This is a genomic window from Bifidobacterium tissieri, assembly GCF_002259645.1.
Taxonomy (GTDB): domain Bacteria; phylum Actinomycetota; class Actinomycetes; order Actinomycetales; family Bifidobacteriaceae; genus Galliscardovia; species Galliscardovia tissieri.
The window spans coordinates 57,672-115,342 of record NZ_MWWV01000019.1 but is presented as its reverse complement, the minus strand read 5'-3'; the positions used below and the strand labels follow the sequence as shown (position 1 = coordinate 115,342).

At 60.5% G+C, this 57,671-nt stretch carries 49 protein-coding genes, 2 tRNA genes, 2 pseudogenes and 1 riboswitch (2 of these 54 cut by a window edge); of the genes and pseudogenes, 11 read left to right on the top strand and 42 right to left on the bottom strand.

Annotated features, from left to right (window positions below; genetic code table 11):
• Positions 1-478 carry the 5' portion of a glutamate synthase large subunit gene (gene gltB / locus BTIS_RS10850; protein WP_094665359.1) on the bottom strand. The gene continues 4,049 nt to the left of window position 1, outside the view, so only the first 478 of its 4,527 coding nucleotides appear in the window; the start codon lies at positions 476-478; the stop codon falls past the left edge of the window.
• Positions 479-721: 243 nt separating this feature from the next.
• On the opposite strand from gltB, the gene BTIS_RS10845 reads away from it, so the two are divergent.
• Complete coding sequence (locus BTIS_RS10845) at positions 722-1,708, top strand: SIS domain-containing protein (RefSeq protein WP_094665357.1); 987 nt, start codon at positions 722-724, stop codon at positions 1,706-1,708.
• Here the strand turns inward: BTIS_RS10845 and BTIS_RS10840 are convergent.
• From BTIS_RS10840 to BTIS_RS10830, 3 genes are all read right to left on the bottom strand, one after another.
• On the bottom strand, positions 1,680-2,267 hold the full coding sequence (locus tag BTIS_RS10840) for a sugar O-acetyltransferase (RefSeq protein ID WP_211279455.1): 588 nt from the start codon (positions 2,265-2,267) through the stop codon (positions 1,680-1,682). The two genes, BTIS_RS10845 and BTIS_RS10840, sit on opposite strands and share 29 nt — an antisense overlap.
• A gap of 32 nt (positions 2,268-2,299) precedes the next feature.
• A complete protein-coding gene (locus BTIS_RS12245) occupies positions 2,300-2,935 on the bottom strand; it encodes a sugar O-acetyltransferase (RefSeq protein WP_211279454.1) in 636 nt (211 codons plus the stop codon).
• Between the two features lie 177 nt (positions 2,936-3,112).
• Positions 3,113-3,991, bottom strand: coding sequence for a LysR family transcriptional regulator (locus BTIS_RS10830; protein WP_094665353.1), 879 nt, complete (start codon positions 3,989-3,991; stop codon positions 3,113-3,115).
• 186 nt (positions 3,992-4,177) lie between these two features.
• Here BTIS_RS10830 and BTIS_RS10825 point away from each other — a divergent pair, with 186 nt between their 5' ends.
• On the top strand, positions 4,178-5,026 hold the full coding sequence (locus BTIS_RS10825; RefSeq protein WP_094665351.1) for an SDR family oxidoreductase: 849 nt from the start codon (positions 4,178-4,180) through the stop codon (positions 5,024-5,026).
• A gap of 16 nt (positions 5,027-5,042) precedes the next feature.
• Positions 5,043-5,828: an SDR family oxidoreductase gene (locus BTIS_RS10820; RefSeq protein ID WP_094665349.1), complete on the top strand. Its 786-nt coding sequence runs from the start codon at positions 5,043-5,045 to the stop codon at positions 5,826-5,828.
• Between the two features lie 345 nt (positions 5,829-6,173).
• Here the strand turns inward: BTIS_RS10820 and BTIS_RS10815 are convergent, their stop codons facing one another.
• The 4 genes from BTIS_RS10815 to BTIS_RS10800 all read right to left on the bottom strand — a co-directional run bounded on the left by BTIS_RS10815 (position 6,174) and on the right by BTIS_RS10800 (position 12,354).
• Positions 6,174-6,653: a flavodoxin gene (locus BTIS_RS10815; RefSeq protein ID WP_094665347.1), complete on the bottom strand. Its 480-nt coding sequence runs from the start codon at positions 6,651-6,653 to the stop codon at positions 6,174-6,176.
• Between the two features lie 96 nt (positions 6,654-6,749).
• Positions 6,750-8,273 (bottom strand): amidohydrolase family protein, encoded by a 1,524-nt coding sequence (locus tag BTIS_RS10810; protein WP_158216902.1) that lies wholly within the window; start codon positions 8,271-8,273, stop codon positions 6,750-6,752.
• Between the two features lie 29 nt (positions 8,274-8,302).
• The gene (locus BTIS_RS10805; protein ID WP_245819427.1) at positions 8,303-11,659 is read right to left on the bottom strand and encodes an ABC transporter permease; all 3,357 of its coding nucleotides are present in this window, start codon (positions 11,657-11,659) and stop codon (positions 8,303-8,305) included.
• Positions 11,653-12,354 carry an ABC transporter ATP-binding protein gene (locus BTIS_RS10800; protein WP_044088313.1) on the bottom strand — a complete coding sequence of 234 codons (702 nt, stop codon included), beginning with the start codon at positions 12,352-12,354 and terminating at the stop codon, positions 11,653-11,655. Before BTIS_RS10800 ends, BTIS_RS10805 begins: the two co-directional genes overlap by 7 nt.
• A gap of 232 nt (positions 12,355-12,586) precedes the next feature.
• On the opposite strand from BTIS_RS10800, the gene BTIS_RS10795 reads away from it, so the two are divergent.
• A complete protein-coding gene (locus tag BTIS_RS10795; protein ID WP_094665343.1) occupies positions 12,587-13,207 on the top strand; it encodes a TetR/AcrR family transcriptional regulator in 621 nt (206 codons plus the stop codon).
• Between the two features lie 61 nt (positions 13,208-13,268).
• On the opposite strand, the pseudogene BTIS_RS10790 reads toward BTIS_RS10795, so the two are convergent.
• Both BTIS_RS10790 and BTIS_RS10785 read right to left on the bottom strand, forming a co-directional pair.
• Positions 13,269-14,033 (bottom strand): annotated as a pseudogene (locus BTIS_RS10790) (substrate-binding domain-containing protein); the annotation flags it as partial.
• 77 nt (positions 14,034-14,110) lie between these two features.
• Positions 14,111-15,249 (bottom strand): annotated as a pseudogene (locus tag BTIS_RS10785) (IS30 family transposase).
• A gap of 227 nt (positions 15,250-15,476) precedes the next feature.
• On the opposite strand from BTIS_RS10785, the gene BTIS_RS10780 reads away from it, so the two are divergent.
• A complete protein-coding gene (locus BTIS_RS10780; protein WP_094665339.1) occupies positions 15,477-15,662 on the top strand; it encodes a type 2 periplasmic-binding domain-containing protein in 186 nt (61 codons plus the stop codon).
• 133 nt (positions 15,663-15,795) lie between these two features.
• Here BTIS_RS10780 and BTIS_RS10775 read toward each other — a convergent pair whose 3' ends face one another.
• From BTIS_RS10775 to BTIS_RS10760, 4 genes are all read right to left on the bottom strand, one after another.
• A complete protein-coding gene (locus BTIS_RS10775) occupies positions 15,796-16,788 on the bottom strand; it encodes an aldo/keto reductase (RefSeq protein ID WP_094665338.1) in 993 nt (330 codons plus the stop codon).
• A gap of 95 nt (positions 16,789-16,883) precedes the next feature.
• A complete protein-coding gene (gene hemW, locus BTIS_RS10770) occupies positions 16,884-18,035 on the bottom strand; it encodes a radical SAM family heme chaperone HemW (protein ID WP_245819426.1) in 1,152 nt (383 codons plus the stop codon).
• 140 nt (positions 18,036-18,175) lie between these two features.
• Positions 18,176-20,050, bottom strand: a complete 1,875-nt coding sequence (lepA, locus tag BTIS_RS10765) for a translation elongation factor 4 (RefSeq protein ID WP_094665393.1) — start codon at positions 20,048-20,050, stop codon at positions 18,176-18,178.
• A 179-nt stretch (positions 20,051-20,229) separates the two neighbouring features.
• Positions 20,230-21,114 (bottom strand): aldo/keto reductase, encoded by an 885-nt coding sequence (locus BTIS_RS10760; protein ID WP_094665334.1) that lies wholly within the window; start codon positions 21,112-21,114, stop codon positions 20,230-20,232.
• Between the two features lie 192 nt (positions 21,115-21,306).
• Here BTIS_RS10760 and rpsT point away from each other — a divergent pair, with 192 nt between their 5' ends.
• Positions 21,307-21,567 carry a 30S ribosomal protein S20 gene (gene rpsT / locus BTIS_RS10755; protein ID WP_093959271.1) on the top strand — a complete coding sequence of 87 codons (261 nt, stop codon included), beginning with the start codon at positions 21,307-21,309 and terminating at the stop codon, positions 21,565-21,567.
• Positions 21,568-21,790: 223 nt separating this feature from the next.
• Here rpsT and ribH read toward each other — a convergent pair whose 3' ends face one another.
• The 12 genes from ribH to BTIS_RS10695 all read right to left on the bottom strand — a co-directional run bounded on the left by ribH (position 21,791) and on the right by BTIS_RS10695 (position 34,750).
• Positions 21,791-22,285, bottom strand: coding sequence for a 6,7-dimethyl-8-ribityllumazine synthase (gene ribH / locus BTIS_RS10750; protein WP_094665332.1), 495 nt, complete (start codon positions 22,283-22,285; stop codon positions 21,791-21,793).
• Positions 22,286-22,347: 62 nt separating this feature from the next.
• On the bottom strand, positions 22,348-23,604 hold the full coding sequence (locus BTIS_RS10745; protein ID WP_169713094.1) for a bifunctional 3,4-dihydroxy-2-butanone-4-phosphate synthase/GTP cyclohydrolase II: 1,257 nt from the start codon (positions 23,602-23,604) through the stop codon (positions 22,348-22,350).
• Between the two features lie 89 nt (positions 23,605-23,693).
• Positions 23,694-24,368, bottom strand: coding sequence for a riboflavin synthase (locus BTIS_RS10740; protein WP_094665330.1), 675 nt, complete (start codon positions 24,366-24,368; stop codon positions 23,694-23,696).
• On the bottom strand, positions 24,349-25,464 hold the full coding sequence (ribD, locus tag BTIS_RS10735) for a bifunctional diaminohydroxyphosphoribosylaminopyrimidine deaminase/5-amino-6-(5-phosphoribosylamino)uracil reductase RibD (RefSeq protein ID WP_094665328.1): 1,116 nt from the start codon (positions 25,462-25,464) through the stop codon (positions 24,349-24,351). Before ribD ends, BTIS_RS10740 begins: the two co-directional genes overlap by 20 nt.
• A 158-nt stretch (positions 25,465-25,622) precedes the next feature.
• Positions 25,623-25,782: riboswitch (FMN riboswitch) on the bottom strand.
• A gap of 152 nt (positions 25,783-25,934) precedes the next feature.
• Positions 25,935-26,699: a trimeric intracellular cation channel family protein gene (locus tag BTIS_RS10730; RefSeq protein WP_245819425.1), complete on the bottom strand. Its 765-nt coding sequence runs from the start codon at positions 26,697-26,699 to the stop codon at positions 25,935-25,937.
• A gap of 316 nt (positions 26,700-27,015) precedes the next feature.
• On the bottom strand, positions 27,016-28,257 hold the full coding sequence (locus BTIS_RS10725; RefSeq protein WP_094665326.1) for a Fic family protein: 1,242 nt from the start codon (positions 28,255-28,257) through the stop codon (positions 27,016-27,018).
• Between the two features lie 255 nt (positions 28,258-28,512).
• Positions 28,513-29,640, bottom strand: coding sequence for a branched-chain amino acid aminotransferase (locus tag BTIS_RS10720; protein WP_094665324.1), 1,128 nt, complete (start codon positions 29,638-29,640; stop codon positions 28,513-28,515).
• 252 nt (positions 29,641-29,892) lie between these two features.
• The gene (locus BTIS_RS10715; protein ID WP_094665322.1) at positions 29,893-30,516 is read right to left on the bottom strand and encodes a 50S ribosomal protein L25/general stress protein Ctc; all 624 of its coding nucleotides are present in this window, start codon (positions 30,514-30,516) and stop codon (positions 29,893-29,895) included.
• A gap of 154 nt (positions 30,517-30,670) precedes the next feature.
• Positions 30,671-31,645 carry an EamA family transporter gene (locus tag BTIS_RS10710; protein WP_094665320.1) on the bottom strand — a complete coding sequence of 325 codons (975 nt, stop codon included), beginning with the start codon at positions 31,643-31,645 and terminating at the stop codon, positions 30,671-30,673.
• Positions 31,646-31,866: 221 nt separating this feature from the next.
• On the bottom strand, positions 31,867-33,279 hold the full coding sequence (locus tag BTIS_RS10705) for an NAD(P)(+) transhydrogenase (Re/Si-specific) subunit beta (RefSeq protein WP_094665318.1): 1,413 nt from the start codon (positions 33,277-33,279) through the stop codon (positions 31,867-31,869).
• The gene (locus tag BTIS_RS10700) at positions 33,279-33,593 is read right to left on the bottom strand and encodes an NAD(P) transhydrogenase subunit alpha part 2 (protein WP_094665387.1); all 315 of its coding nucleotides are present in this window, start codon (positions 33,591-33,593) and stop codon (positions 33,279-33,281) included. The genes BTIS_RS10705 and BTIS_RS10700 overlap by 1 nt, the downstream gene beginning before the upstream one ends.
• 2 nt (positions 33,594-33,595) lie before the next feature.
• Positions 33,596-34,750, bottom strand: a complete 1,155-nt coding sequence (locus BTIS_RS10695) for an NAD(P) transhydrogenase subunit alpha (RefSeq protein WP_094665316.1) — start codon at positions 34,748-34,750, stop codon at positions 33,596-33,598.
• 334 nt (positions 34,751-35,084) lie between these two features.
• Between BTIS_RS10695 and BTIS_RS10690 the strand changes: the two genes are divergently transcribed.
• A complete protein-coding gene (locus BTIS_RS10690) occupies positions 35,085-37,007 on the top strand; it encodes an AMP-dependent synthetase/ligase (RefSeq protein ID WP_420807019.1) in 1,923 nt (640 codons plus the stop codon).
• 167 nt (positions 37,008-37,174) lie between these two features.
• Here BTIS_RS10690 and BTIS_RS10685 read toward each other — a convergent pair whose 3' ends face one another.
• The 7 genes from BTIS_RS10685 to BTIS_RS10655 all read right to left on the bottom strand — a co-directional run bounded on the left by BTIS_RS10685 (position 37,175) and on the right by BTIS_RS10655 (position 43,638).
• The gene (locus tag BTIS_RS10685; protein WP_094665312.1) at positions 37,175-38,230 is read right to left on the bottom strand and encodes a Gfo/Idh/MocA family protein; all 1,056 of its coding nucleotides are present in this window, start codon (positions 38,228-38,230) and stop codon (positions 37,175-37,177) included.
• A complete protein-coding gene (era, locus tag BTIS_RS10680; protein WP_245819424.1) occupies positions 38,230-39,201 on the bottom strand; it encodes a GTPase Era in 972 nt (323 codons plus the stop codon). Before era ends, BTIS_RS10685 begins: the two co-directional genes overlap by 1 nt.
• Before the next feature lie 34 nt (positions 39,202-39,235).
• Positions 39,236-40,633 (bottom strand): hemolysin family protein, encoded by a 1,398-nt coding sequence (locus BTIS_RS10675; RefSeq protein ID WP_094665308.1) that lies wholly within the window; start codon positions 40,631-40,633, stop codon positions 39,236-39,238.
• 13 nt (positions 40,634-40,646) lie between these two features.
• A complete protein-coding gene (gene ybeY / locus BTIS_RS10670) occupies positions 40,647-41,198 on the bottom strand; it encodes an rRNA maturation RNase YbeY (RefSeq protein WP_094665306.1) in 552 nt (183 codons plus the stop codon).
• Positions 41,195-42,316: a PhoH family protein gene (locus BTIS_RS10665; RefSeq protein WP_094665304.1), complete on the bottom strand. Its 1,122-nt coding sequence runs from the start codon at positions 42,314-42,316 to the stop codon at positions 41,195-41,197. The genes ybeY and BTIS_RS10665 overlap by 4 nt, the downstream gene beginning before the upstream one ends.
• A gap of 92 nt (positions 42,317-42,408) precedes the next feature.
• Entirely contained in the window at positions 42,409-42,747 is a 339-nt protein-coding gene (locus BTIS_RS10660; protein ID WP_094665302.1) for a histidine triad nucleotide-binding protein, read from the bottom strand.
• An 84-nt stretch (positions 42,748-42,831) separates the two neighbouring features.
• Positions 42,832-43,638 (bottom strand): 16S rRNA (uracil(1498)-N(3))-methyltransferase, encoded by an 807-nt coding sequence (locus BTIS_RS10655; RefSeq protein WP_094665300.1) that lies wholly within the window; start codon positions 43,636-43,638, stop codon positions 42,832-42,834.
• A gap of 96 nt (positions 43,639-43,734) precedes the next feature.
• On the opposite strand from BTIS_RS10655, the gene BTIS_RS10650 reads away from it, so the two are divergent.
• The 4 genes from BTIS_RS10650 (at position 43,735) to glgC (ending at position 47,477) form a co-directional block, all read left to right on the top strand.
• Positions 43,735-43,822: transfer RNA gene (locus tag BTIS_RS10650), tRNA-Leu, on the top strand.
• A gap of 1,150 nt (positions 43,823-44,972) precedes the next feature.
• Positions 44,973-45,060 (top strand) — tRNA-Leu (locus tag BTIS_RS10640).
• A 119-nt stretch (positions 45,061-45,179) separates the two neighbouring features.
• A complete protein-coding gene (locus BTIS_RS10635; RefSeq protein ID WP_094665296.1) occupies positions 45,180-46,046 on the top strand; it encodes a TrmH family RNA methyltransferase in 867 nt (288 codons plus the stop codon).
• Between the two features lie 186 nt (positions 46,047-46,232).
• Complete coding sequence (glgC, locus tag BTIS_RS10630) at positions 46,233-47,477, top strand: glucose-1-phosphate adenylyltransferase (protein WP_094665294.1); 1,245 nt, start codon at positions 46,233-46,235, stop codon at positions 47,475-47,477.
• A gap of 230 nt (positions 47,478-47,707) precedes the next feature.
• Here glgC and BTIS_RS10625 read toward each other — a convergent pair whose 3' ends face one another.
• The 9 genes from BTIS_RS10625 to BTIS_RS10585 all read right to left on the bottom strand — a co-directional run.
• Positions 47,708-48,304: a metal-sulfur cluster assembly factor gene (locus BTIS_RS10625; RefSeq protein WP_094665292.1), complete on the bottom strand. Its 597-nt coding sequence runs from the start codon at positions 48,302-48,304 to the stop codon at positions 47,708-47,710.
• A 2-nt stretch (positions 48,305-48,306) separates the two neighbouring features.
• Positions 48,307-48,894, bottom strand: a complete 588-nt coding sequence (gene sufU, locus BTIS_RS10620) for a Fe-S cluster assembly sulfur transfer protein SufU (RefSeq protein ID WP_094665290.1) — start codon at positions 48,892-48,894, stop codon at positions 48,307-48,309.
• Positions 48,895-49,071: 177 nt separating this feature from the next.
• Positions 49,072-50,343, bottom strand: a complete 1,272-nt coding sequence (locus BTIS_RS10615) for a SufS family cysteine desulfurase (RefSeq protein WP_094665288.1) — start codon at positions 50,341-50,343, stop codon at positions 49,072-49,074.
• 154 nt (positions 50,344-50,497) lie between these two features.
• Positions 50,498-51,277 (bottom strand): Fe-S cluster assembly ATPase SufC, encoded by a 780-nt coding sequence (gene sufC, locus BTIS_RS10610; protein WP_094665286.1) that lies wholly within the window; start codon positions 51,275-51,277, stop codon positions 50,498-50,500.
• Positions 51,278-51,338: 61 nt separating this feature from the next.
• Positions 51,339-52,610, bottom strand: coding sequence for a Fe-S cluster assembly protein SufD (gene sufD, locus BTIS_RS10605; RefSeq protein WP_094665284.1), 1,272 nt, complete (start codon positions 52,608-52,610; stop codon positions 51,339-51,341).
• A 1-nt stretch (position 52,611) separates the two neighbouring features.
• The gene (gene sufB, locus BTIS_RS10600) at positions 52,612-54,117 is read right to left on the bottom strand and encodes a Fe-S cluster assembly protein SufB (RefSeq protein ID WP_094665282.1); all 1,506 of its coding nucleotides are present in this window, start codon (positions 54,115-54,117) and stop codon (positions 52,612-52,614) included.
• Positions 54,118-54,389: 272 nt separating this feature from the next.
• A complete protein-coding gene (locus BTIS_RS10595) occupies positions 54,390-56,051 on the bottom strand; it encodes a CTP synthase (protein ID WP_094665280.1) in 1,662 nt (553 codons plus the stop codon).
• Positions 56,052-56,191: 140 nt separating this feature from the next.
• Positions 56,192-57,133, bottom strand: a complete 942-nt coding sequence (locus tag BTIS_RS10590; protein WP_094665278.1) for an ABC transporter substrate-binding protein — start codon at positions 57,131-57,133, stop codon at positions 56,192-56,194.
• A 121-nt stretch (positions 57,134-57,254) separates the two neighbouring features.
• A protein-coding gene (locus BTIS_RS10585; RefSeq protein WP_094665276.1) for a M20/M25/M40 family metallo-hydrolase crosses the window boundary here: on the bottom strand, positions 57,255-57,671 show its 3' portion. It continues 1,239 nt past the right edge of the window; 417 of the gene's 1,656 nt are visible here — the last part of the coding sequence; its start codon lies beyond the right edge, outside the window; it ends in the stop codon at positions 57,255-57,257.

The window sequence follows — 57,671 nt, the reverse complement described above, 5'->3', positions numbered from 1 at the left end:
CACGGAACGCCTTGCGCTCAAGTTCGATGCCGCCCAGCTTCGCACCGTCGGCATCGGCCAGCACCAACGTCTTGAACGCGGGCATGGAGGACAGCGCCTGAAGACCCAGCCCGTTCGGATCGGTGGGCACGACTCGCCAGGCAAGCACCTCGAGGCCCTCCTCCTCGGCGATGGAGGCAATGGCCTTCTCCTGCTGGGATGCGGCCTCGATATCGCGATCAAGGAAGGCTATACCGGCGATGTAGTGGCCCGGATCGGGAAGCGCCACATCGATGGTGTTGCGCATGAACTCGTCTGGCATGCTCATCAGGATGCCCGCACCGTCGCCGGTGTTCTCTTCGGCGCCGACGGCACCACGATGGTCGAGGTTGATCAGCACTTCGATGGCATCATCGACGATCTTGCGCTCGGGAATCTTATTGAGGGTGGTGACCATGCCAACACCACAGGCGTCATGCTCCGAGATTGGATCATACATGCCTTCTGGAGTATGGATCGTCAGGTCAAGCGGAGCTTTTGTCACCGAAATCACCTCTGGACTAGGGCAGGACTCACCTGCATTTTGAATTGCCTTGACAGAATACAGCCACAATGTATCTTAGACGCAATCAAGGGCACATATCACACTTGCCGAAAGTTTTAAAGACTTTTCTTTTCTAGGGCTCACAGACGTTCCATATAATGAGACGACTTCCGTCACACCCTCAGTTTTCGTCGTCATATGAGAGCTTCTCAGCCGTCATTTTTCAAGCTCGTAACATTTCTCCGGGAATGCGATGCCATCACGTCGTCATTCGACACGAAAAATGGAAGACACGCGACGACACGCCCGGATTTTTCAAGGAACACAAATATTCTTCGACATTCATGGCGATCAGCCCCTCGCCACTCGACACCGCATCGTCCGTATCGCATACCGATTCCGCTTTCGTGGGAGGCGGCTTCGCCGTATACAGTGAAGCGCATGTTCACCTTCGAGCAGTTGACGCGTTGCAATCGGACCGAACTGGCGATTTGCCGGTTCGTCTCCACTCATATGGAGTCGGCGTCGTATATGTCGGTGCGTGAACTTGCCGCCGCCACCTACGTGTCGCCATCCACCGTAATGCGCTGGTGCGCCAAGATGGGATTCACCGGATTTGATTCGTTCAGGGCCACGGTACGCAGAGCGGTCTCCCAGCGGAATGACGATCCGGCGCCTCAGGCCGATCTAGGCGAACTCTCATTGTTCTTCTCACGTGCCGACTCCCCTGCATTCGAAGCGATGCTCGGCCATGCGACGGCGCTGCTGGAGCATGCCGAGCCGATCATGTTCGTCGGCGAGGGGTCATCCGGCACCATCGCCGATTATGGTGCACGATTGTTTGCCAATCTAGGATTATTCGCCATCGGTCTGACGGACGCCTTCTACCCAACCTCCTCATTCGCCCGGAAGACCATGGCGGTCATCGCCGTATCGGAAAGCGGCGAAACATCGAAGCTGCTGGAACTGACGACAGGACTCGCAGAGTGCGGCGCTACAGTACTCGCATTGACCAACACTCCCGACAGCACGCTGGCGGCCATGTCCGACTGGTCGTTCGCAGCCGGACTGTCATCCGAACGAGTCAACGGCGGATACAACGCAACCAGCCAGCTGCCCGCCGTGTTCATCATCGAATCATTGGCACGACGTCTCGTCAGGCTCCGGCAGGATCGGAACCGTTGATCTGACGCAGCACCCGGCACGGGTTGCCGACGGCGACCACGTTCGACGGAATGTCGCGGGTGACGACAGAACCAGCACCGATCACCGTACCATCGCCAATGGTCACGCCGGGAAGCACAATGACACCGCCGCCCAGCCAGCAACCGCGTCCGATGCGGATCGGTCGGGCATACGTGTTCCAGCGGTAATGCGTATCGCCCGGCTTCCAATCCTCGACAAGACGATCCGCAAGTTCCACCGGATGCGTGGCCGTATACAACTGCACATTCGACGCGATCAACGTGTCCGACCCGATGGTGATCGTATTGCAGTCCACAAACGTACAGTTCATATTGACCGACACATTGCTGCCGATGTGGATATTCCGGCCGTAGTCGCAAATAAACGGCAGACCAACCGACACATTGTCACCAATCGTGCCGAACAGGGATTCGAGGATCTCACGTTTACGCGTTTTCGCATCATAAGGAAGTCGATTGTATTCGGCGAGCAGCCGTCTGGCCGTGTTCTTGTAGTCAAGGAAGATCGGATCATGGCAGTCGTAGACTTCTCCTGCCATGCATTTATCGAGTTCGTTCATTTCTCTTCCCCTCACTCGGTCACGTCAAGACGACGATCGTGCCAATAATATTCGCGGTCATGTTCGCCGATGGGCCGTTTCACTGTGCAGGGCACGCCCATGGCGACCACGTTCGACGGAATGTCACGGGTAACGACCGAACCGGCACCGATCACGCTGTTGTCCCCGATGGTCACGCCCGGCAGGATGCTTACATTGGATCCGACCCACACGTTGCGTCCGATATGCACCGGCAGCGCATACGTGTAGTGGTGCTCACGCATGACGGGCAGAATCGGATGTCCCGCGGTGGCGATGGTGACGGACGGACCGAACATCGCATAGTCGCCGATCCAGATTTCCGCATCATCAACCATGCTCATGAACGCGTTGATATAGATACCCTTGCCAAGATGCACACGCCTGCAGCCGTTGTTCGCGTGCAACGGCGTCTCGATATGCACTCCCTCACCGACTTTGGCACACATGTCCGCAAGTAATTCGGCGCGGCAGTATTGTTCGGTCGGCTTCGTCTGGTTGTACTCCCATAGTTTGCCCTGCCAGGCAAGCTGCCCGTCCATGATGGCGGGATCGTCATAATGGTACGGCAGTCCCGCATCTCTGCGCGCCACGTTGTTCATGTCATCTGTCTCACGTCCATCATGCATCGTCGCCTTGCTCCTTACCGTCCACATCCACAGTGGCACACTGGTATGGTAGCGACAATCGGGCGACGTTCCGGGACGGACCGGCTGCGTTTGGCACGATCCGTACCAGATGCGGAACAATGCCGGTGCGATCGCCCGCGCCGATCCAGCGTAATCGCCGACGACGGCGATTGATGCCTACAGCACATCCCGCAGCGCTTGCAGGAACGCATCGGCAGCGGGAGGCAGCGGCTGGGCCGCCTTCCAGGCGATTGCCAGATGCGTGGATACCTCCGGCGCGAAGGGACGAAAGCACAGACCAGTCGCATCCGAAGCGTCGACCATACCCTCCGGTCCGACGGCGCATGCGTACCCCTCCTGCACGAAGCAACTGGCGTTGTACATGAGGTTCGTCGTACCGACCACCCGCAGACGCTTCGCATACCGACCAAGCCAACCCGACAGGTCGCCGCGCTCCAGCACGCCACGCGGCATGATCAGCGGCACGCCATCAAGGTCCCTCGGTTCGATCCGAGTCCGCTCGGCAAGCGGATGATCGCGACGCATGAGCACACCCATCGGATCGCCGCCCGGCAACGGCAATGACCCGTATCGACCCATATCCACCGGTTGCACGAGCACGCCGAAATCGGCCAGCCCGTTGTCAAGACGCTCCATGATGTTGGCACCGAAGTCATCATGCAGTTGCACCGTGATGTTCGGATGACGCCCTCGCAGCAGCATGGCCGCGCGAGCGACGGTATGCATGACCACGCTCTGCGCCGCAGCGATATGAACCTCACCGACGATGTCGCGCCCTTCCCCCATCTCCGAACGGGCACGATCGGCGAGTTCCACGATCTCCCTGGCCCGCCGATACATCAGACGCCCCTCCCCCGTCAACGCGATCTCGCGAGCACGATTGCCGCGGACGAACAGCTTGACCCCAAGCTCATCCTCAAATCCGCTCATCTGCCGGGACAGCGCCGGCTGACTGATACGCAGCACATCCGCGGCGGCGGTCACGCCCCCCTCCTCGACCACCGCAATGAAATGACGCAATACCTTCAATTCCATGTTCCCTCTCCCGCGTCTACGGCAGCAATGCTAAATACATGCATACAGCACATATATATAAATACTATAGCGACATTTGTAATATAAAAACACCCCTCATACCATTGCAGACAACAGCCCTGACGGAGCTGCAACACCCTTGGAAGCCCCAATCGCACCATACGGAAAAGAACGAAAGGATATCCCATGGCAACGCTTCACCCATCCCGCAACATCATGCTTCTGGTCGGTGCCGGGCAGATCGGCATGGCCATCGCCCGCCGCATGGGATACGGCATGACCATCCTCGTGGCGGACAAGAACCCCGACCACGCCGCCGATATCGCGCGGACCATGACGAACGCCGGTTTCGACGCCCGCCCGGAAACCGTGGACCTCGCCTCACGCGATTCCATCACCGCGCTCATCGGCAAGGCGACCTCCCTCGGCGATCTCACCATGCTGGTCAACGCGGCCGGCGTCTCTCCAAGCCAGGCATCCATCGAAACGATCCTGAACGTGGACCTGTATGGCACTGCCGTGCTGCTCGAGGAGGTCGGCAAGGTCATCGCACCCGGCGGCGTGGGCGTGACGATCTCCAGCCAGTCCGGCCACCGCATGAAGCAGCTCACCGCCGAAGAGGACCGTCTGCTGGCCACCACACCCACCGAGGAACTGCTCGGTCTCGACATGCTGCAACCCGGCAACATCACGGACACACTGCACGCCTACCAGATGGCCAAGCGCTGCAACGAGAAGCGCGTGATGGCCCAGGCCGTGGTATGGGGCGAGCGCGGGGCGCGACTCAACTCCATTTCCCCCGGCATCGTCGTCACGCCGCTGGCCATCGATGAGTTCAACGGCCCGCGTGGCGACTTCTACAAGAACATGTTCGCCAAGTGCCCGGCCGGACGCCCCGGCACGGCCGACGAGATCGCCAACGTGGCCGAACTGCTCATGAGCGAGCGCGGCGCGTTCATCACCGGCACCGATGTGCTCGTGGACGGCGGCGCCACCGCCAGCTACTTCTACGGCCCGCTCCAGCCCACCGAGTGAACAGAGGCAATCAATCATGACCAGACCATCATCCGTATTGTTCGTCGGCGCTACCGGCAGCGTCGGCAGACTCGCCGTCGCCGAGGCGCTGCGGCAGGGATACCATGTGCGCGCCTTGGTGCGCGGCGCCTCGCACGCCGGGCTGCTCCAAGGCGCCGAACTCTTCGAGGGCGACCTGACCTCGGTCGAATCGCTCTCCCGGGCATTGGAAGGCATCGACGGCATCGTGTTCACCATGGGCTCGCACGTCAGCGCGGCGACGATCGAACAGGTCGACTACGGCGCGGTGCGCAACGCGCTCATCGCGCTGGACGGACGCAAGGTGCGCATCGCATTGATGACCGCGATCGGCATCACCAACATGGACAGCTCTTACAACAGACGATATCAGGCCCATGATTGGAAGCGCCGGTCGGAATGGCTGGTGCGGGCGAGCGGCAACGAGTACACCATCGTACGACCCGGCTGGTTCGACTACGGATCGCCCGACGAGCGCCGTTTGGTGTTCTTGCAGGGGGACGGCCGACGCACCGGCAGCCCGTCAGATGGGGCCGTCTCGCGCGACCAGATAGCACGAACGCTGGTGGACGCCCTCGGTTGCGGGGATGCCGTGGGGAAGACGCTCGAACTCGTCGCCGAGCGCGGCGAGGAACAAGCCGACCTCACGCCGTTGTTCGCTGCACTGGAACGAGATACCCCCGGCAACCTCGACGGCGTGCGTGACGAGGACAACTTCCCGCCGTCCGACCAACCACAGCGGGTGCTCACGGATCTGCGTCGTATTCGCGCGATGAACGCGTGAGCGAAACCGCAGCCCCCCTCCCTCAGTCTCGCATGAGCCCTCCGAGAGGCCAGTACAAGGCCAATCAGCCTCCGGCCTACTCACGGGGCACACCGTGGCAGTCAGCGAAGCGATCAGCAAGCGACTGGGCGGCGCGACGATTCCGATTGTGCCACCTCACGCCTCCGGACATCGTGTCAGGGCGGAGACGTTGGACGCGCTCATAGTCCTGTCGCCGGTGCGAATCTGCATATCATCCACCAGAGTGCAGTCGAAATCGGTATTGACGAGACCAATGGGGCCGCCGGACATCAATGGTTCGGCAACCCCATATGGCGTTCGCGGCGCGACGGCCGACTTTACAATTTACAAAGCCAGCCCCTCGGCCCACTTGGCGAGTTTGGTATCGCTCTCGTTTGCGCCCACGCGGCGACCCGGCACCCAATGGGCGGCGGGGGCCGAATCGTGCAACTGCACGCCGTCGGCACCGCGCGTGCTGGATCCGGAGGTCGCGAACGTGACGCTGGTCCTGCCCTCCCAGTCCTCGCTTTCGAGGAACGTGCGCACCACGCGCGGCGCGGTCTCCCACCACAGCGGGTATCCGACGAACACCACGTCGTAGCCGTTCACGTCGATCGGAGTCTTCAACGCCGGACGAATGTCGCGGTTGCGGTGCACGACGCTGGTGCGGCTGCCGGAGTCACGCCAGTCGAGATCGGCGGCGGTGTACGGCTCGGCGGGTTCGATTTCCTTGAGGTCGGCGCCGATCGCGTGCGCGAGGCGTTCGGCGACCTCACGCGTGGTGCCGGTGGCGGAGAAATACGTGACAAGCATGCGCTTGGACATGATGCTTCCTTTCCTTCATCCCGATACGGGCAGTCTGTCGTTCGATTTCAGTAATACCCACCTCAAGCGCTCGAAGACAAACGCATGCGAGATCGATCAGCGCCGCCGGCCGGTGAAGGGCATGGGCCTGCGATGGGGCGCGACGGCCGTGCCCGCGACCGAGCCGTCGGGTTCGGACACGTCAGCATTGAGGTGGACGGTGAGCGGGCCGAATGGCAGACGCACGCGAATGTCGAACGAATGCCGCGTCCCGTCGCGCACGCCATCCCGGTAGGATGCCACGATTCCCATGACCTTCGCCTTGCCGTGGAACGATGTTCGGGTCGCGTCGTCGTAGGAGACGATCACGGGAATCGCAATTACGCCCACCGGCGAGTTGAGCCGCACGTCGTAGCGGGCGGTGAGTGCCGGGTCGTCGCCGGGGTCGGGCGTAAGACGCGCGGCGGCGGCATCGCGGACGGTTCCGGCTATCTTCGGGGCCGCCTCGTGCGGCGGAACGGGTACGCGCACGGCCACATGTCTGCGCGGGAAGAGATCGTGCAGGAGTCGCACATGCCACCGTCCGTCCCGCTTCACCGCGACATCCCCCGCGGGTTCGGAGGCCGCCCGGACCAAGGCCGGGATCCTCGCAAGCTTCGGGTTGATGGCGAGCGCGTTGCCGGTGAACGCCATGCACTTCTGCTCCTCGGTGAGCTTGTCGGTCCCCTCCAGCGCCCGAGCCTGACCGAGCACCGCCTCGATGGGCGTGTAGGGGGTGTCCGACCCGTACAGCAGGTGGGTGTCCGGCACATTGCGTAGAAGGTCGGCTAGCTGCTTGGGCTCACTGAATCCGGCGAGGTCGTAATACACGTGGGACATGGCGTCCATATAGTCGACACGGCGGTCCGGATCAGCGAAGCGCAGCATGAACGCAAAGCTTTCGAACCGGTCGGCGAGAATGGAAACGAACGCGCCGGCGTGCGGTATCACCCAACGGATGCTCGGGAACTTGACGAACGTGTCCTCCAGCACCATGTTGGTGAAGGCCCGCGTGGTTTCCACGAAGTACTCGAAAGCAGGAAGGGACAGGCCCTCGCATGCGCCAGGCACGGACACGGGCGGCGCGGTGGGGTGGACGATCACCATAGCGCCACGATCGTCCAGTTCGCTCATCACCGGGTCGAGCCGGGGGTCGCCGAGGTACACGCCGTGATGGTTGGTCGTCAGTCCCACGCCGTCAGCCTTGAGCTCGTCGAGCGCGCGCCGGGCTTCCGCCGCGGATGCCTCGGCCCACGGCAGTGGTAACGTGGCAATCAGACCGAACCGGGTTGGGTCCTCGGCGGCGATCGCCGCTCCCTGGTCGTTGATCTTCCGGGCCAGCCGCAGACAGTCGTCCATCTGCGGCAGGAAGACGTTCGGCGAGGAAAGCTCCAAATGCGCGTAGGCGATACCGAGCAGGTCCATCTTGTCGCGCTGCCAGTCGGGAGTCCAGTAGTCGGGCGTGGGATAGCCGTCCGGGTTGCCGGGATAATGCGCACGCAGGAATTCCAGGTACGCAGGCGGCAGGTAGTGCGACTGGAAGTCGACCTTGCCGCGGAAGCGCAGCGGAGCGGCATCATTCGATTCGACCGGATGGTTCATAGGTTTTCCTTTCTTCCTCCATTCCCGGCTCATTCCACGCTCTTCAACGCACCGAGCATATCCACGTCCTTGAGGCGGCGCCAGACCACCCAGCCGAGCATGGCGAGCACCACGACCACCACGGCAAGCGGCACGGCGAACGCAGACCAGGCGAGGGCCGGGTCGAACATGACCTCGTCGGGCGGCACCTCGGTGATGATGTAACGGTGCAGGACGGCCCCGAACCCGTATCCCGCCAACACGCCGAGCACGGACAGGATGATCGTTTCACGATAGATATACATGGTCGTTTCCCCGGTATGGAAGCCGAGCACCTTGATGGTGGACAGTTCGCGAATGCGTTCGGACACGTTGAGGTTGGTGAGGTTGTAGAGAATCACCACCGCAAGCAGCGCGGCCACCAAGATGAGCACCTCCATGATCTGGTCGAGCGAGTCGACGATCGTGGCCACTTGGTTCCTCATGGTGATGTTCTGCACCACGCCCTTGACCCCGTCCACAGTCATAAGGTCAGCTCCCTGCCTGTTGGCGTTGCCCACGGACGAATCCTTGAGACGGACCATGTAGGCGTTGGACTGGTAGTCGGCGTCGAACGCGCGACCGTAGCCACCGGAGGACATGAACATGAAGTGGCCGATGTACATTTCGGTCACGCCGTCCACGCGCACCTTGCGCTCCGTGCCGTCGGGATCCGTCACGGATATGGCATCCCCGGCCTTGGCACCGAGCATGTCCGCCATGCGTTCGGAGATGATCGCGCCTCGGTCGGTCAGGACCTGCGGGTCGTGCGAGACGCGGTCGCGCAGGGTGATGTAGTCTCCGAAGTTGTAGGCGTCGTCGGTGACGATGAGCGTGATCGTCTGCTTGTCGCCCTGTTTGCCGGCGGTGGTGGTGAGCTCCTCGTAGCGGATCGGCGCGGATTGGTCGATCGCCCTGTTGCCGTCATCCCCGTCCGCCGGGGCGACGGCCTTGGATACGGCGTCGCGCTGGTCCGCGTTGTTGTCTGATTTCTCCGCCACGATCAGGTCATAATGAATTATGCTGCCGAACTGGCGCTCGCTGATTTGGCCGATCGACGCCTGTACGCCCAGCCCCGCGGTGAGCAGCGACACCGCGCCGGCCACGCCGAAGATGGTCATGAAGCCGCGAGACTTGTAACGGAATAGGTTGCGGGCCGTGACCTTACGGGTGAAGCTCAGGCGGTCCCACACGGGCGTGATCCGCTCGAGGAAGATCTTCGAGCCCTTGGCGGGCGGTTTGGGCAGAAGCAGCGCGGCGGGCCTCTCCTTGAGCTCGCGGGACGCGGCGATCCACGCGGGCGCCACGGCGCTCGCCCATGCAAGCAGAAACGCGGCGGCGGTCACGCCCAGATGGAAGTGCAGCTCGATGCGCGGCATGGTGAATCCGGAATCGTAGGCATGGTAGACAATGAGCGGCAGGATGGTGTGCCCGGCCGCCACACCCAGAACCGTGCCGGCTGTAGAGGCGGAGAAGCCGTAGACGAGGAATTTCTTCATGATGTCCGCGTTCCCGTATCCCAACGCCTTGAGGGTGCCGGAATTGGTGCGCTCCTCATCCACCATGCGGCCCATGGTGGTGAACGTGACCAGCGCGGCCACGAAGTACAGGAAGATCGGGAAGATGCGCGCGAGTTTCATGACGATGTCCGCGATGATCTCGTACACGCGATATCCCTCGGAGGTGAGTCCCTCACGCCGTCCGTCGATCGAGTACGCGGGCACTTCGAGGGTGTCCACCTTTTCGCTCGCCAGTTTGATCTGACGTTCCGCGTCAGCGATCTGCTTCTCGGCCTCGGGCTTGGCGTCATTGAATTCCTTGAGCTTCTGGTCGTATTCGTCCTCGGCTTTCTCGAGGTCGCGCTGGCCTTGGATCATCTGTGAGGCACCGTCGGACGCCGATCCGGATGCGGCCGTGGAGACGGCGTGCCCGAGTTCAGTCTGCCTGGATGCAAGCAGTTTTTGGGCTTCCGCGATCGCGGCCGCGTTCTTTTGGTACTCCTCGGATCCCTGATCGAGCTTGGCAGCCCCTTCGTTGAACTGTTCAAGGCCGCTGTTGTATTGGTTCAGCATGGCGTTGTATGTGTCCGCGGCCGTGTTCCAGTCGGCGAGCGCCTGATCGTACCGCCCCTTGAAGCTTTGGTATGCCCTGCCGGTTATTCCGGTTTTCTCCCATGAAGCTAGGAGACGGCCAGTGGCGTCGAGCGCCGTCTTGGATGCGTCGAGCGCCGCGCGGGCCACGGTGAGCTGCTTGCCGGCCTGATTGAGCTGCTGCCAGGTGAGTTCAAGACCGCTCTGGCCCTGATTGAGTTGCTGTGCGCCGGCGTCGAGCTGGGTTTGGGCGGCGGAGAGCGTGGAGTTGGCGGAAGCGATCTGCGCGGTGGCGCCGGCGAGTTCGGCGGCCGCGGAGGATGCCTGATCGACGGCGTCGAGCTGGCCTTGGGTAATCTGGTCCTTGCCGGATTCGATCTGCGCCTTGGCGTCGTCGAGCTGAGTTTGGGCGTCCGCGAGCTGCTGTTTGGCGTCGTCCACCTGCTCCTGCGCCTTGGCGATCTGCTCACGGCGTTCGGAGCGGATGGAGTCGCGGCGGGCGGCGGGCTGGTTGGCGAGCCGCCGGGAGAGCATGGTCTTGTGGTCCTGCACGCGGTCGCGGTAGGCGTCATCCCAGTAGTTCAGTCCGGCTGTGTCCTCAAAGGTGACGCGGCCGATCATTGCCACTGACGAGTCGAACGTGCCCGCAGTGACCACGGCGTATCCGTCAAGTTCGCCGGATCCGGCGGTGGACTGTCCCATGTTGAGGTTGGAGACGATGTCGCTGGCCTCTACGAAGCCGACCACGGTGAAGTCGGTCCGTCTGAGCACGGTGTCGCCGGCGAGGTCCGGCAGTTCGGTCACGCGGATGGAGCTGCCCACGGCGAACCGATCACGCTCCCCCGAGTCAAGCGCGATCTCCCCGGCCGCTTGCGGTAGTCGGCCCTCCACGACCTCATAGGTGGAGACGGTCTCGGGCAGCGAGTGGATACGAAGGCTGTAATCGCTGTCCGCGATCGTCACATCCTTGAAGTAGCCGAATTCGGCGTCCTTCACGCCGGCTGTTCCACGAATGATCGCCTCGTCGTCGGCGGTTAGGCCGTAGTCGCTGATCACGGTCACATCCGCAAGATTGTGCTCGTCGTAGAACGCGCGGCCTGTGGCCCGCATGTCGGGCGCGGTGGCGAACAGACCCACGAGGGCGAACGATCCTAGGGCCATGAGGCTCACGATGGAGGCGAACCTCCCCTTGGATTTGGCGAGGGTGGCACGGATGTCGCGCCACAGCATGCGTTTGCGAGGTCTGCGAAGCCTGCGAGACGTCATAGCGTTCACCATTCCAAGTCCTCGATGTCCATGGGGTGCTCGTTGACCTCGATGGATTTAACTCGCGCGTCATGCATGTGGATCACGCGATCAGCGATGGGCGCGATGGCGGAGTTGTGGGTGACGATCACCACGGTGGCGCCCTTGACGCGGCTCTGGTCCTGCAGGATGCGCAGCACCTGCTTGCCGGTGTTGTAGTCGAGCGCACCGGTCGGCTCGTCGCACAGGAGAATCTTGGGGTTCTTGGCCACAGCGCGGGCGATGGCGACGCGCTGCTGCTCACCGCCGGAGAGCTGCGCCGGGAAGTTGTCGATGCGGTCCTTCAGCCCCACATCCACGAGCGCCTGAACCGGATCCTGCGCATCGCGCACGATTTCGGAAGCGAGTTCGACGTTCTCCTTCGCGGTGAGATTCGAGACGAGGTTGTAGAACTGGAATACGAACCCGATATCGGTGCGGCGGTAGTCGGTCAACTGCCGTGCAGTGTAGTTCGAAATGTCTTTGCCGTCGATGATCACCTGCCCCTCGCTGTTGGTGTCCATGCCGCCGAGAATGTTGAGCACAGTCGATTTGCCGGCGCCGGATGCACCGAGGATGATCGCCAGCTCGCCTTTCTCGATGCTGAAGTTCACGTCGTTGTTGGCGACGATAGTGGCGTCGCCCATATGGTAACGCTTGAAACTATGCATCATTTCAATGTAGGCCATCGATACCACCCTCCTTTGAATAAACAACATGTTGATTCACTGCCATGATGATAAAGACGGCACAAAAGCCATGTCAACGAACGATTTCTGCCATTCTGTTCAAATTGAACAGACTTATAAAATCCGTTCATTATGGCATTAAATGAACAGCATGTTGATAGATTCTGTTGTAGATTGCTATGATTCAGCAATAGCCGATCACACAACTCAACTCATACTTGAGGAGAAGCCCATGGCATCCGCAACCGGCAAACGCAATACGAAAACCGAAGCCAAAATCAAGTCCGCATTCACCACGCTGGTTAAGTCGAAAGGCTTCGAAGCGATGACCGTCAGCGATATCGCTCGAACCGCAGACATCAATCGCGGCACGTTCTATATGCATTATGTCGACAAGTTCAACCTGCGCCAACAACTCATCAACGACACCATTGACGATTTGACGCGCATTCTCGTCGAACGCGTCAATCCAACCGAACCAACGATCAGTCAAGCCGGCAAATCAGTCGTTGACGTATTTCAATCTCAATCCATCGCCAAAGCACTGCAATATGTGAAAAACGACTATGCATTCTTCGACGCGATATCACAATCCGGCAACGATATGTCTCTTTACGAGCGCTTCAAGGACGTGCTCAAACGACTCATCATCACGCAAGCGAAACACCGAGACGCCGAACCACAAACCATCTACAACGGCATTCCGGCCGACTATGCGATGGAAATTCTCGTCTCCGCCGTCGCCTCTATCGTCTGGCTGTGGATTCGACGAGGATGCAAAGAATCCCCTGAGGAAATATGTCTCATTATCGAACACAACAAAACCACCGCACCGGCGGACATTCTGTGGTGACTGCGCTCGCGCCCAGGTCTGGCACATCGCGCTGTCATGGTGGTGCCATGTGGGACCCCGCTCACCGTGACCCATGGCTCGTATTCTTCGACGGATTCAACGGCGTGCGCTCGGAAGCGCGCAGTCGCGGACGACCCTGCACCACCTCGACCTGTGCGGGCGGCGGCTCACGGCCGGTGCGTTGGGCCTCGATCTGCCCATACAGCATGCGGAAGGCCCGCTCCCCCATCTCATGGAAATTCTGGGTGTAGCTGGTGAGCGCCGGTTCCCACATGGCGTCGAAGCGCATATCGTCGAACCCCACCACGCTCACGTCATCCGGGACGCGCTGGCCCGCCTCGCGCAGCCCCTTCATCACCGCGATGGCGATCTCGTCGGTGGCGGCGAATATGGCGGTCACATCCTTGCGTGCGCCGAGCGTCCGCCCGAGCGAGACCGCCGCGCCGAGGTCGCCGAAGGGCGCCAGAATCGGTTCCAGAGCCTCGACACCACGCTCGGCAAGCGCATCACGCCAGCCGTTCGAGCGTGAGTTGTCGCCGGTCTCACGATCCCATGCGACATGGAGGACCTGCTCATGCCCCAGATCCAGCAGGTGCATCGTCATCCAACGTCCGCCGTCGCGCTCGGCGTTAATCACCTGATAGTCTCCGTCGCCAAAACCACCTCCCACCACAACGGACGGCACGTCCTTCGGCAGCCGCTTCAGCGCCTCGACGCCGGCCCAGCCATACTCATAGACGATGACGCCCGCCGGCCGCACGGACAGCCCCATACGCACGCGCGCCTCGACCGACCCCATGTCCGATTCATCCAGCGAAACAATGTTGGACGGATTTTAGTGGTGGTTGCAACACCTGAGTGATTGCCACCTTGAGTGGTGGTCTTTGGAATGGTGTGATCGTATCATGCGGCGTTGATGAGCTCGAGGATTCTTTCGCTGGGTTTCCTGTAGTCGAGTGTTTTGCGTGGCCTGTCGTTGAGTTCCTCGGCGACCGCGTCCAGGTAGTCTTCTGGGTAAATGCTTAGGTCGGTGCCTTTGGGGAAGTACTGGCGCAGGAGCCCGTTGGTGTTCTCGTTGGTGCCGCGCTGCCATGGGAGTGCGGGTCGCAGAAGTAGACCTGCATGTCCAGGGCCGTCGAGATGCGCTTGTGCAGGGCGAGCTCGCTTCCCTGGTCCCAGGTCAGCGAGTTGCGCAGGAGCCTGGGCAGGTGCCGCATTTTATGGATGACGGCCTGTTGGACGTGTTCGGCGTCGTGCCCGTCGGGCAGGTGCAGGAGGATCGTGAACCGTGTCGTGCGTTCCACGAGCGTGCCGATCACGCTTTTGTTGGCCGCGCCGCAGATCAGGTCGCCCTCCCAGTGGCCGGGCACCGCACGGTCCTCGACCTCGGCGGGCCTTTGCGAGATCATCACCATGGGTTCGCGGAAGCGGGGTTTGCGCGAGTCCGCCTGGCCGTGGGGCCGACGTCGGGCCCGCCCGCTCCTGAGGGCCTTGGCGATGTCCTTTTTCAGTTCTCCCTTGGCTTGGACGTAGATGGCCTGGTAGATCGTCTCCGTGCACACGTGCATGTCCTCATTATCCGGGAAGTCCGCCCGCAGACACCCCGCGATCTGCTCGGGGCTCCAATGCGCCTTCAGTCCGGAGCGGATGTAGTCGAGCAGGCCCGGCACCGTATGCACCTTCGCCGGCTTGGGCCGTCTGAGCCGGTCGGCGCTCATCTGCTGGGCCCGGTACGGCTCGTACATGCCGGTCGCGGGGTTCATGTTGCGCTCCAGCTCGCGGCTGACGGTCGACGCCGGACGGTTGAGCCTGCGCGCGATCGCGCGCACGCCCATGCCGGCCTTCCTCCAGTCGGCGATGCTGACGCGCTCGTCCTGGCTCAGATACCTCGAGCTGATCTTCCTGGGAACATCCACGGTGGAACGATACCAGTCCACCGATGGTTTCTCGTTCCTTCCCGTGAAACGTGTCCTTCCGTTGCGCCACACCTTGCCGGTGCGCTTGGACACGCCCACCGCCCGCGCGGCCTGCGTGAAGTTCATGCCCGCCTCGAGATGCTCGACGTACCGGCGGCGCCGCGCCGCGCACATCTGCGACCTCGTCGCGTACCCCACGCCCTCGAACACCCACCTGCCCACCTGATCCTCCTGCCGGTCGGTCAGGCGTTGCAACGATCACTAGAACCCGCCCTGCGGCAAGCTGGCTCGGGGGGTATTTCGACGAATCGAGGATCGTCGGCACCTGCAATCTGCCCATCAACGCGGCGGCCATGGTCGCCGCCGATTTGGGTGCGTGCCTGTGCATCGACACCGGAGCAGCCTACGACGGCGTTCGGTCCCTCGCCTTGGCGCCTCCGATCGAGACCGGTTCGATCATCGTATGGAAGAAACAGGCGACGCCCTCATCGGCCGCAGCCGCGTTCATCAGGTTTCTTGGCGAGCGCGACCAGGCATGACCCAGGCATGACCGTTCGCATGCGCGCCTTCCCGAAAGGAAACGAACAAGGTGTGTGGCGGCAACCGCGGAACGGCTACCGCCACACACCTTCCTGACGTCATCCCTTCCAAACGTCGACCGGTATCCCTCGGTCAGTGATTGAACGCCATCACGCCCACCAGCTTGTGCGGCACGTACGGCTCTTCCAGATAGACGATCTGCTCGTCCGTCAGTGTCAGGTTCACGGCGTCGATCGCGCCATCGACATGATGAGGTTTGGTCATGCCGACCACAGGGGCCGTGACCTTGGTGAGCAGCCATGCGAGCGACACCGCCGTCATCGACGTGTCATGCGCGGCGGCGACCTCAGCCACGCGGTTGACGATCACGTCATCCTGCGCTTCCGTGGCGTCGTACTTGGAATGCGCCACCTGATCCTCGACCAGCCGCTTGGTGGAGGCCGAGCCGGGCAGTCGGGACAGTCGGCCGGCGGCGAGCGCGCTGTATGGGGTCATGGCGATGTTGTCCTCGTGGCACAGGCGAACCAGTTCGCGTTCGTCCTCACGGGCGATGAGATTGTAGTGGCTCTGGATGGACACGAACTTGGCCCAACCGTTGCGTTCAGCCAGATCGTTCATTTTGGCAAGCTGGTAGGCGTAGCAGTTGGAGATGCCGATGGCGCGCGCCTTGCCGGACCTGACCGCTTCGTTCATGCCTTCCAGAACCTCGGCCATGTCGGTGTGATAGTCCCACATGTGGCAGATGTACAGGTCCACATAGTCGAGGCCGAGATGTTTGAGGCTGGCGTCGAGATTGTTCAGCACATGCTGCCGACCATTGACGCCGTTTTCGATCTCCTCGGCCGTGCGAGGCGGAAACTTGGTTGCGATCTGGTAGGCGTCTCGATCGGGTGAGATCGAACGCAGTGCGCGGCCCACGTACTCCTCGCTGGTACCACCCGCATAGCCGATGGCGGTGTCGTAGAACGTGATACCGTGATCGAATCCGTAGGCGATAATGTCACGGGACGCATCGGGATCCAGAATCCATGAATGCTGTCCCTTCGTCGAATCTCCGAATCCCATGCATCCCATGCAGATGCGAGATACGGTCACGTCACTGTTGCCGAGTTTCGTGTATTCCATAACGTCTCCTTTGCCGACACGACTTACTCTCCGCTTACGTACCCGATTATTCGCCTTCACGAGATTCGCGTCCAATGCTTCTCTTGTATGTCCGGTCATACACCAACGAGAGCGAAGCAATGCTCGATGACGGTGTCGTTGAGCAGACGGCCTCGCCGTGTCGGCACGATGCGGTCGTGCTCCATCGTGATCAGGCCTTCGTCGATCATCGGCTGAACGTCCTTGTACGTCACCGATGTCGGAGCGACACGGTTCAGCATGGTGAGATCCAGGCCTTCGCGGATGCGCAGTCCCAGCATGATGAGCTCCTCAAGGTTCTCGTCCGGGGTGATCTCCTCACTGCCCGCCCATGGCACACGACCTTCACTGATGGCGGTGCCCCATAGGCGCGGGTGCGCGATGTCCCACGAACGCAAGGCCTTCATATCCGGTATGTTCGGACGGGCATTGTAGTGCGAGTGCGCCCCGGGACCGATTCCCGCCCAGTCAACGTTTTTCCAGTAGCCAAGGTTATGTCGGCTTTCGTAGCCGGGCTTTGCCCAATTGGACACCTCGTACCATTCGAGACCCGCCGCCGTGAGCAGATCATCGGCGATCTCGTATTTGGATGCCTCATCATCATCGTCGGGTTTGGGCAACGTACCGGCGGCGATCTGCCGGCCCATTTTGGTGGTCGGTTCGACCGTAAGCGCATAGGCGGAGACGTGGTTCACACCCAGATCGATGGCAGTCTGCACCGATGCCCGCCAATCGTCGAGGCTTTCCCCCGGTGCGCCGTAAATCAGATCCACGCTGGAGCGCATGCCCGCGCGTTCCGCGGCACGAACCCCCGCTTCCACATTGGCCGGCGTATGCGTACGATCCAGCGTGCGCAACACATGCGGAACGGCTGACTGCATGCCGAATGAGACACGAGTGAATCCTCCGTCGGCGAGCGCTGCGATGTAGTCGGCATCCACCGTATCGGGATTGGCCTCCGTGGTGATCTCGCCCCCATCCTCGATACCCCAGATGTCACGGACGGCGGCCAGTATGCGGTTCAGATCGTTCGCGGGCAGGATGGTGGGCGTACCTCCGCCGAAGAAGACCGTGCTTGCCGCAGGCTCGTGGATGCCATGCTCGAGCTGCCATCGTTTCACGATGCGCATCTCCTCGATCACCATGGTCGCGTAGTTGCCGCGGCTGGCTCCCCCGCCCAGATCCCGGGCGGTATAGGTGTTGAAGTCGCAGTATCCGCAGCGTCTCATGCAAAACGGCACGTGAATGTAGATTTCGTAGGCCAATTCGCCGACCCTTTCAACAACGACGGAGGCCCCTCGAGGGATATCGATGGATATCGGAGGGGCCTATTGACTCAACTGACTCAGTGGGATGGGACCCAGCCGGATCAGCCTTCCTTCTTCTGTGCGGCGCGAATCTTGTCCTTGGTGTCGCGGTCGGTCGGCTCATCGGTGGACAGGGCGGCGATGAACGCCTCCTGCGGCACTTCGACATGGCCAAGCATCTTCATGCGCTTCTTGCCTGCCTTCTGCTTCTCGAGCAGCTTGCGCTTACGGCTGATGTCACCGCCGTAGCACTTGGCGAGCACGTCCTTGCGCAGGGCACGGATGGTCTCTCGTGCGATGATGCGCGATCCGATGGCCGCCTGGATCGGAATCTCGAACTGCTGGCGGGGAATGAGCTCGCGCAGCTTCTTGGTCATCATCACACCGTAGCTGTACGCCTTGTCTCGGTGCACGATGGCGCTGAATGCGTCCACCTTCTCGCCCTGGATGAGGATGTCGACCTTGACGAGATCGGCCGACTGTTCGCCGTCCTCGTGATAGTCAAGTGATGCGTATCCCTTGGTGCGGCTCTTGAGCTGGTCGAAGAAGTCGAACACGATTTCGGCCAATGGCATGCGGTAGTGCATCTCCACACGGTCGGTGCTGATGTACTCCATGGTGCCCATCTGGCCGCGGTTCTCCTGGCACAGGTCCATAACCGCGCCGATGAACTCCTTGGGGAGGATGATGTCTGCGGCGACCATGGGCTCGACGATCTTCTTCACCTTGCCGTCGGGGAATTCGCTCGGGTTCTTGACGATGTGGACGCTGCGATCCTCCATCGTCACCTCATAGGTCACGTTGGGCGCGGTGGAGATCAGGTCGAGGCCGAATTCGCGGGCGAGTCGCTCGGAGACGATCTCCATATGCAGCAGGCCGAGGAATCCGCATCGGAAGCCGAAGCCCAGCGCGACCGAGGTCTCCGGTTCGTAGACGAGGGCGGCGTCGTTGAGCTTGAGCTTGTCGAGAGCGTCGCGCAGATCCGGGAACTGTGCGTTGTCGATCGGGAACAGACCGGAATACACCATGGGCTTGGGATCACGATAGCCTGGCAGCGGCTCGACGGCTCGGCGCGCATCCTCGGTGACGGTGTCGCCCACCTTGGACTGACTGACATCCTTCACGCCGGTGATCACGTATCCCACCTCGCCTGCGCCAAGCGCCTGCGTCGGTTGCATCTCAGGACTGATCACACCCAGTTCAATCGGGTCGTGCGTGGTGCCCAGACCCATCATATGGATCTTCTGACGGGATTTGAGCTCGCCGTCGACCATACGGATGTAGGTGACGATGCCGCGGTAAGAGTCATAGACGGAGTCGAAGATCAACGCGCGTGCGGGGGCGTTGGGGTCGCCGTGCGGCGCGGGGATGTCGGTGACGATGCGATCGAGCAGTTCCGCCACGCCTTCGCCGGTCTTGCCCGACACCTTGAGCACGTCGGAGACGTCGCAGCCGATCAGGCCGGCGATCTCCTCGGCGTGCTTCTCCGGTTCGGCGCTGGGAAGGTCGATCTTGTTGAGTACGGGGATGATGGTCAGATCGTGGTCGATGGCCATGTACAGGTTGCTCAGCGTCTGCGCCTCGATGCCCTGCGTGGCGTCGACCAGCAGCACCGCGCCCTCGCATGCGGCCAGGGCACGGGACACCTCGTAGGTGAAGTCGACGTGTCCGGGGGTGTCGATCATGCCAAGCGTGTATTCGGTACCGTCGAAGGTCCACGGCACGCGAACGGCCTGTGATTTGATGGTGATGCCGCGCTCCTGCTCGATATCCATGCGGTCGAGGAAGCGGTCGCGCATCTCACGTTCCTCGATGATGCCGCTCAACTGAAGAATGCGATCGGCCACCGTGGACTTGCCATGATCAATATGCGCGATGATACAGAAATTGCGAATCAATGACTGATCGGTGTAACCGGGCTTGTTCTTCTGCTCAATCGCCAAACTAGTCTCCTTGTCAACCGCATGTGCATGCGACGTTATTCCAAAATCACTAGTTTACAATCAACCGTTGTCACCATTGACGGCACGGCCGCGGGCGCGGCTTTCGTGCCGGTCACGCATGCGTTCGCAACCGGCACGGAAGAGGATCAACGGGATCGGACAGAATCGGCGGGTCAGCGCACGACGTTGCCGCGGGAGAACTGGTCCGCCCACGACTGCGAGTTCACGTTGGTCGCGGGATCACCCGAGATGCGTCCCTGCGGATCATGCAGCGCATCGATGGCGTTCATCTCGGCTTCGGTCAGTTCGAATCCGAACAGATCAAGATTCTGACGCATGCGTTCGGGATGCGACGACTTGGGGATGATCACCCTGCCGGACTGCACATGCCAGCGCAGCACCACCTGCGCCGTACTCACACCATGACGTTCGGCGGCTTCGGTCACCACCGGGGCGCTCATGTCGCCGCCGTGGCCCAGCGGGGAATACGCCTCCACCGCAATGCCATGCTCGGCGCAGTACCGGCGGACGTCGGGCTGGGAGAACCGGGGATGCACCTCGATCTGATCAATGGAAGGCGCCTGACCGGTCTCGTCGATGAGTCGCTGAAGGTGCTCGGGAAGGAAATTCGACACACCGGCCGAGCGAAGCACCCCCTCCTGCTTGAGATCGAGCAGGGCGCGGAACGTTTCCACATACCGGTCGATCGCCGGGAACGGCCAATGGATCAGATACAGGTCCAGCACATCGACGCCGAGCTTGCGGCGGGACTCCTCGAAGGCGACCTTGGTGGGCTCGTACCCCTGATCGCAATTGCGCAGCTTCGTGGCCACGAACACCTTGCCCGCCATGCCCGTCGCCCGAAGCGCGTCGCCCACGCCCTCCTCGTTGTAATATGCGGCGGCGGTATCGAAGTGACGGTACCCGATCTCAAGCGCCTCCTCCACGGCACGCTGGGTATCCCGAGCCGGGATCTGATAGGTGCCGAATCCAACCTGGGGAATCGACACACCGTCATTCAGTTGAATCTCCTGCACGCCGTTGTACTTGTCTGCCATGACCTGTCCTTTCCTCGGCTCGAACCGGCGAAGGCCGGCATTACCGTTTTCAGGATACCGTTCCGAGCACCGCCTTTCCGCGATCCAACATGATCAGTAGGAGAAAATCCTCTAAAGAGTTGGCCTCGGTTCATTCTCGTGGTATACTATTCGCTCGTATGTCCGTTTAGAACACGTCGTTTGGAGTACATAGTGGCAAACATCAAGTCGCAGAAGAAGCGCGTCCTGACCAACGAGAAGGCCCACATCCGCAATGTGGCCTACAAGAGCGAGCTGAAGACCGCCGTGCGCAAGGTCCGCGAAGCCATCGCCGCCGGCGATAAGGCCGCCGCCGAGGCCGCCTACCGCGTCGCCGCCCAGAAGCTGGACAAGGCTGCCGGCCGTGGCATCATCCACAAGAACCAGGCCGCCAACCGCAAGTCCGGTCTGGCCCTCGCTGTGAACGCCCTCTGATTCATCGTTCACTGCTCGTAAGGCGCTTCGGGATGCACCTCACGATCCATGACCATGTGAATGCATAAGCATGAGGGCATGGAATCATACATCAGTATGAACGAGATGTGCAGTACGCATAGACGGTGATGTGAATCCCATAGACGTGAAAGCCCCACAGGATATTTCCTGTGGGGCTTTTCCTATATCCGTGCGTCTATTCGCAGTCGATCATCTCAGCCAGTCACTCGCCGGCATCGATGGAACGCAGCACGTCGATCATCTCCAACGCGCCAAGCGCGCAATCGAATCCCTTGTTGCCGGCCTTGGTGCCCGCTCGCTCGATGGCCTGCTCAATGTTTTCCGTGGTGATGACGCCGAACAGCACCGGGACGTCCGTATTCAGCGACACCTGTGCAATGCCCTTGGCGGTCTCGTTGCACACCAGATCGTAATGGGAGGTGCTGCCACGGATGATCGCACCAAGGCAGATCACGGCGTCGTACCGTCCCGTGTTCACCATGCGCTTCGCCACGATCGGGATCTCGAACGAGCCCGGCACCCACGCCACGTCGATGTCCGAGTCGGCCACACCGTGCCGACGCAGTCCGTCCTGGGCACCGGACAACAGCTTGGACGTGATGAACTCGTTGAATCGGGCGACCACGATGCCGATGCGCACCGGCTTGCCCGACTGCGGCTGGGTCTTGGCGACAAGGCTTCCTTCGAATACGGTCATGATTGGCTACTCCTTTGGTTGTGTGATTGTTTGGTTGTTGTTGATCTTCCCGAAGCGAGACCTCAGTCCGCCTGGACGTTCATGAGATGACCCATGCGATGCTGCTTGGTGAACAGGTATCGGGTATCGAATTCGTTCGGTGCGATGACGATCGGCACACGATCCGCAACGGTGATGCCCGCCCGCTTCAACTGGTCGATCTTGTCGGGATTGTTGGTCATCAAATCGATCGATTCGATGCCGAGATCCCGAAGGATGGCCGCGGCTGTACCGTATTCGCGCATATCTGCCGGGAATCCAAGCTCAAGGTTGGCGTCAAGGGTGTCGAACCCCTGCTCCTGCAGTTCGTAGGTGCGCAGTTTGTTAAGCAGTCCGATACCGCGTCCCTCCTGGCTGAGGTACAGCACCACTCCCCTGCCTCGCTCGGCGATCCGGCTCATGGCCTCCTGCAGCTGCGGCCCACAATCGCAACGCATCGAACCGAACACATCACCCGTCAGGCACTGGGAATGGACGCGACACAGCACCGGCTCGGTCACGGGGGCACCGCCGGCGAGCGCCGCCCGGATGTCGTCGCCCATTACCAGTGCCACATGTTCGCCGCCGTTCTCGGACTCATATCCCACCATGGTGAATCGTCCGTAGCGGGAGGGCAGCTCGACGGTGGCGACACGACGGACCGTATGGGGAAACTCGTGAGTACGGCGGTATTCCTGCAGCTGGGCGATGGTGATATAGGCCAGACCGTGTTCGGCTGCGAACGACTGGAGATCGTCTCGACGCATCATCGTGCCGTCCTCCTTCATCATTTCGCAGCACAGTCCGCAGGGTTCCAATCCCGCCAGTCGGGCAAGGTCGACGGTCGCCTCGGTATGTCCGTTGCGTTCCAGCACTCCGCCCGGTCGCGCGACTAGGGGGAACATGTGTCCGGGACGACGGAAATCGTCGGGCTTGGCATCGGGGTCGATGCATGCCATCGCCGTGACGGAACGGTCGCGCGCGCTGATGCCGGTGGAGGTGGTCACATGATCGATGGAGACGGTGAACGCCGTGTGATGATTATCGGTGTTCGACGCGCACATCGGTGGCAGTTCGAGTCGGTCGGCGATCTCACTGCTCATCGGGGTGCAGATGAGTCCTCGGCCATGGGTGGCCATGAACGCGATGTTGCCTGGGGTGGCGAATCGTGTGGCGCAGATGAGATCGCCCTCGTTTTCGCGGCTTTCGTCGTCGGCCACGACGACGATCCTGCCGGCGGCGATGTCACGGATGGCGAGCGCCACGGGATCAGTGTCTGGCGTATTGGTGTTGTGATTCACGGTGAGATCCTTAATGCAGATTGGATGGTTGGTATGAATTGGTATGAGTTGCCGGGTTGTTGAATTCGCTACTTATCACTTACTGGTGTTCAGAATCCGTGACTCAGCAGGAAGTCCTTGGTGATCGGCGAGGCGGGACCCGCTGCCGTGCCCGACTGGTTGGTTTCCTGGGTTTGCATGGACAGCAGTCGGTCGACGTATCTGGCGCTGGGGTCGATTTCCAGATTGACGACGGATCCCGGCTTCCGCTCCGGAAGTACGGTGTGCCCGGCGGTGTGTGGGATGATCGACACGCCGAAGGTCTCCTCATTGGCGAAGGTGACGGTCAGACTGACGCCTTCCACGGCGATGGAGCCTTTTTCGGCGATGAACCGCATGAGGTTCCGGGGTGCTCGGATCGTGTAGACCGTGGCGATGCCGTCGGGGACGATGGATTCCACCACGCCGGTGCCGTCGATGTGTCCGGAGACGATGTGTCCGGAGAATCGTCCGTTTGCCGGCATGGCTCGTTCCACATTGACGTGACTTCCCTTGCGCAGGGTGCCGAGGCTGGATCGACGGAGCGTCTCGTGCATGACGTCGGCGGTGAATGTCGTGCCGTGGATCGATGTCACGGTCAGGCATACGCCGTTGACCGCGATGCTCTCGCCGATGATCGTGTGATCGGTGACCACGACGTCGGAGGTCACTGCGAGCGCGGCGAAATCGGCACCTCGGGTCAGTGATTCCACGGTTCCAAGGTCTTCAACGATTCCGGTGAACATATGCGATGCCTCCTTCGAGCAGAATGTCGTCACCGATCGTCTGGATCCTTCTATCGGTGATTCGGTAGCAGTCGGCGGGGTCCTGCACGCCCTCGCCGCCGATCGGGGATGGTGCTGCGGCGCCACCGAACAGTTTGGGCGCGATGTATGCGTTGATCTTGTCGACGATCCCGGAGTGGAGTGCGGACCAGGCCAGTGCCGAGCCGCCTTCGATCATCACGCTGTCGATGCCTCGCTCCCCCAGTTTTCGGATCAGGGCGGGGAGGCCCACATGGCCATCGTCATCGGCTGCGATCGTCAGTACCTCGCAGCCGGCATCGCGGTATGGCCGTGCCTGGTCGTCGTCATGAACGCAGGTGGCGATCACGGTGGGCACATCGTGGGCGCTTTGCACGAGTGCGGAGTCCAGCGGTGTGCGTAGACGGCTGTCGCATACGATGCGAAGCGGATTATGGCCGTTTTCGATGCGACAGGTGAGCATGGGATCGTCGGCGATGACGGTGCCGACGCCGACCATGATCGAGGAGTAGCGATTCCTGTCCTCGTGCACGCGTCTGCGGGATTCCTCACCGGTGATCCAACGCGAGCGTCCGGCTGCCGTGGCGATTCGTCCGTCCATCGTCATGGCATATTTCAACAGTACGAACGGCGTACGGTTCACGATGTAGTGCATGAATATCTCGTTGAGGGCATTGCATTCGTCGCGGAGCACCCCCTGCTCCACGGTGATGCCGGCCTCACGAAGCAGGCGAATGCCCTTGCCTGCCACCAGCGGATTCGGATCGGAGGATCCCACCACCACGCGGGATATGCCGCTGTCGATCAGCGCCTGCGTGCATGGCGGCTGCTTGCCCTGATGGCAGCAGGGTTCCAAGGTGACGTACATTGTCGTTCCCTGTACCGGAACGCCTTGCGCCTTGGCCGCTTCCAGTGCGGAGCGCTCGGCATGCCAGCCTCCGAAATGGTCATGGTGGCCTGTCGCGATGATCCGGCCGTCGCGTACGAGGACGGCACCCACCATGGGATTAGGGCTTACCTTGCCCATGCCCAATGTTGCGTGGCGCAATGCCACGGACATGAAATCTCTATCGTCCACGTTTCCCCTTTCAACGCGATAGAGCATGTCCAGGGTACGTGGCGACGCGCCGCACCACCTATGGCAAGGCCGGATATGAAAAATCCCTGAACTCCATGGGAACTCAGGGGCATATATCCATCTGTGGCCGTGCGAAAGCTGTAGTGCGCTTTGCGCCGCCGCATTCTTCTTCCATCCAGACTGTAACTGTCGGTACCGGAATCCCACCGGTTCATGAGCGTTTACGCTCCTGCATGTCGATTCAAATCTGTCGATGCAATCTCTATGCTCGCGGACTATACCGCCGATCGGGAATTTCACCCTGCCCTGAAGATGCGTATTGAATTATGACTTTGATTAAACACTGTCGCACTGACAGAATCATCCGCATCCACCAAATTGCCCGAATAATGGACTGCGATCCTTGTCACACGATGTCGTAAATGTCGTACTGGCAGCACGATTCCAGAAGCCGTCGCTCCCGATATCGGTCAGTCGTCGTTGTCGTCATCCCTCCGACCACCATTATCGTCACGGCCCTCCGGATGGATGACCGGACGCTTAAGATACCGTCCCTGCGCCGGCAGGTGCATATGATGGCGTTCCATTGCACCTGGGAACGTCACGTTGAATTTCACCGATATCACGCGCAGTACGAACACCAGAATCACAATGGCGACGTCAAGCACCATCTCGCCATTGAGGCCCAGATTCCAATGCACCGATGCCCGGTAGGCGAATACAGTGAGCACGCATGCCACACAGGATGGCACCGCGTACAGATGCTTGTCCCGGAGAATGGACGGCACCTCGTTGAGCAGAATATCGCGGATGGTGCCGCCTGCGAGCGCAGTGAACATGCCAAGAAAGGCTGCGGTCATTCCGGATGTGTGGAAGGCCAGCGCCTTGGCGGTGCCGTTGACCGCGAACAGGCCCAACGACAGTGCGTCGGTGACGATCATCGACCATTTGAGGTGCTCGATCTCCGGATGCGCCACGGCAACAATGATGCCGGAGAACAATGCGGTGAGCACGAATCCCTTGTCAGTGATGCCGACGGGTGGCAGATCCCCCAGCAGCACGTCTCGGGTGATGCCGCCACCGAGCGCGGTGACCCAGGCGATGACCAGAATGGAGAACAGGTCGTAGTGTTTGCGGATCGCCGCCAGTCCGCCGGAAAGACCGCAGATGAAGATCGCCAGATACTCGATTCCCATGAATACGGCGTTGCTTTCCAGTGCGACCTGATCCACCATGCCTCCCCATCCCCGTATGCCGAACATCAAGCTTGCGCGGAACGACGCCAAGAGTATCACCATGGCATCAGGACACACAGAAGCCACGGCATTGTTGTCCGGATGTTCACCTTGCTGTCTTGCCTAGGATCTGCTCGCACGGACCACTGATGGCAAAATGACGTCGGACGACGAGGCGGAACAGCTCAATAAATCGTAGATAAGAGAACAGCAGAAGACCAAAAAACGCGACTGTGATATTGATTGTGATCCATCAGTCTCACGAACGTCATTCACCCCGCCACTGGCGTCGTGGACTTCATCACGAACGCGGTCGTTAATTATCGCCCAGTAGTCTTCTCGCGTCAGCGCTTAATGAATACCGGACCGGGCGCACGCCCTCCGTCGCCATGATGCCGTCGGCAGTCAATGGCTCCAGTGCCGCGTTCACGCGTTTGCGACCGAACCGCAATCCTTCCTGTAGTTGTGGACGGGTGACCCGGTGTGGGGGCACTCCGAAGAGTTCCTCCTGGATGAGTACGCCGACGATGTCGATCTGGTCATCGGTCCAGCCTCGTTCCCGTCCGATCTCGTACAGCACGGTCTTGGCGCGGGAAAACGCACCGTGCTTCTCGGACAGGTCGTCGATGATACGGTTCTGTGCGTCGGCTACGAATTTCATCATCCGGTAGGAGAACAGGCTCGCATCGCAGCAGTTTAACGGGTGCTGCGCATCCTCGAACGCTTTGTAGTAGCGGTCCTTGCCGTCCGAGATCACGGGGCTGAGGCTGATGGCGGTGGGCACGCTCAGGTGTCGTCTGAGCTGCAGGGCGAACAGGAATCGTCCGGTCCTCCCGTTGCCGTCGTAGAACGGGTGGATGTACTCGAACGCGAAATGGCACATCGCGGCCCGCAGCAGCGGTGGTACGTCCCGGTTGCCGGTGAAGGCGAGCCACTGGGTGAGCAGCACCTTGATCTCGGATTCCGGGGTGATGCCCGTGTGGATGAGCCGTCCTGAGGCCTCGTCGTCGATGTACACCGGCCCGTTGCGGAACAGGTCCCCGTCCGGCTTGTCGTTGTCGTCCAGTTCGCCGGAGACCACCTGATCGTAGATGGAACGGATGTCCTCCAGACTATGCGGGAGGGCGAGGTGTTCGGGATCGTTGTCGCTGAGTGCGAGGAATAGTTTGGCGAATTCGCTGAACCGTTTGTGGGGACCGTTCGCCATGGCGGTCTCGAGTGCGTCGCTGATCTCCTTGCGGGTGGACCGAACGCCTTCGATGCTGTTGGTGCTCTGCATTTCGGCGCCGATGAGGTCCATGATGTAGGCGCGTCGGGCGATGGGGGGCAGGTCGTTCCAGAGGGCGTTCACCATGTTTTCCTGTTCGCGGACGCGGTCGAGGATGGTGGCGAGCTCCCGGAAATTGACGACGAATACCTCGTGTCCGCGCAGGACGATGCCTGACCGGAATGTGCTCCATCCCTCCAGCCGTTGCTGGTATTCGTGTTCGGCGATGGTTTTTAGGGGTTCCGTGGACCGGCTCATATGCGTCATCTGCCGGATGCTTTTGTATTGCATATGACCCCTTTCAGTGTTTTTGAATCAAAAGAGTTGCCAGAATTCTACTTCTATTGTCACTTTTCGGCAAAAAGGAACAATAGATAAGGATAAGATCCGTAGCAACGAAAGAGCTCCGCCCACATTTTGCCCACATTTTTCCGTCAAACACGGTCAAAACGCATCAACTGCGGTCACAACGAAATAGCCGCTCAGCCCAATCAGGAGTAGGGCCAAGCGGCTATTTGCAACGATTCGCGAACGCGAACGTGGAGGTCAGCAGACCTTCCACATCCAGTTGTGCGGATCCTCGATCTCACCAAGCTGGATGCCGAGCAGTTCGTTACGCAGAGCGACAGTCAGCTCGCCGGAGCCACCGTCGGCGACGGTCACGTCGAACTTCTCGGACTTGAAGCGTCCGATCGGGGTGATGATGGCGGCGGTACCGCAGGCGAACACCTCGGTGACCTCACCGGACTTGATGTCCTCAAGCAGCTGCTCGAGCGGGATCATGGTCTCGACGACGTCGCGACCCTTGTCCTGCAACAGCTGGATTAGCGAACGACGGGTGACGCCAGGCAGGATGTTACCGGTCAGGGACGGGGTCTCCACGTGACCATCCTTGTGCACGGCCATCATATTCATGCCACCGAGCTCCTCAAGGTAGGTCTTGGTGGCGGCGTCCACGAAGCAAACCTGCTCGCAGCCGTTTTCGATACCCGTGTACTCGCCGAGCAGCGAGGCGGCGTAGTTGCCGCCGCACTTGGCGAAGCCGGTGCCGCCAGGGCCGGTACGGAACCACTTGTCCTCCACCCAGATGCTCACGGGCTTGACACCACCGGGGAAGTACGGGCCGGACGGAGAGGCGATCACGCAGTAATCGACCTCCTGCGGAGCACGCACACCCAGGAACGGTTCGGAAGCGAACATGAACGGACGCATGTACAGCGTGTACTCACGACGGGTGGGCACCCATGCCGCGTCGCGCTTGACCAGAGCGGCCACCGAGCCGAGGAAATCGTCAACGGACAGCTCAGGCAGGTACAGACGCTTCGCGGAGTTCTGGAAACGCTCGGCGTTGGCATCCGGACGGAACAGCCAGACGGATCCGTCAGCGTGATGGTAGGCCTTGAGGCCTTCGAAGCATTCCTGCGCGTAGTGCAGCACGGATGCGCCCGGGTCCATCTTCAACGGGGCATACGGTTCAACGCGACGATCGGACCAGCCTTCGCCCTTGGTCCACGTCATATGGGTCATGTTATCGGAGAAGACCTGACCAAACGCCGGCTTGTCGATGAGCTCCTGACGCTTGGCGTCGGAGGCCGGATTGTCGTTGGGCAGCACGGTGAACGCGTCGGCCAGCTTGGACAGGGCCGTCGGATCGTGATGAGTATTTTCTGTCATTCTCAGCTTCTTTGTATTCATTGCCGATCGCAGCAATCGGCAGTCAGTATGTCGTCAGCGCTTCTGGCACCGAACTGAGTAACACTTTCTCACATGCACGTTACCGGTATAAGAGAAAGTTCATATTGTGAAAACCGCAAGGCATCCCTGAAATTAGAAGAGCCCACACTGATGGTGGGCTCTTCCCCCGATGGCATGCCCATCGGCTGGAATCATCGCCAAGTGGCGGTGGAGTCAGCGAAAGGACCGATCTCAGGCCTGAGCGGCGGCATCGGCAGCCGGAGCAGCGGCGGCATCGGCAGCCGGAGCAGCAGCGGCAGGAGCCTCGGCAGCGGCGTCTTCCGGAACCTCGACGGTCACGACGGACTCTTCCAGATCGTCGTGCACCAGCTCCACACCCTCGGGCAGGACGACGTCCTTGGCAAGCACCTTGGTGCCGTCAACGAGGCCGTCAACGCTGATGGTGATGCGCTCGGGCAGGTTGGTCACGTCGGCGCGCACCTTGAGCTCCTGAATGTCGACGAACGCCACGGCAGCGCCCTTCGGGGTACCTTCGACGAAGACCGGGACCTCGACCTCGATCTTCTCGCCGGCACGCACCTCGTAGAAGTCCACGTGTTCGATCTGCTGCTTGACGGGGTTGCGCTGCACGTCCTTGACGACGGCGAGCTTGGAGTCCTCGCCGAACTTCAGCTCGAACAGGGCGTTGGTGTGACGCAGGGCGTTGGTGGTCTCCTTCATCGGGAGCTGCAGGAACGTCGGGGCCTCGCCGCCGGCGTACACGGTGGCCGGAACCAGCTTGGCGACGCGCAGACGGCGGGCAGCGCCCTTGCCGAACTCGCTACGAACGGCACCTTCAAGAGTGATATCTGCCATGATGTTCTCCTTATGGATCGAAATCTCGGAATTCGTTTCGGCGCATCGACGCGCCGCGGAGAACGCCCATGCACAGCATGGGAACCATCACACGTCGAGTCGATTACGGAGGATGATGGGCTCATCACCACTCCCTCGCCAAGACAACAATCGACTAGTCTACCACATCCACTGAATCACGACGAACCGGGTGTCGCACACGCGAGGTCCCGGAGAATGTGATGACGACGGCGAGCATCACGCATCCAACGCCGACGATCTCCCATATGGTCGGGAACTCCGCGAAGAGCAGCCCCACCGCCACCGCCATGGCGGGATACATGGACTGCATGACGGAGAACGTTCCCGGAGTGGTCTTGCGCATCACCACCTGATCAATCACATACGGGAAGAACGAGCTGAATACGGACACGACGAGCATGAGCGCCAGCAGATGGAGAATGCCCCAACCTCCTTCCGACACCAGCCAGGTCGCGGTCTGAGGAGGCACGAACAGACCTCGTACGGCAGGCACGGCGAGGAACACCGACTGCACGGCGAATCCGATGCACATGGCGACGGACAGACGGTTCAGTGGGCTACCCGTACTGGCCACCTTGCGTCCCATCACGATGTATACGCCCCACATGGAGCCTCCGATGAGAATGGCGATAAGACCAACGAGGAAACGACCGCCGTCCGGGGAGGCAAGCGACATACCGGCCAGCAACACCACACCGACGGCCGCGATGACGATACCGACGCGTTCCCTCCAATTCCGACCGGTAAGTACCGCCACGCCAAGCGGTCCGATGAATTCGATGGCGACCGCCATGCCCATGTTCATCTGGCTGATGGCCAAGTAGAACATGGTGTTCATAGCGACGATGGCCACACCGCATCCGGCGGTGATCACCCAATCACGACGGGTGGCAGGCAACGTCCTGCGCACTTCACGACGCCACGGCCTACGCCACATGACCATCAGCAGGGCCAGAAAGCCGAAACGATACCATGCCGCACACAGCGGATGGATCTGGGTGAACACGCTTTTGGCCACCCCGGTGGCCACATACATCAACGCGCCCTCAAGCGCGACGATCACCACGGCCGGCGTCACATCAAGCATACGGACAACGATCTTCTTCACAGTGCCTCACCCTACATCACCCTATGCCTGACATCGTCCTTCCCTATGCGTTTCGGCGTTCCGGATAGTCGATCGCACATCCTTGCTGGGGAAAACAAACAAAGAAAGGTTCCCATCCGCGCGATGTCGGATGGGATCCTTCTGAATCAATGTCGCCTGTCATCGGAATGCCATTACCGTCATTCCGACGTTCACGCCATACGGAACGATAAACGATCCGATCAGGCGATGAGCTCCTTGACGGAGGCGATGATCGCCTGCAGCTCCTTCTTCGCGTCACCGAACAGCATCTGCGTGTTGTCCTCGAAGTAGAGCTCATTCTCGATGCCCGCGTAGCCCTTACCACGACCACGCTTGATGACCACTACGTTCTGCGACTTGTCGACGTCAAGGATCGGCATGCCGGAGACGGGGGTTCCCGGACGACGAGCGGCAGGATTGGTGACGTCGTTCGCGCCGACCACCAGAGAGATGGTGGCGGTGGGGAACTGCGGGTTGATGTCGTCAAGATCCACAAGCTCCTCATAGGGCACGTTGGCCTCGGCAAGCAGCACGTTCATGTGTCCAGGCATACGGCCGGCAACCGGGTGGATGGCATAGGCGACCTCCACACCACGGCTCTTGAGCAGTTCACCAAGATCGGCGAGCTCTCGCTGGGCCTGGGCCATGGCGAGACCGAAGCCGGGCACGAAGATGACCTTCTGTGCATAGACGAGCTGAACGGCCACGTCGTCGGCGGTGGTCTCCTTCATGGTGCCTGTCACGCCGTCATCGCCGCCCGCGGCATTGTCGCCTCCGAAACCACCGGCGAGGACGGACATCAACGGACGGTTCATGGCCTGGGCCATGAGGATGGACAGGGTCACGCCGGCAGCGCCGACGAGGGCACCGGCGACGATAAGCGCCACGTTGTCGATGGCCAGACCGGACATGGCCACGGCGGTACCAGTGCAGGCATTGAGCACGGAGATAACGACGGGCATATCCGCACCGCCGATCGGGATCACGAACACCAGGCCATAGCACAGGGCGAACACGGTGGTAAGCACGGACCAGAGCAGACGCTGTTCGGGCTGAACGCACAGCATCACGAAGGCGGCGATCGTAAGAATGATGAACAGTACATTCCAGAAGCTCTTGCCGGGCAGCTTGAGGTTCTTGACGAACTTGACGCCCTGCAGCTTACCTGCGGCGATGAGCGAACCGGTGAAGGTCACGGAGCCGATCATGATACCCAGTCCGGCCGTGATGAGCACGACCAGCGTGGGCAGGTTCTCGTTGGTAAGGATGTCGTTGAGTGCGACCAACGCCGCCGCGCCGCCACCGACCGTGTTGAACACGGAAACCAGCTGCGGCATGTCGGTCATCTTGACCTTCTTGGCGGACACCACGCCGGCGATCGCGCCGATGAGAATTCCCACGACGAGCACGATCACGGCAGTGACGGAGATGAAGCCCTGCACGAACAGATGCACGAACGCCATGACGACGGCGAACACCATGCCCGTGGCGGAGATCTGGTTGCCCTTACGGGCGGTCTTCGGGGAGTTCATGAAGTGCAGGCCCATGACGAACATCACGGCGGCCAGCAGATACACGAACCATGCAACGATATCGATAGGAGTCGCAGTCATCACTTATCGCCTTCCTTCTCATCCTTCTTGGAGGGCTTGGAGCTCTTGAACATCTCAAGCATGCGGTCGGTGACCACATAGCCGCCGACCACGTTCATGGTGCCGAGCACGGCGGCCAAGAAGATGAACACATAGGCGAGCGGGGTGTGGGCCTCGGCGGCGACGATGACGACGCCGACGATGACGATGCCGTGGATCGAATTCGCTCCGGACATCAGCGGGGTGTGCAGGGTGGCCGGCACCTTGCCGATGACCTCGATGCCGATGAGCAGCGCGAGTACGAACAGTGTGATCGAAACGACGAGATCCGGCATGATCACTTCTCCTCTTCCTTGGTCGCCGTGGTCTCATCGCGTCCCGCGACGACCATGGCATTGTCGAGTTCCTCATTCAGATCCATGGCGAGCTTGCCGTCCTGAACGAAATGCACAAGCACATCGGCCACGTTACGGGCCAGCAAGTTGGAGGCCGTGGTGGCTACTCCACTCGCCAGATCCGGGGCGCCGATCAGCTGGACGCCGTTGTCGGTGATGATGGTCTCATTCGGTCTGGATCCTTCGACGTTGCCGCCGAGATCGCTTGCCGCGCAGTCCACGATCACGGCACCGCGATGCAATCCGTCCACGCCGGCCTTGGTGAGCAGCACCGGAGGCTTGCGTCCGGGCACCTTGGCGGTGGTGATGACCACGTCGAATTCGGCGGCCTTGGTGTCCACGGCCGCCTGCTGGGCGGCCTGTTCCTCCGCGGTGAGCTGACGCGCGTAGCCGCCTTCGCCCTGCCCCTTGGAGAAGTCCAATCCCAGATCCAGGAACTTGGCACCCAGCGACAGCACCTCGGACTTGGCGGCGGGACGAACATCGTACGCAGTCACGACCGCACCGAGACGACGTGCGGTGCCAATGGCCTGCAGACCGGCAATGCCGGCGCCGAGGATCAGCACCTTGGCGGGACGGATCGTGCCCGCCGCGGTGGTCATCATGGGAAAGAACGAGCCATAGGCGTCGGCGGCCTTGAGCACGGCCTTGTATCCCATGACCGAGTTCTGGCTGGTCATCTCGTCCATCGACTGCGCGGAGCTGAGCTGGCGCGGCAGCTTTTCGATGCCGACGCCGACCAGTCCGGCCTTGTCGAGACGGTCTACGTATTCCTGATCGGTGAATGATCCGAGCATGCCGATGACCCAGGATCCCCTGGGCAGTCTGTCGATAAGCCCTTCATCGGGTCGTCCCACAAAACCGAATGCCTGTGCCTGAGCGATGACCTCATCCTTGGAGCCGATGCTGGCGCCCGCCTTCTCATACTCTTCATCACTGAAACCGGCGGCATGTCCTGCGTTGCTTTCGATCACGCACGCTACGGACGAGCGCTTGAGTCGCTTGACGATATCCGGGGTGAGAGCCACGCGGGATTCATATTCCGCGGTCTCGTTGAAAATTCCATAAGTGATGGTCGATTGCGTATCTTCCGCCACCTGGTCCTCCCTCGTAACTTCTGTGACGGCGTCACGATGATCCGCGATGCCCAGTCAAGTCTATATCAAAGTCAACAATTGGCAACACTTGCCCAGAATTCGGATGCATGCGCTATGCAGACCCGTTTCCAAAAGAGACGGCACCGAGCCGCCTACGGTAGCGTAACGAACGCGCCGGGGACTAGAGTATGCGAGGAATCTTTATGTTGAAGGAGAACTTGTGGGTCTAATCGGTTCCGTGAAGAACGCCGTCGCGTCGGCGGCTCATCGTGCTTCCACCCTCGGACGCAATTATCAGGACTATCCCGGCAGCGACGATCTGAACGAGGACGGCCTGCCTGACAATCCGTCACCGCATGAGGCACCGTCACCCGATGAACTGCCGCACGTCGATTTCTGGGGTCCCGGCTATGCGACGACGACCTTCCTTGACGATGACGGACTGCTGACGGCCCGTACGGACGGCAATCCGCCGCTCGACGAGGGAACCAGCATCTACGACATCTATGCCGAGCGCGCCGAACGCATGGGCGACAAGCCGCTGTACACCTTCAAGCAGGACGGCCGCTGGATCACCAAGACCGCCGACGAAACGCTCGCCGACATCCGCATCACCGCAAAGGGCCTGCTGCACTACGGACTGAAGAAGGGTGACAGCGTGGCATTCATGTGCCGCACAAGCTACGCATGGGATGTCATCGACGCGGCGATCATGGCCTGCGGCGGTGTGCTCGCCACCATCTATGACACCGATTCGGGCGAGCAGATCCGCAACATCGCCAATAACTCCGATGCCCGTCTGCTGATCGTGGAGACCACGGACATGCGCGCCGAGGCGGAGACCGTGATTGGCGATTGTCCGACGGTGGAGCGCATCGTATGTCTGGAGACCGGCGGCCTTGACGAGATTCAGGCGTATGGTGCTTCGATATCCGACGCCGTGCTCGACGAGCGAATCAGTTCGATTCACAAAACCGACCTGTGCTCGATCGTCTATACGTCCGGCTCCACCGCCGCACCGAAGGGTGTGGAGATGACGCACGAGCATTACTGCGCCGACGCCTTCAACCTGCGCGACTACATGCCCGATCTGCTGCATGACGAGAATAACTCGGTGCTGCTGTTCCTTCCGCAGGCGCATTCCTTCGCCCGTGCCATCAACTACATCGTGGTCGCCAGCAACCTTCACGTTTACATTGCCCAGGGCATCAAGACGCTGATCAGCGATCTTCAGGTCGCACGACCGGCAGTGATGATCGTGGTGCCGCGAGTGCTGGAAAAGGTCTACAACGCCGCCTCGCAGAAGGCCGGTCATGGAGCCAAGGGACTGGCCTTCGCCGCCGCGGTGACCGCCGCGCAGGACTACATGAAGGAAGTCAACGACAAGGGCCATGCGGGATTGCTGACCAGCGCCCGCCGCGCATCGTTCGACCCGATCGTATACAAGTCGCTGCGTGACGTCCTCGGAGGCCGCGCACAGTGGATCGTCTCCGGTGGCGCTCCGCTGGACCCCGAACTCATGTCGTTCTTCCGCGGAGCCAATGTGCCCGTCTATGAAGGCTACGGAGCCACGGAAACCACGGCCCCCTGCGCATTCAACCCGCTGGGCGTGCCATTCCATCAGGGTTCCGTCGGCATCCCATTCCCCGGCTTCACGCTGCGCATCGGAACGGATGGGGAAATTCAGATCAAGGGCACCTCGGTGTTCCCCCGCTACCACAAGAACGACGAGGCCACCAAGTCGTCGTTCACCGAGGACGGGTGGTATGTCACCGGCGATCTGGGACGTCTCGACGGCAATGGTTTCCTGTACATCACCGGCCGCAAGAAGGACCTCATCATCACCGCCGGCGGCAAGAACGTCTCCCCCGGTCCGATCGAGGAGGTCATTCAGCGCTGTGAGATCGTTTCGCAGGCACTGGTACTCGGCGATAAGCGTCCGTTCATTTCCGCGCTGATCACGCTCGACGAGGATAATCTGCGCCCGTGGCTGGAATCCAAGGGTCTCAACCGTGACATGTCGATGGAGGAGGCCGCGGCGAATGCCGCCGTACGTGCGGAGATTCAGAAGTTCGTCGATCTGGCGAACGACGGCGTCTCTCGCGCCGAATCGGTACGCAAGTTCATCGTTCTGCCGGAGGAGTTCACCCAGGAGAACGGTTTGATGACCGCTTCGATGAAGGTGATCCGTCCGAAGGTGATCGCCCGCTACGCCGAACTGCTCAACACGCAGATGTACACTCCGCGCAAGAAGTAGCCGCGAGCAAGCAATCCGAGTTCGACTGCGAACAATCAAACAGGGGCGGTGGCCACGGCTTCGATCCGTGGTCACCGCCCCTGTCGCATATATCCAACGGCCATGCCGGAGCAATCGTCAATTCATGTGATCGGCATTCGTCCGGCCGTGGCAACTTCGTATCCCTTTCATCCTTCCGTTCCGGATGCCATCTCCCGTTCGAACGGGTAGACCTCGCCCCACTGCTCACGCAGAGAATCCATGATGCGCATAATCCGCAGGGTCTCAGTGTGAGGCATCTCCGTACACTCACCGCGTCCTTCAAGAATCGCATGTGCTGCGGAGACCACCTGATACTCATAACCGGTGATCTGCTCAGGAACATCTATGGTGTTGACGCTGCGGTGATCCTTGTCGAATACGTCGATCCGTTCGGGATTGTTGATGTTCTCGACGATCAGATATCCGTTGTCGCCCTGAATCACGCCCTGCCTGCTACCGACGGACACCATGGACGAATCGATCGTCGCAGATACGCCGTTGTCCAGCCAGAACGTGGCCGAAAACTGCTCATCCACTCCCCTATCGGTCAGTGTGCAGGAGCTGATCGTCCGTTGAATCCGCGCATCCGGGAACGCCATGGCGATGAAATTGATCGGATAGACGCCCACATCGAGCAGCGCACCACCGGCCATGGCCGGATCGACCATGCGCGCCTTGGCGGAAACCGGATAGGAAAGATTCGCATACACCTGACGGGGCGTGCCGATCGCTCCGGATTCGATCGCATCGAGAATCAGCTGACGGCTGGGCATGTACCGCGTCCAGATCGCCTCGGTGCACAACAACCCGGTTTCGCGCGCGACGTCCAGCACGCGTTGCGCTTGTCTCTCGTTCGCCGTGAAGGACTTCTCCACCAGCACGTTCTTGCCGGCCGTCATGCATGCGATGGCCTGGTCGGCATGCAACGCATGCGGCGTGGCGATGTAGACCAGATCGATCTCGGGATCGGCAAGCATATCGGCGTAGGAACCATAGGCGTGGGGGAAACCGTACTGGTCGGCGAACTCGCGGGCCCGTGCCTCATCAGACCGTGTAGCGACGGCGTAGGGACGGATCAGATCGGCGTAGCGATCGTCCTGGCTCATGCCTCGCAGCGTTTGCGCCATGTGACGTGCGATGCGGCCGCATCCCAGAATCGCCACATTCACCGTACCCGAATGGGTTCCATTGCGTTCGCTCATCAGAATCCCAGTCTTTCCAGTTTCTTCGGGTCGGACTGCCACTCCTTGGCCACCTTGACGTGCATGTCGAGGTTGGCCTTGCATCCGACGATGCGGTTGATCGGCGTACGCAGCTTCTTCTTGACCCTCACCAGATGCTCCGCCTTGCGTCCGATAATAATCGGCTTCTGCGAGTCGCGTTCGACATAGACGGACACATGCACCTGCGCCTTGGGCTTGGGCGCATTTGCGGCGCGAGGTTCGTCGGAGTCGGCGTCCTCGTCCTCGTCGGGATATTCGATGGCGTCGACCACCACGGCGAGAGAATGGGGAAGTTCGTCCGTAAGCTCCTCGAGGAACGCCCCTCGAACGAGCTCGGCAATCGTCTCGGAGGGAGACTCCTCACTGATCTGGTCCTCGGGGTACATCTGTGGGCCTTCCGGCATAGCTTCGATGAAGACCTGCTTGACCTCATCGAGATTGTCCTTCTCCAGCGCCGACACGGGTACGATGTCAGAGAATGCCGCGAATTCGTTGATGGCAATGAGCTTGTCGACCAGCGCGGCATGATCGAGTTCGTCGATCTTGGTGACCACAGCGATCAGCGGCACCTTCCACGTCAGGGAACCGTCATCGTTCTTGCGTGCGAAGTCGCTACGAAGACGGCTGAGGATGCGCTTGTCTCCAGGGCCGATGGGCTGATCGGCGGGCAATAGGAATGCGACGGCGTCGACATCGGACAGCGAATCATCGACGATGTCATTGAGACGCTGTCCAAGCAGTGTGCGGGGACGGTGAATACCGGGGGTGTCCACCAGCACGATCTGCGCATTGTCGGTGGTGAGCACGCCACGGATCGCCTTTCTGGTGGTTTCCGGGCGGGACGATGTAATGGCGATATGTGAGCCGATCAACGCGTTGATCAGCGTGGACTTACCAACGTTCGGTCGTCCGACGACCGCGATGAATCCTGACCTGTAAGCATCTTGCATGAGACACCACTCTAGCGCGACGTCTGCCTCACCATCATGCGGCATCGCCGCCATCCTGACGATCGTCCTTGTGCAGCAGCTCCTTGTTGGCCCCTTTATCGGTGACGGACCCAAGAGACTCGACCAGAATGGTGGACACCTTCTTACGCCGTCCGGCGGAATCGACGGCCGTGAGTTTCAGACCATGCGTGACGGCACTGGATCCGACCAGAGGCACCCGACCAAGCATCTTGGTGAGCAGTCCATACACCGTATCGACATCATCCTCGTCAAGGTCAATCTCGAAGATCTCCTCGATATCGGCGATGGGTGCACGTGCGGGGAACCGCCACCGTCCCTCGCCGATTCGCTCCGGTTCCGACTTCTGCGTGCGATCGTGCTCGTCCTCCATTTCGCCCACGATCTGCTCCAGCGCGTCTTCGATGGTGACGAGTCCGGCGATACCGCCATATTCGTCGACGACAATGGCCACATGCTGGCGCTGTCGCTGCATCTGATGGAACAGATCGTCAACTGGCTTCGATTCAGGAACCAGTAACGGGTCCCTGCTGATGGATTCGACGGGACGATCGGCGGCAGCCGGATTGAACGCCACGGCCTTCACGGCATCCTTAAGATACGCCATGCCGACCAGATCATCCACCGAATCGCCGATGATCGGAACACGGGAGAATCCGGAACGCGAAAACATCTTCAACACGCTACCGAGTCGTTCCTTGCGGCCGATGCAGATCATATCGGTTCGCGGCACCATGATCTCTCTGGTGAGCGTTTCGGAAAGCGTGAGCACATTGCGCAGCATCTCGGAGATCTCCGGATCAAAATCGTTCGTCTCGACCAGACGATCGATCATGGCGCGTCCCTGCTCAAGGTGAATCTTCTCCAGCTCCTCATCGTCGGACAGTTCCGCCTTGCCGGATCCACGACCGATGCCATTGACGCGAGCGAACGGCGTCAGCAATGCAACGAACGACACCACTCGGGAATGCTTGAGCATGATCTGGAGCGGCTTGCTTGCCCCAGTGCTGCGCGGACGTACCAGGATGGAGACCACACCCACAATCAGAGCGAACAGGATTCCCACCAGCAACGTCATCCATAACGGAGCACCCAGCGCGTCGGCGATGCTGGCCACCAAAACACCATCGAGAATGTTGCACACGATGCGGAAAAACGCGCACGAACCCGAAGTGGCGAACCGATCGGCGACGAGCCGCTGCACTCTGTGAATCCGATCAATCTGCTTCATCTTGGTGAACTGGCTGTCGGGACCGGTCTGCACATCAAGGATGAGATTGTTCAGACTGGATCTCGTGACTCGTGACACAGCCCCTTCGGTGGAGGCCATGACCAGAGAGAACCACACCAGCAATAGCGCCGCCAACGCCATTGCGACAACTGCCGGAATCGTGGGATCGTTCAGACTCACCATCATCAACTCCTGCTCAGCCCCTCGCGGAACGGGACCGACCGTCCCTATGAGTGGCGTCGTACCGGGCGAGAAGGTCAGGCGCTCCCGGCGGCAATGTCACGTCGTCGAGCACACCGGGGCGCAACGCGAGGAAGGTGAGCAACAGCTGACGCTGCAACCCGAACATCTGACGTTCCTCCTCGGGAGTGGCATGATCGTAGCCGAGCAGATGCAGCGTGCCGTGGATGGTGAGCAGCAGCATCTCCTGAATAGTGGAGTGTCCTGCGGCGCGTGCCTGCTCCGCGGCGACGTACGGGCAGATGACGATGTCGCCGAGCACCCCCTCCGGAGTGAATCGGGCATTGCCCGGGCGCAACTCGTCCATTGGGAAACTCATCACGTCCGTCGGCCCCTCAAGGTTCATCCAGCGTTCATGCAACTGGGCCATGGACTCCGGATCGTTGAACATGATCGTCAGATCGGACTGTACACTGACCCGCATCTGATCGAGCACCCAAACGCCCAAATCGGAAAACACCTTGGGATCGATGGTCCATGGGGTTTCGTTGGTAACGTCCACACTCATGCGTTGCTATTCTCCTGATCATTGCTGTGATTGCGCGTGCCCGACCGCCGATCATGACGCGTCCGGTGTTCCTCATCGTAGCGTCCGTAAGCCTCCACGATCTTGCCAACCAGCTCATGCCGCACCACATCCTCCGGCTTCAGATGCACGAAGGCGATGTCGTCGATGTCATGCAGCACGCGTTCGATGGTCTTCAGACCGGAACTCGGCACAGTCAGATCGATCTGGGTGATGTCACCGGTGATGACCATTCGTGTGTTGAATCCCAGACGGGTGAGGAACATCTTCATCTGCTGTTCGGTCGTGTTCTGCGCCTCGTCAAGGATCACATAGGCGTCATTGAGCGTACGGCCTCGCATATAGGCGAGCGGAGCCACCTCAATAGTGCCATCCGCAAGATACCGGTGCAGCTGGTCGGAGCCGAGCATATCGCTCAATGCATCGTAGAGCGGCCGGAGATATGGATCGACCTTGTCGCTGAGCGTGCCGGGAAGAAATCCGAGGCTCTCTCCCGCCTCCACCGCCGGACGGGTCAGAATGATGCGATGTATCTGCCCATCCTCGAAGGCACGCACGGCCTTGGCCACGGCCAGATAGGTCTTTCCGGTTCCAGCCGGTCCGATGCCGAAGGTGATGATATGGTTTTCGATCGCGTTGACATAAGCGATCTGTCCAGGCGTCTTCGGACGAACCGGAGCGCCCAGGGCGAAGGTAATGACACCGGGTACACGAGGACGTTTCCGCTCGGTCTGCACGACGACTCCCCGATTGTCACGCCCCCTATCCGCGGCATCGGACGACGCGCCACGTCGAACCGGTCGCTCACGTTTGGCCGCTGCGAGGCTCGTATGGGATGCGAGCATGCGTCGGACCGTATCCGCATCCATAGGGGCGCTGTACGCCGCGTGAATGATCGCGTCGACGACTTCCTGCGCCTTGTTGGCCTGTGCCTCGGTCTGCCGCGAGCGCGACATGATCGCCACGCGGTTGCCCCGCACAATGATAGTAAGTTCCGGGAACGCCCGCTCGACTTCACGGATCACCTGATCGGCGGGGCCGAGCACGGCGACGGGGTCAAGTTCCGGCGGGAGCGTAATGGTACGTGTTGTTGTGGCCACGTTAGGTCGTTGTCTCTTTCCGTTCGTGTGGTTCGATCAGCAATCAGCAGCAAGCAGCAGCGTTGTGTGACATCCGTCCCGAACCGGTCCGGCTACTCGTCAAGCACCTCGCCGGTGAGCACATGCGCATGCACGTGGAACACCGTCTGACCGGCATCCACACCGGTGTTGAACACCAGACGATATTCGCCGTGGAACTCCGAATCGGCAATGGACTGAGCTACTTCCACGATGTGAGCCAACCGTGCGGGATCATCCTTGGCCAGAGCGGCGACGTTCGGATAATGGTTCTTGGGCACGATGAGTACATGCACCTTGGCCTTGGGATTGATGTCCTTGAACGCGTACACGGTATCGTCCTCATACACCTTGGTGCTGGGGATGTCTCCGGCGATGATCTTGCAGAACAGGCAGTCGTTTTCCTGGCTCACGCTTCCTCCTTGCATTGGTGGCACTGCGTCTTCATGCTATTGCGCACTTCGGATAAATCCGTGGAATAAGCCCGAAATCAGCGGTCAGGAAAAACGTCCAAGCACGCGTGCCAACAGTGCAAGCGCTACCGGACCCGCACTCGACGTGCGCATGATGTTGCGGCCAAGCACCACCGCCGAGGCACCGGCATCCACGAATGCGGCCACCTCCTCCTCACTGATGCCACCCTCGGGACCGACGACCACGCTCACGGTACGCGGACGCCCATCCTCCAGACAGCGCTCCCCCATGGCCCTGACCTTGTTCTCGATACCGTCCCAGGTGTCAGTGGCATCCTGATGCAGCACGACCACAAGATCGCCATGCACGCCGGCACGGAGGCACATCTCCACAATCTGTTTGCTGGATACCTTGTCGCCGAGCTCCGGGGCCCATGCGCGACGGGACTGCTCGGTGGCGGCGTCAAGCACCTGCCTCCATTTGGCCGCGGCCTTGGCTTCCTTGCCACCCTTCCACTGCACGATCGAACGATTCGCCTGCCACGGCACCACACGATCCACGCCGATTTCCGTGGCCGTTTCGATGGCCTGCTCGTCCCTTCCGGATTTGGCCAATGCCTGCACCAGAGCGAGGCGGGTCACCGCCGCCGGCTCTCGCGAGAACTCATCCACACGCACCTGTCGGTTCTGCGGATCGTGAACCGTGGCGAGAATACGCAATCCCCGGCCGTCGGACAACTGCAGTCGATCGCCTTCGACGAGGCGCATCGACTTGAACGCGTGACGGGCCACGGTTTGCGGAAGGGTCAGCACCCAGCCGTCATGCAGCTCGTCGCTGTTCACCGGGGTCTCGTCCGTATCGGGGTCAATCAGAAAAAGCGGAAACGTCATGGCTCAAACGTATACGACACGCCGGATAACAATCCGATTTGACACGCACCTATGCCGGGATGCTATAGTTCCATCTCGTTGCCAAGCGCGACACCTGTCCGGGTGGCGGAATGGTAGACGCGCTAGCTTGAGGTGCTAGTGGTTATTTTATACAACCGTGCGGGTTCAAGTCCCGCTCCGGACACTATCAAGACCCCTTGAAAATCAAGGGGTCTTTTTGTATTCCCCGCCCGCGTGGGACATTTCTGGCTTATAGGCCAAAATGTGTGTCTGGTGGTCTAGTCGTTGGATGGCCATTCGATCTGGGTATGGAAGTCGGGTTACGAGTCAAAACGTGGGTCTTATTCGCATGTGTCGTCGGTGTATTGGCGGTTATCCGTCGCCCTTCTCTGACGCCGGCCCCGCTTCTCCCGCTTCTCTCTTCCGCTTCCCCTTTTCCTCTTCTCCTTTCTTTCTCGTATTCCGGCATGGTGTTTCGGGTTTTCCGCTGATCATCCGGATTTCGACCGTGGACGTCTTGTCGGCTCCCGCTCTGGGTATTACCAGACTCTTATTCTGGGTATAACCGGACATCTGGGTATAACCGGGTAGGTTAGCGGCGGAAAAGAGGGGGCTCGTGACATGGTTATACCCAGAGCCGGTGTTCATGACCCGGTTTGCCCCAGACTTCTGTCCTGTTCGACCCAGACCCGTGTCCGGTTCGACCCGGAACGGGGTTGGTCGGAATCTGATATGTCCGGTTTGACCCAGACTTCTGTCCGGTTTGACCCAGATTGTCTAGTTCGAGCGGATAGTTTACGCATGTGTTGGGGCATGGTTGACGTCATGTCCCAAGGCGTGGTTGGCAGGTGTGTTGGGGGCATGGTTGACGCCGGGCATGGGTTTTCGGTACTGGGGTCGCGGGTGGTGTCGAGTCTCTGGTCGGCGAGGATCTTGTCGATGTCGATGTCAGTGTCGATGTCGATGTCGGCGTCGGTGATGAGGCCATGGTCGATGGCCGTGCCCGGTTCGCCCCGTAACGGTTCGGAGTTTGATGGTGGAGATCATGCCGGTGACGAGGCGGTCTTGCCGGTGACGAGACCGCTTGATGATCGTGCGCAATGCGGAAAGCGGTGCGAGTCGAAAACCATCGGGGTCTGAGGCTCCAGCGGATCGGCAGTCGCAGACTGGCACTCCTCGCAGCCAAGACAGGCCGGCGCCCCTTTAAGACCCACGTTTTGATCCTTGCCCCAGAAATCCGGCAAACCAGCGCGACACGCCGAAGGCTCATATCGATTTGACAGACACCCCCATAGTGATGATAGAGTCTCATGTCGTTGCCAAGCACGGCACCTGTCCGGGTGGCGGAATGGTAGACGCGCTAGCTTGAGGTGCTAGTGGTTATTTTATACAACCGTGCGGGTTCAAGTCCCGCTCCGGACACCGAATAACCCGGGAGTTACGACTTCCGGGTTTTTTGTTGTTCAAGCCGAGGGGCCGACCGCCTTCACCATCCACGACTCCGGTTCCCGGCGACGCCGCAACGACGGCTGGGAGGAATCATGCGCTACATTCACATCGACTCCATCGACGACGAACGTCTCGTCACGTTCACGCATCTCACCGAACCGCAGCTGCGCAACCGACTCGAGCCATCCATGGGCATGTTCATCGCCGAATCCCCCAAGGTGATCGACCGGGCGCTCGCCGCGGACGTCGAACCCGTCTCCTTCCTCGTCGAGGAATCATGGCTGTCCGGCATGGAATCCGAATTCGCACAGGTCGACGCGCGCTGGGGCACAGACGTTCCCGTCTACATCGCCACCAGCGAGGAGCTGAAACGCATCACCGGATACCGGCTGCATCGCGGCGCACTGGCCACCATGCGACGCTGGACACTGCCCAGCGTCGAGGACATCTGCCGTGGGGCGTCACGCGTCGCCGTGATGGAGAACATCGTTGACCCCACTAATGTGGGTGCACTGATGCGCTCGGCCGCCGCACTCGACGTGGATGCCGTGCTGGTCACTCCGTCCTGCGGGGACCCGCTGTATCGCCGTGCCGCCCGCGTGTCGATGGGAACGGTGTTTCAGGTGCCATGGACACGTATCGGAGGAGACGGCACACACTACTGGCCATGGAAGGGACTTGAAGAGCTGCGCGCATGCGGGCTCACCACTGCGGCGCTCGCACTTACCGACGATTCGATCGGATTGGATGATCTGGTAGAACGACTGAACAACACGCCCGACACACCGGGGCACATCGATCGGCTTGCGATGATCTTCGGCACCGAAGGGGATGGCCTGAGTCGCCACACCATCGCCAACGCCGACCTGACGGTGAAGATCCCCATGAGCCATGACGTGGATAGCTTGAATGTCGCGGCTTCCAGCGCCGTCACGTTCTGGGCGACACGCCGACGCTGAATCATCCGGCGACCGGTTGTTGCCGCATCGTCCCCTGCGGAACAAACATGTCCATCGGGTGACGATGCGGCAAACGATTAACGAAAAACACGCAACACCCCGCCAGCCGCTCACATAATCATGTTTTTTGTGAGATTATAGAGGCATTGTTTCAACTCACCGACGAGTAGAAGGCAGGGGATACCCATGAAGAGAAACCCGAAAGTGCTCTCGATAGTGCTGGCAGGTGGCGAAGGCACGCGTCTGATGCCACTGACTCGCGACCGAGCCAAGCCGGCCGTGCCATTTGGCGGTGTATTCCGCCTGATCGACTTCCCGTTGAGCAATCTGGTGAACTCCGATTTCCGCCACATCATCGTGCTGACGCAGTACAAGTCGCATTCACTGGACCGTCACATCTCCCAGGTCTGGCGCTTCTCGTCATTGCTGGGAAACTACGTCTCCCCCGTTCCGGCGCAGCAGCGTCTGGGCAAGCACTGGTATCTCGGTTCCGCTGACGCCATCTACCAGACGATCAACATCATCGAGGACGTCAAGCCCGACATCGTGGTGATCGTGGGTGCCGATCACGTCTACCGCATGGACTTCCAGCAGATGGTGGAATCGCACATCGAGTCCGGAGCTGAATTCACCGTGGCCGGCATTCGTCAGCCGATCAGCCAGTCGAACCAGTTCGGTGTGATCAACACCGATCCGAACCATCCCGGACTGATCACCCACTTCGAGGAGAAGCCCGCGACCACGCAGGGTCTGCCGGATGATCCCTCGATGATGCTGGCCTCCATGGGTAACTACGTGGCCAACACCGACGCGCTGTTCGATGCGCTGCGCAAGGATGAGAAGGCCAAGGACACCGAGCATGACATGGGTGGCGACATCGCCCCCTACTTCGCTTCTCGCGGCGAGGCCGGAGTCTACGACTTCACGACCAACGAGATCCCCGGTTCGACCGAAAAGGATCACGCCTACTGGCGTGACGTGGGTACGATCAAGCAGTTCTATGATGCCCACATGGATCTGATCGCCTACGTCCCCGAGTTCAACCTGTACAACACGGACTGGCCGATCTACACCTATGCCGGTTCGCTGCCGCCGGCAAAGTTCGTGCACGCCGGCCGTGACCGTCTTGGCCACGCCACCGATTCGATCATCTCCCCCGGCGTGATCATCTCCGGTGGTGAGGTGCATCACTCGGTCATCTCCCCGAATGTGCGCATCCACTCGTGGTCGCAGATCGTGGACTCCGTCCTGTTCAACAACGTCACGATCAACCGTCGCGCACGCGTGTACAAGGCGATTCTGGACAAGAACGTCGTGCTCACCGAAAACGCGACCGTCGGCATCGACACCGAACGTGATCTCGAGCGTGGATTCACGGTAACCGCCGAAGGCATCACCGTGGTCCCGAAGGGCACGATCGTCACCGACTGATCGTCTGTCTCAGAACACTCGGAACAGCCCATAGACCAAAACCAGAGGAAGCCGGTACCGAACCATTGTGATTCGGTACCGGCTTTCTCTATACGTAGACAATTTAGCTGGACAATTTGGTCTCAGCAAAACCTGCCGTTACTTATCGGGGCACAATTTCTGCTCCTGGATAGGATGTGCCTGAACGTGGCTCGCCGACATATCCACTGCCCGTCAGCGAGCCACGCCGATCATGCGCCGTACGTAGGCAGATTGTTGAAGTTGAATCCCAGTGCGGACAGCTGGGCCTGTCCCTCGGGAGTAATCTTGTCGACCGTCCACGCGGGTGTCCAGGTCCAGTCGATGCGGAACTCCTCCACCAGACCGGCGAGCACGCTTGCCGTCTCGTCCTCGATGAGATCGGTGAGCGGGCATGCCGGCGTGGTAAGGGTCATGGTGATGATGGCCCTGCCGAGTTCGTCGATCTCAATGCCATAGACCAGACCAAGATCGATGACGTCGATGCCCAGTTCGGGATCGATGACCTGATGCATGGCCTCCTGCACATCCTTGGCAGTCGCACGTCCGATATCGTCCACGGCCTTCAGCTCGATGCCACCGTCCTCGGGTTCCTCTCCCCCGCAGCCGCACGCACCATGACCATTGCCACAGCCGCAGGTATCGGCGGCTGGTGCAGATCCGTCTTCCGCGGACTGTGCCTGCACGCTGTTAATAAGGTTCGGATTAGCCATCACCTGACGTGCCGCCTTCTCATCTCCCAACACGTTCTGTACGGATGCGAAAATCGAATCCTTGGGTTCGGGAACCAGATTGCTGTTATCGGCCATCGTTACGCCTCCTTTGCGTTCATCTGAGCCAACGCCTGTGCCATGGAATCCTTCAATCCCTCCCAGCCGAGCAATGCGCACTTGATGCGCATCGGGTAACGGGAGACGCCTTGGAAGACCACGGCATCGCCGAGTTCCTCCTCCATCGCCTCATCGTTAAGACCGGCGCCCCGGGATTCCATGAGCTTATGAAATGCGTGGAAGAGATCCATGGCCTCGTCCACGGTCTTGCCATCCACAAGATCCACCATAATCGAAAGACTGGCCTGGGAGATGGAGCATCCCTGACCGTCCCAGATCAGATGCTCGATATGCTGGGGCTTGCCGTCGCTACCGTCCGAAATCTCCACGCGAACGGTGACCTCGTCACCACATGTGGGGTTGAACTGATGGGACTGAGCCGGGACGCAGTATTCGTGGGTCGCGCTCAGTTTGCTTTCTCCGGCACTGAGGCTGTTCACTCCGATGGTCGAATGAGATCCGGTACCGGATGCGAAATCTACCTTGCCGTGTGGAGCCTTCGAAGCCTCGAGAATGACCTCCTGATACATCTGCTCGAGCTCTTCTCCGCTCATTCCGTAATCTGCCATGCCCTCTAACCTAGTGGCGCGCCCTGACTTGGACGCGCCGTACCTCTCCCAGCGAAAACGGGAAGGCGGCGCGTGCGAATCGTCGACTCGGACGCGCCACCTTCCCGTTGCACTATGAGAGCCACGTGGATCATGATTCCGATCGTAGGCCCACCTGGATGCCGATGCCTTATGCCGTCAAACGCGGAAGAAGGCCCGCACCTTGCCGACGGCTTCCACCAATACCTGAGCATCCTGCACCGAGTTGTACACGCCGCTCGATGCACGGTTGGATGCGAACAGACCGAAATGACGGTGAACCGGCTGAGCGCAGTGATGTCCCACGCGGATGGCGATGCCCTGCGCGTCGATGAACTGGCCGACATCATGCGGATGCACGCCCTGCACATCGAACGCCACCGTGCCGATACGATTCACGTTTTCGCGCGGACCGAGGATGCGTACGCCGTCGATATCGCCGAGCTTGAGCAGTTCGGCGGCGATGGTCTTCTCATGGGCCTCAATGTTTTCCATGCCCACGGATCGCATCCAGTCGGCGGCCACGCCTGCGGCCACCACCTGTGCGACGGGCTGCGTACCGGCTTCGAATCGTGCCGGCGGAGCCATGTACTGGGCAGGCTGGTCCATCCACGCCAATTCGACCATGGAACCGCCGAAATTGGCCGGAGGCAACGCCTCGAGCAGTTCGCGCTTCCCGTAGAGGAATCCGACTCCGGTAGGACCGTACATCTTGTGAGCGCTCCACGCAGCGAAGTCCACATCCAGGGCATGGAAGTTCACCGCAAGATGCGGCACGGACTGGCATGCGTCAAGGATGAAGATCGCGCCCACCTCGTGCGCACGACGGATGATCGGTGCGATGTCGGTAATGGCACCAGTGGTGTTGCCAACATGCGTGATGGCCACGACCTTGGTACGTTCGGTGATCACCTCGTCGGCGGTGTCGGAACGCACACGTCCCTCATCGTCCAGATCGAACCACTTGAAGGTGGCACCGGTACGGGCAGCGAGCTCCTGGAACGGCAACAGCACGGAATGATGTTCGGCCTTGCTGACGACGATCTCGTCACCGGGCTTCAGTGCAAAGCGCTTCGCCGCGTCTCCCCCGCGACCCAGCGAAGCGTTGCCGATAGCGGTGGCCAGCAGATTCAGTCCCGCCGTCGCACCTGCGGTGACGACGATCTCCTCTTCGCCCTCCGCGGCGTTGGCACCGACCAGTGCCGCAACCTTGGCGCGGGCCTGTTCAAAGGCCTCGGTGCTCAGCGCGGCCAGCTCGTGTGCACCACGATGCACTCCGGCATTGATGGTGCGGTAGAACTCAGATTCCGCGTCAATGACCGTCTGAGGCTTCTGCGACGTGGCCGCCGAGTCGAGGTACACCAGCGGGTGTCCGTGGATCTGCTGATTCAGGATCGGGAATTGGTCCCGAATCGCTTGAAAATCAACCATGCTTTCCCCCTTATATCGTCTTTTCGCTTCAGTAAACCAATAGTTGGCGTGAGCCGAGGGACGGGACGCATGATGTCCAACTGTAGGCTCGGCCAAACGGCCTTGAGTGTGTCGGACATCATGCGTCCTGTCCCTCGGCGGTCAACCAAGTACCTTACGCCAGTGCGCTTTCGGAATCCGAACCTTCCGGCAGATACTGGTCGTAGCCGTTCTCCTCGAGTTCGTCGGCCAGCTCGGGGCCACCGGTCTTCACGAAGTGTCCGTCGGCGAACACGTGCACGATGTCCGGCTTGATGTACTTGAGAATGCGCGTGTAGTGGGTGACCATCAGGATGCCGAAGTTATTGGCATCCTTGGCACGGTTCACACCCTCGGAGACGATGCGCAGCGCATCGACGTCAAGACCGGAGTCGGTCTCGTCGAGAATGGCGAACTTGGGCTTGAGCAGTTCCAGCTGCAATACCTCGGCACGCTTCTTCTCGCCGCCGGAGAAGCCTTCGTTCACGGAACGGGATGCGAACTTCGGATCCATGCGCAGCCGCTTCATCGCCTCGCCGAGCTCCTTGGCCCACGTGCGGATGGCCGGGGCCTTGCCGTCCACCTCGGTCTTGGCGGTACGCAGGAAGTTCGTCATGGAGACGCCGGGGACCTCGACCGGGTACTGCATGGCCAGGAACAGACCGGCCTTGGCTCGCTCGTCCGGGGTCATCTTGAGAATGTCCTCACCGTCGAGCAGCACCTGACCGGAATCGACCTCATACTTGGGGTGGCCGGCCAGAGTGTAGGCGAGCGTGGACTTTCCGGAGCCGTTCGGGCCCATGATGGCATGCGTCTCACCGGAGTTGACGGTGAGGTTGACACCCTTGAGAATCTGCTTGCGACCGTCCTTGGTTTCCACCGAGGCATACAGGTCCTTGATTTCCAACGTTGACATTGTTGTTCTCCTCAACTATGCGAATATGTCGTTTGTCGTTGCCTGTCGGCTGGCTCCGTCGTTACTTCTCTTCGAGGACCTCGGCCATGGCCGCGCTTTCACCGCGGGCAAGACGCCGATCGATGACGCTCATCAGGTGCTCGGAAATGGACGGAATGCCGATCTCCTCGATCAGTTCGGCGAAGAAACCACGGACCACGAGCTTACGGGCCTCGGTCTCAGGGATGCCGCGGGACTGCAGGTAGAACAGCTCCTCATCGTCAAAACGTCCGACGGAGCTGGCGTGGCCGGCACCAATGATGTTGCCGTTCTCGATCTCCAGATTCGGCTCAGAGTCGGCGATTGCACCCGGGGTAAGCACAAGGTTGCGGTTGAGCTCGTAGGAATCGGTTCCCGGAGCCGTCGGCTGGATGAGTGCGTTGCCCACCCATGTGGAGTGTGCGCCCTTGCCGTCGAGGGCGCCCTTGTAGACCACGCGGGACTTGCAGTCGGGATGGTTGTGTACCACCATGGTGCGGTTCTCGATGTGCTGACCGGGATCCACGAAGTAGATGCCAAGCATGTTGAGCTCGCCCTGCTCGCCGCCGAAGTCCTGATCCATGCGCAGGCGGACCACGTCACCGCCGAGGGTGACCACCGAGTGACGCAGGGATGCGCCCTCGCCCACATGAATACGGTGGTTACCGACATGCTTGGATTCGGGGTCCCATTCCTGTACGAAGGTGGTGGAGACATGGGAGTCCTTGCCGGTGGTGATCTCCACGCCTTCGGCAAGACGGGCCTTGCCTTCGTGTTCGACGATCACATCGGCATGGGTCTTGTCGGCGGCCTTGATGACCAGATGGAAGGCGTCGAGATCCAGTCCCGAACCCTTCACCTTCACCAATACCGGGGAAGGCAGTTCGCCGGAGAGCTCCACAACGGTTGCGGTGGAACCGGACTGCCATTCCACGGCCGCGGCGCGGTCGGTCGGCTTGGAGACCGTGCCGGACGGCTCCTCGCCCAGCTTGGTCTGGTACAGCTTCACGTTGTCGGCGGACATTTCGGTACCGTCGATTGCGCCGACCTCCACGGTGGTCTCACCGCTCGGCTTGAACACGGTGAAGAATTCCTCGATGCGTTCGATCGGCGTATAGCGCCAGTCGTCCTGCTTCCGCGTGGGCATGGCGAAATCATCGGCCTCGAAGGAACGCTTGGCCTTGTCGGCGCTGGATGGCATAAGAGCGGGAACGGCATACGGATCGTTGAGATCGGCCACCGGAATATTCAGTTCGGCCGCGACCTCCTTGGCCGTTTCGACGCTTGTGGTTTCGGTATTCGTTGCCTCGGTCATATCAGCCCACCGATCCTTCCATCTGCAGTTCAACAAGTCGGTTCAGTTCGAGCGCGTACTCCATCGGCAGCTCGCGGCTGATCGGCTCCACGAATCCTCGTACGATCATGCCCATGGCCTCCTCCTCGGAAAGACCACGGCTCATCAGATAGAAGAGCTGGTCTTCGGAGACCTTCGACACAGTGGCCTCATGAGCCATGGACACATCGTCCTCACGCACGTCCACATGCGGATATGTATCGGAACGGCTGTAGTTGTCCACAAGCAGGGCGTCGCAGACCGTGGAGTTGGAGGATCCCTCCGCGCCCTTGATGATCTTCACCAGTCCGCGATATGCGGAACGGCCGCCGCCACGGGAGATGGACTTCGCGACGATGGTCGACGATGTGTGCGGGGCGAGGTGGATCATCTTGGCGCCGGTGTCCTGATACTGGCCCTTGCCTGCGAAGCCGAGCGACATGGTGCTTGCCTTGGCGTACGGCTCGGCAAGAATGCATGCCGGATACTTCATCGTGGCCTTGGAGCCGATGTTGCCGTCCACCCATTCCATGGTGCCGCCCTCACGCACGTAGGCGCGCTGGGTGACCAGGTTGTACACGTTGTTCGACCAGTTCTGCACGGTGGTGTAGCGCACGCGAGCGTGCTTCTCCACCACGATCTCGACGATGGCCGCGTGCAGGGAGTCCTCGGACCAGATAGGTGCGGTGCATCCCTCGACGTAATGCACGTAGGAGCCTTCATCGGCGATGATCAGCGTACGCTCGAACTGTCCCATAGCCGGCGTGTTGATGCGGAAGTACGCCTGCAACGGGATGTCCACGTGTACACCCTTCGGCACATACACGAACGAGCCACCGGACCATGCCGCCGTGTTCAGCGCGCCGAACTTGTTGTCCTCCGGCGGCACCACGGTGGCGAAGTACTTCTTCACGAGCTCCGGATATTCGCGCACGGCGGTGTCGGTGTCAACGAAGATCACGCCCTGCTTCTTCAGATCCTCCTGAATGGAGTTGTAGATCACCTCGGACTCGTACTGGGCGGCCACGCCGGAGACCAGACGCTTCTTCTCGGCCTCGGGGATACCCAGTCGGTCATAGGTGCTGCGAATGTCGTCGGGCAGTTCGTCCCAGCTCTTGGCCTGCTTGTCGATCGGCTTGACGTAGTACTTGAAATCATCGGCATTGAAGCCGGAAAGATCGACACCCCAATCAGGCATCGGCTTTTCGAGGAACGCCTTGTAGCCGCGCAGACGCATATCGAGCATCCATTCAGGCTCGCCCTTATCGGCGGAGATGGCACGCACCACGTTCTCATCGATACCACGTTTCGCAGCCTCGCCGGCGGCATCGGAATCATGCCATCCATAGCTGTAGTCGCCGAACTGCGAAATGATCTCATCGTCTTTTTTGATCTTGTCCTCGTTGACGCGGGAACGGTCGGCCACATACTGGCTCATCTCCACGTCAGCCGCCGCGGATCCCGTATTCGGGGTCTCCTGCGACGTCATTTCATCCGTCACCTTGAGTGTCCTCCCATCGCCCGATATGTCATGAATACCGGGACCTTGACGAAAGTGCTTTCTGTCCGTAGCAAACCTAACAGAACATCACGAACAACACTAATCGGCGTTCCGTGAATTATCCATTGGCAAACGTGAGAAAGATTACAGAAGCCACGCTTGAAAAAAGACGAGACCCGTCACACAAGAATGCGCGACGGGCCTCGATTCATCGATCGGATTACCGGTACGAGTTGACCAGTATGCGTCGATCGTGTCGATCAGTGCGTGGCCTGATGATCAAGCGCGGCCTTGACCAGTCCGGCGAACAGCGGGTGCGGCTTGGTCGGGCGGGACTTGAACTCCGGATGGGCCTGAGTGGCGATGTAGAACGGGTGCACATCCTGCGGCAGCTCGACGAACTCGGTGAGCTCACCGTCCGGGCTCTGACCGGAGATACGCAGACCAGCCTCACGCAGACGATCCTTGTAGGCCACGTTCACCTCGTAACGATGACGGTGACGCTCCGTGACGTGGGTGGTGCCGTACAGCTGGGCGGCGAGGGAACCCTCCTCCAGCTCGGCCGGGTAGGAACCCAGTCGCATGGTGTGACCCATGTCGCCCTTGCCGGCGACGATGTCCTTCTGCTCCTCCATCGTGGCGATGACCGGGTTCTCGCACTCGGGCTCGAACTCAGTGGAGTTCGCGTCCTCGAGTCCAAGGACGTGACGGGCGTACTCGATGACCATGGACTGCAGGCCAAGGCACAGGCCCAGAGCGGGGAGACGGTTCTCACGGGCGTACTTGAGCGCGCCGATCTTACCGTCGATGCCACGGATGCCGAAACCGCCGGGAATCACGATGCCGTCGACGTCGGCCAGGGCCTTGGCTGCCCCCTCTTCGGTCTCGCAATCATCGGCGGCGACCCATTCGACGTTCACCTTAGCCCAGTTGGCGAAACCGCCGGCCTTGATGGCCTCGGTGACGGACAGGTAGGCGTCGGGCAGATCGATGTACTTACCGACGATGGCGATGTTGACCTCGTGCTTGGGGTGGTGCACACGGTCGAGCAGGTCGGACCATTCGGCCCAGTTGACGTCGTGGAACGGCAGACCGAGCTCACGGACCACGTAGGCGTCAAGACCTTCATTGAACAGCGTCTTCGGCACGTCGTAGATGCTCGGAGCGTCCACGCAGTTGACCACGCCTTCCTCGTCCACGTCGCACATCAGGGAGATCTTGTCCTTGATGCTCTGGTTGAGAGGACGGTCGGAGCGCAGCACCAGCGCGTCGGGGGCGATGCCGAGCTGGCGCAGCATCATCACGGAATGCTGGGTGGGCTTGGTCTTCAGCTCATGGGCGGCGGCGATGTACGGCACGAGGGAGACGTGCACGAACATGCAGTTGTCGGAACCGATGTCGCGACGGACCTCGCGGGCGGCCTCAAGGAACGGCTGGGATTCGATGTCACCGACGGTGCCGCCGATCTCGGTGATGATCACATCGACGTCATCGGACGCCTGGGCACGCATACGGGACTTGATCTCGTTGGTGATATGAGGAATGACCTGGACACACTGGCCGAGGTATTCGCCGGCGCGTTCCTTGCGCAGCACCTCCTGATACACCTGACCGGTGGTGACGTTGGCCTTCTGGGAGAGGAACACGTCGAGGAAACGCTCGTAGTGACCGATGTCGAGATCCGTCTCGGCACCGTCTTCGGTCACGTAGACCTCGCCGTGCTGGAACGGGTTCATGGTACCCGGATCAACGTTGATGTAGGGGTCGAGCTTCTGCTGCAGGACGTGGATGCCACGGCTGCGAAGAAGACGGCCAAGGGACGAAGCCGTAAGTCCCTTGCCGAGCGAGGACACAACTCCGCCGGTGACGAAAATGTGCTTGGTGATGTGCTCTTGCGCGATGCCATGTTTTCTTCTAACCATGGAATTTCACTTTATCATCGGCACATGACGCGGCGTGTTCCATCTTGTATAAACCGTTCGGATGCATACCCGCAGAAACTCATGCTGCTGGAGTGCCGGTAATGCCGGTTTCTGTAGCATGCAACAGCCTGCCAGACATCCTACTCAGTGACGACCTCCGCGGTCTTGTCGGCGGTGGAGCCGACGCCCCAGTAGTCCATGATCTTCTGGAAGGTGCCGTCGTCCATGAGCTTCTGCAAAGCCTTCTGCATGGCCTCACGGGTCTGGGCGTCGCCCTTCTTCACGGCGGCACCGACCTTGACGGTGTCACGCACGGGCTCAAGCTGTTCAAGAGCACCATCGGACTTCTTGATGGCGTATCCGGTCGCGTCGGTGCCGGTGTAGAAGGATTCGGCCTTGCCGGTCATCACCGAGGTGGTCACGTCGGTCTGCTGCTTGAACGACAGAACATCAACCGCATCCTTGCCATCGGCCTTGCACTGATCGGACGATGCGTTGACTTCCGTTTCCTGAGTGCTGCCGGTTTGCACGGCGATCTTCCTGCCGCACAGATTATTGGGATCAATGTTCTGCGGGTTGCCCTTCTTCACCACGAACGCGGTGCCGACGGTCTGATAGGTCACGAAATCCACGGACTTGACGCGGTCGGGACTGGGAATGAACGATGAAATGCCGACATCGTATTTGGAGCCGATGGAGGGGATGATGGAGTCGAACACGGCCGTGGTCGGCTCTGTCTCCAATCCGAAGATGTTGCCCAACGCCTTGGCCATATCGACTTCATAGCCGATCGGCGTCTTGCCGTCGGTGCTGATGAATTCGGCGGGAGCATACGAGGTGTCCATACCGACGACGAACTTGCCGTCACTGGTCACCGATTCGGGAAGCAACGCGGCGATGGCGTCATCCTTCTTCACCCCACTGACGTCGTAGCCGTCGGTGGGATTGCCGCTGAGGCTGTGATCCCCGCTATCGCTTGCAGTGGAGTCGGTCGCATCGGATGTGCCGCAGGCCGAAAACGACAATGTAGTAGCGAGCACCACGACGGCCGCCGCGACTCGGGTAATGGATTTCATGGACATGCTCTTCCCTCTTTTCGCCCGTGGGGGTCTTCCACTTTGGGTCTTCCGGACAACAGCGATGACAACAACATGCTGTCGCGGAGGATTTCACCATGCCCGATGGTATCCAGTTTGGCTGGTACTATGCCTTCCCATCCAAATATTGGTCAAGACGTACCAGACCTAGCACGTACATAAGAAACGCCGCCCTGAGGTTGCGGATGGATACCCATTCGTCGACGCCGTGCGCGGCACCGGTTCCCGGCGCAATGCATGCCGGCGGTTCGAACACCAGTCCTTCGGACGCCGGCACGCTGTCGGCATGGAATTCAGGACCGAAGTTCAAGGCGCGCGGAACGAAACGGGCATGGGTACCACCGCCCATGGCAACCGGCTTCGCGCGTTCGGCGGTGCTGGTCACATCGTTATAGGTGTCGGTCAACAGCCGCACCCGAGGGTCGTCGGCGGAAACATAATACGGGTCATCGTTCACCACGGCGACAAGTCGACCGCCGATCATCGCCGCTCTGGCGCTGATGGCATCGAGAATCTCATCCTT

What these genes read in the sequence shown, in the direction of transcription:
- BTIS_RS10845 (WP_094665357.1), top strand. Translation starts at nt 722, where the DNA reads ATGAGAGCTTCTCAGCCGTCATTTTTCAAGCTCGTAACATTTCTCCGG.
- BTIS_RS10840 (WP_211279455.1), bottom strand. Translation starts at nt 2,267, where the DNA reads ATGGCAGGAGAAGTCTACGACTGCCATGATCCGATCTTCCTTGACTAC.
- BTIS_RS12245 (WP_211279454.1), bottom strand. Translation starts at nt 2,935, where the DNA reads ATGCATGATGGACGTGAGACAGATGACATGAACAACGTGGCGCGCAGA.
- BTIS_RS10830 (WP_094665353.1), bottom strand. Translation starts at nt 3,991, where the DNA reads ATGGAATTGAAGGTATTGCGTCATTTCATTGCGGTGGTCGAGGAGGGG.
- BTIS_RS10825 (WP_094665351.1), top strand. Translation starts at nt 4,178, where the DNA reads ATGGCAACGCTTCACCCATCCCGCAACATCATGCTTCTGGTCGGTGCC.
- BTIS_RS10820 (WP_094665349.1), top strand. Translation starts at nt 5,043, where the DNA reads ATGACCAGACCATCATCCGTATTGTTCGTCGGCGCTACCGGCAGCGTC.
- BTIS_RS10815 (WP_094665347.1), bottom strand. Translation starts at nt 6,653, where the DNA reads ATGTCCAAGCGCATGCTTGTCACGTATTTCTCCGCCACCGGCACCACG.
- BTIS_RS10810 (WP_158216902.1), bottom strand. Translation starts at nt 8,273, where the DNA reads ATGAACCATCCGGTCGAATCGAATGATGCCGCTCCGCTGCGCTTCCGC.
- BTIS_RS10805 (WP_245819427.1), bottom strand. Translation starts at nt 11,659, where the DNA reads ATGGTGAACGCTATGACGTCTCGCAGGCTTCGCAGACCTCGCAAACGC.
- BTIS_RS10800 (WP_044088313.1), bottom strand. Translation starts at nt 12,354, where the DNA reads ATGGCCTACATTGAAATGATGCATAGTTTCAAGCGTTACCATATGGGC.
- BTIS_RS10795 (WP_094665343.1), top strand. Translation starts at nt 12,587, where the DNA reads ATGGCATCCGCAACCGGCAAACGCAATACGAAAACCGAAGCCAAAATC.
- BTIS_RS10780 (WP_094665339.1), top strand. Translation starts at nt 15,477, where the DNA reads ATGGTCGCCGCCGATTTGGGTGCGTGCCTGTGCATCGACACCGGAGCA.
- BTIS_RS10775 (WP_094665338.1), bottom strand. Translation starts at nt 16,788, where the DNA reads ATGGAATACACGAAACTCGGCAACAGTGACGTGACCGTATCTCGCATC.
- hemW (WP_245819426.1), bottom strand. Translation starts at nt 18,035, where the DNA reads ATGAGACGCTGCGGATACTGCGACTTCAACACCTATACCGCCCGGGAT.
- BTIS_RS10760 (WP_094665334.1), bottom strand. Translation starts at nt 21,114, where the DNA reads ATGGCAGACAAGTACAACGGCGTGCAGGAGATTCAACTGAATGACGGT.
- ribH (WP_094665332.1), bottom strand. Translation starts at nt 22,285, where the DNA reads ATGACCGTATTCGAAGGAAGCCTTGTCGCCAAGACCCAGCCGCAGTCG.
- BTIS_RS10740 (WP_094665330.1), bottom strand. Translation starts at nt 24,368, where the DNA reads ATGTTCACCGGAATCGTTGAAGACCTTGGAACCGTGGAATCACTGACC.
- BTIS_RS10730 (WP_245819425.1), bottom strand. Translation starts at nt 26,699, where the DNA reads ATGGTGGATCAGGTCGCACTGGAAAGCAACGCCGTATTCATGGGAATC.
- BTIS_RS10725 (WP_094665326.1), bottom strand. Translation starts at nt 28,257, where the DNA reads ATGCAATACAAAAGCATCCGGCAGATGACGCATATGAGCCGGTCCACG.
- BTIS_RS10720 (WP_094665324.1), bottom strand. Translation starts at nt 29,640, where the DNA reads ATGACAGAAAATACTCATCACGATCCGACGGCCCTGTCCAAGCTGGCC.
- BTIS_RS10715 (WP_094665322.1), bottom strand. Translation starts at nt 30,516, where the DNA reads ATGGCAGATATCACTCTTGAAGGTGCCGTTCGTAGCGAGTTCGGCAAG.
- BTIS_RS10705 (WP_094665318.1), bottom strand. Translation starts at nt 33,279, where the DNA reads ATGACTGCGACTCCTATCGATATCGTTGCATGGTTCGTGTATCTGCTG.
- BTIS_RS10700 (WP_094665387.1), bottom strand. Translation starts at nt 33,593, where the DNA reads ATGCCGGATCTCGTCGTTTCGATCACACTGTTCGTACTCGCGCTGCTC.
- BTIS_RS10685 (WP_094665312.1), bottom strand. Translation starts at nt 38,230, where the DNA reads ATGAGCGAACGCAATGGAACCCATTCGGGTACGGTGAATGTGGCGATT.
- era (WP_245819424.1), bottom strand. Translation starts at nt 39,201, where the DNA reads ATGCAAGATGCTTACAGGTCAGGATTCATCGCGGTCGTCGGACGACCG.
- BTIS_RS10675 (WP_094665308.1), bottom strand. Translation starts at nt 40,633, where the DNA reads ATGGTGAGTCTGAACGATCCCACGATTCCGGCAGTTGTCGCAATGGCG.
- ybeY (WP_094665306.1), bottom strand. Translation starts at nt 41,198, where the DNA reads ATGAGTGTGGACGTTACCAACGAAACCCCATGGACCATCGATCCCAAG.
- BTIS_RS10655 (WP_094665300.1), bottom strand. Translation starts at nt 43,638, where the DNA reads ATGACGTTTCCGCTTTTTCTGATTGACCCCGATACGGACGAGACCCCG.
- BTIS_RS10635 (WP_094665296.1), top strand. Translation starts at nt 45,180, where the DNA reads ATGCGCTACATTCACATCGACTCCATCGACGACGAACGTCTCGTCACG.
- glgC (WP_094665294.1), top strand. Translation starts at nt 46,233, where the DNA reads ATGAAGAGAAACCCGAAAGTGCTCTCGATAGTGCTGGCAGGTGGCGAA.
- BTIS_RS10625 (WP_094665292.1), bottom strand. Translation starts at nt 48,304, where the DNA reads ATGGCCGATAACAGCAATCTGGTTCCCGAACCCAAGGATTCGATTTTC.
- sufU (WP_094665290.1), bottom strand. Translation starts at nt 48,894, where the DNA reads ATGGCAGATTACGGAATGAGCGGAGAAGAGCTCGAGCAGATGTATCAG.
- BTIS_RS10615 (WP_094665288.1), bottom strand. Translation starts at nt 50,343, where the DNA reads ATGGTTGATTTTCAAGCGATTCGGGACCAATTCCCGATCCTGAATCAG.
- sufC (WP_094665286.1), bottom strand. Translation starts at nt 51,277, where the DNA reads ATGTCAACGTTGGAAATCAAGGACCTGTATGCCTCGGTGGAAACCAAG.
- sufD (WP_094665284.1), bottom strand. Translation starts at nt 52,610, where the DNA reads ATGACCGAGGCAACGAATACCGAAACCACAAGCGTCGAAACGGCCAAG.
- sufB (WP_094665282.1), bottom strand. Translation starts at nt 54,117, where the DNA reads ATGACGTCGCAGGAGACCCCGAATACGGGATCCGCGGCGGCTGACGTG.
- BTIS_RS10595 (WP_094665280.1), bottom strand. Translation starts at nt 56,051, where the DNA reads ATGGTTAGAAGAAAACATGGCATCGCGCAAGAGCACATCACCAAGCAC.
- BTIS_RS10590 (WP_094665278.1), bottom strand. Translation starts at nt 57,133, where the DNA reads ATGTCCATGAAATCCATTACCCGAGTCGCGGCGGCCGTCGTGGTGCTC.